This window comes from Polycladomyces abyssicola (assembly GCF_018326425.1).
Lineage (GTDB): Bacteria > Bacillota > Bacilli > Thermoactinomycetales > JIR-001 > Polycladomyces > Polycladomyces abyssicola.
In genome coordinates this window covers 57,672-115,342 of sequence record NZ_AP024601.1, presented here as the reverse complement: position 1 = coordinate 115,342, position 57,671 = coordinate 57,672, and the positions used below count along the sequence as shown (strand labels likewise).

Annotated in this window: 57 protein-coding genes and 2 tRNA genes (2 of these 59 cut by a window edge); 3 read left to right on the top strand and 56 right to left on the bottom strand. The window is 54.0% G+C overall.

Features of this window, described 5'->3' with window-relative positions; translation table 11 throughout:
• From KI215_RS00565 to ggt, 4 genes are all read right to left on the bottom strand, one after another.
• Positions 1–39, bottom strand: the start of a protein-coding gene (locus KI215_RS00565; protein WP_212773724.1) for an Hsp70 family protein. The gene continues 1,506 nt to the left of window position 1, outside the view; 39 of the gene's 1,545 nt are visible here — the first part of the coding sequence; it begins with the start codon at positions 37–39; the stop codon falls past the left edge of the window.
• Positions 40–77: 38 nt separating this feature from the next.
• Positions 78–686, bottom strand: coding sequence for a nucleotide exchange factor GrpE (locus tag KI215_RS00560; RefSeq protein ID WP_212773723.1), 609 nt, complete (start codon positions 684–686; stop codon positions 78–80).
• A gap of 18 nt (positions 687–704) precedes the next feature.
• Positions 705–1,148 (bottom strand): prepilin peptidase, encoded by a 444-nt coding sequence (locus tag KI215_RS00555; protein ID WP_212773722.1) that lies wholly within the window; start codon positions 1,146–1,148, stop codon positions 705–707.
• Positions 1,149–1,774: 626 nt separating this feature from the next.
• Positions 1,775–3,547 (bottom strand): gamma-glutamyltransferase, encoded by a 1,773-nt coding sequence (ggt, locus tag KI215_RS00550; protein WP_212773721.1) that lies wholly within the window; start codon positions 3,545–3,547, stop codon positions 1,775–1,777.
• Positions 3,548–3,775: 228 nt separating this feature from the next.
• Between ggt and KI215_RS00545 the strand changes: the two genes are divergently transcribed.
• The 3 genes from KI215_RS00545 (at position 3,776) to KI215_RS00535 (ending at position 5,512) form a co-directional block, all read left to right on the top strand.
• Entirely contained in the window at positions 3,776–4,687 is a 912-nt protein-coding gene (locus KI215_RS00545) for a glycerophosphodiester phosphodiesterase (RefSeq protein WP_212773720.1), read from the top strand.
• Between the two features lie 105 nt (positions 4,688–4,792).
• Positions 4,793–5,179, top strand: coding sequence for a hypothetical protein (locus KI215_RS00540; protein WP_212773719.1), 387 nt, complete (start codon positions 4,793–4,795; stop codon positions 5,177–5,179).
• A 105-nt stretch (positions 5,180–5,284) separates the two neighbouring features.
• Positions 5,285–5,512, top strand: coding sequence for a hypothetical protein (locus tag KI215_RS00535; RefSeq protein WP_212773718.1), 228 nt, complete (start codon positions 5,285–5,287; stop codon positions 5,510–5,512).
• 297 nt (positions 5,513–5,809) lie between these two features.
• On the opposite strand, the gene KI215_RS00530 is transcribed toward KI215_RS00535, so the two are convergent.
• From KI215_RS00530 to KI215_RS00275, 52 genes are all read right to left on the bottom strand, one after another.
• Positions 5,810–6,283: a DinB family protein gene (locus tag KI215_RS00530; RefSeq protein WP_212773717.1), complete on the bottom strand. Its 474-nt coding sequence runs from the start codon at positions 6,281–6,283 to the stop codon at positions 5,810–5,812.
• 291 nt (positions 6,284–6,574) lie between these two features.
• Positions 6,575–8,074, bottom strand: a complete 1,500-nt coding sequence (gene lysS, locus KI215_RS00525; RefSeq protein WP_212773716.1) for a lysine--tRNA ligase — start codon at positions 8,072–8,074, stop codon at positions 6,575–6,577.
• 178 nt (positions 8,075–8,252) lie between these two features.
• Positions 8,253–9,254 (bottom strand): tRNA dihydrouridine synthase DusB, encoded by a 1,002-nt coding sequence (gene dusB / locus KI215_RS00520; protein ID WP_212773715.1) that lies wholly within the window; start codon positions 9,252–9,254, stop codon positions 8,253–8,255.
• Between the two features lie 20 nt (positions 9,255–9,274).
• The gene (gene folK / locus KI215_RS00515) at positions 9,275–9,814 is read right to left on the bottom strand and encodes a 2-amino-4-hydroxy-6-hydroxymethyldihydropteridine diphosphokinase (RefSeq protein WP_212773714.1); all 540 of its coding nucleotides are present in this window, start codon (positions 9,812–9,814) and stop codon (positions 9,275–9,277) included.
• Positions 9,811–10,170: a dihydroneopterin aldolase gene (folB, locus tag KI215_RS00510; protein ID WP_212773713.1), complete on the bottom strand. Its 360-nt coding sequence runs from the start codon at positions 10,168–10,170 to the stop codon at positions 9,811–9,813. The genes folK and folB overlap by 4 nt, the downstream gene beginning before the upstream one ends.
• A gap of 4 nt (positions 10,171–10,174) precedes the next feature.
• A complete protein-coding gene (gene folP / locus KI215_RS00505) occupies positions 10,175–11,050 on the bottom strand; it encodes a dihydropteroate synthase (RefSeq protein WP_212774997.1) in 876 nt (291 codons plus the stop codon).
• Between the two features lie 38 nt (positions 11,051–11,088).
• A complete protein-coding gene (locus tag KI215_RS00500; RefSeq protein WP_212773712.1) occupies positions 11,089–11,982 on the bottom strand; it encodes an aminotransferase class IV in 894 nt (297 codons plus the stop codon).
• Positions 11,979–12,584, bottom strand: a complete 606-nt coding sequence (locus KI215_RS00495; RefSeq protein ID WP_212773711.1) for an anthranilate synthase component II — start codon at positions 12,582–12,584, stop codon at positions 11,979–11,981. Before KI215_RS00495 ends, KI215_RS00500 begins: the two co-directional genes overlap by 4 nt.
• A gap of 455 nt (positions 12,585–13,039) precedes the next feature.
• On the bottom strand, positions 13,040–13,966 hold the full coding sequence (gene cysK, locus KI215_RS00490) for a cysteine synthase A (RefSeq protein WP_205496745.1): 927 nt from the start codon (positions 13,964–13,966) through the stop codon (positions 13,040–13,042).
• Between the two features lie 139 nt (positions 13,967–14,105).
• Complete coding sequence (gene hslO / locus KI215_RS00485) at positions 14,106–14,981, bottom strand: Hsp33 family molecular chaperone HslO (RefSeq protein WP_212773710.1); 876 nt, start codon at positions 14,979–14,981, stop codon at positions 14,106–14,108.
• Positions 14,982–15,134: 153 nt separating this feature from the next.
• Positions 15,135–15,905 (bottom strand): type III pantothenate kinase, encoded by a 771-nt coding sequence (locus KI215_RS00480; protein ID WP_212773709.1) that lies wholly within the window; start codon positions 15,903–15,905, stop codon positions 15,135–15,137.
• Between the two features lie 235 nt (positions 15,906–16,140).
• Positions 16,141–18,120, bottom strand: a complete 1,980-nt coding sequence (ftsH, locus tag KI215_RS00475; RefSeq protein ID WP_212773708.1) for an ATP-dependent zinc metalloprotease FtsH — start codon at positions 18,118–18,120, stop codon at positions 16,141–16,143.
• A 62-nt stretch (positions 18,121–18,182) separates the two neighbouring features.
• Positions 18,183–18,725 (bottom strand): hypoxanthine phosphoribosyltransferase, encoded by a 543-nt coding sequence (hpt, locus tag KI215_RS00470; protein WP_212773707.1) that lies wholly within the window; start codon positions 18,723–18,725, stop codon positions 18,183–18,185.
• Between the two features lie 18 nt (positions 18,726–18,743).
• On the bottom strand, positions 18,744–20,177 hold the full coding sequence (gene tilS, locus KI215_RS00465; protein WP_212773706.1) for a tRNA lysidine(34) synthetase TilS: 1,434 nt from the start codon (positions 20,175–20,177) through the stop codon (positions 18,744–18,746).
• Positions 20,178–20,579: 402 nt separating this feature from the next.
• A complete protein-coding gene (gene spoIIE / locus KI215_RS00460; protein WP_212773705.1) occupies positions 20,580–23,048 on the bottom strand; it encodes a stage II sporulation protein E in 2,469 nt (822 codons plus the stop codon).
• A 323-nt stretch (positions 23,049–23,371) separates the two neighbouring features.
• Positions 23,372–23,845, bottom strand: a complete 474-nt coding sequence (locus tag KI215_RS00455; RefSeq protein WP_212773704.1) for a ribonuclease FAU-1 family protein — start codon at positions 23,843–23,845, stop codon at positions 23,372–23,374.
• A 147-nt stretch (positions 23,846–23,992) separates the two neighbouring features.
• Positions 23,993–24,069 (bottom strand) — tRNA-Met (locus KI215_RS00450).
• A 39-nt stretch (positions 24,070–24,108) separates the two neighbouring features.
• A tRNA-Met gene (locus KI215_RS00445) sits at positions 24,109–24,184 on the bottom strand.
• A gap of 73 nt (positions 24,185–24,257) precedes the next feature.
• Positions 24,258–25,550, bottom strand: a complete 1,293-nt coding sequence (locus KI215_RS00440; protein WP_212773703.1) for an exo-beta-N-acetylmuramidase NamZ family protein — start codon at positions 25,548–25,550, stop codon at positions 24,258–24,260.
• 340 nt (positions 25,551–25,890) lie between these two features.
• Positions 25,891–26,268: an FtsB family cell division protein gene (locus tag KI215_RS00435; RefSeq protein WP_212773702.1), complete on the bottom strand. Its 378-nt coding sequence runs from the start codon at positions 26,266–26,268 to the stop codon at positions 25,891–25,893.
• 11 nt (positions 26,269–26,279) lie between these two features.
• A complete protein-coding gene (yabQ, locus tag KI215_RS00430) occupies positions 26,280–26,858 on the bottom strand; it encodes a spore cortex biosynthesis protein YabQ (protein WP_212773701.1) in 579 nt (192 codons plus the stop codon).
• Positions 26,855–27,145: a sporulation protein YabP gene (gene yabP / locus KI215_RS00425; protein WP_212773700.1), complete on the bottom strand. Its 291-nt coding sequence runs from the start codon at positions 27,143–27,145 to the stop codon at positions 26,855–26,857. The genes yabQ and yabP overlap by 4 nt, the downstream gene beginning before the upstream one ends.
• Before the next feature lie 203 nt (positions 27,146–27,348).
• Positions 27,349–27,639 (bottom strand): RNA-binding S4 domain-containing protein, encoded by a 291-nt coding sequence (locus KI215_RS00420; RefSeq protein ID WP_212773699.1) that lies wholly within the window; start codon positions 27,637–27,639, stop codon positions 27,349–27,351.
• A 1-nt stretch (position 27,640) separates the two neighbouring features.
• On the bottom strand, positions 27,641–27,913 hold the full coding sequence (locus KI215_RS00415; protein WP_212773698.1) for an HU family DNA-binding protein: 273 nt from the start codon (positions 27,911–27,913) through the stop codon (positions 27,641–27,643).
• Between the two features lie 125 nt (positions 27,914–28,038).
• Positions 28,039–29,511 carry a bifunctional methyltransferase/pyrophosphohydrolase YabN gene (gene yabN, locus KI215_RS00410; protein WP_212773697.1) on the bottom strand — a complete coding sequence of 491 codons (1,473 nt, stop codon included), beginning with the start codon at positions 29,509–29,511 and terminating at the stop codon, positions 28,039–28,041.
• Positions 29,512–29,524: 13 nt separating this feature from the next.
• A complete protein-coding gene (locus tag KI215_RS00405; protein ID WP_246512150.1) occupies positions 29,525–31,240 on the bottom strand; it encodes a putative polysaccharide biosynthesis protein in 1,716 nt (571 codons plus the stop codon).
• 122 nt (positions 31,241–31,362) lie between these two features.
• Positions 31,363–31,905, bottom strand: coding sequence for a stage V sporulation protein T (gene spoVT / locus KI215_RS00400; RefSeq protein ID WP_212773696.1), 543 nt, complete (start codon positions 31,903–31,905; stop codon positions 31,363–31,365).
• A 362-nt stretch (positions 31,906–32,267) separates the two neighbouring features.
• A complete protein-coding gene (locus tag KI215_RS00395; protein ID WP_212773695.1) occupies positions 32,268–33,320 on the bottom strand; it encodes a peptidylprolyl isomerase in 1,053 nt (350 codons plus the stop codon).
• On the bottom strand, positions 33,304–36,849 hold the full coding sequence (gene mfd, locus KI215_RS00390) for a transcription-repair coupling factor (protein ID WP_212773694.1): 3,546 nt from the start codon (positions 36,847–36,849) through the stop codon (positions 33,304–33,306). Before mfd ends, KI215_RS00395 begins: the two co-directional genes overlap by 17 nt.
• A 177-nt stretch (positions 36,850–37,026) precedes the next feature.
• Entirely contained in the window at positions 37,027–37,257 is a 231-nt protein-coding gene (locus KI215_RS00385; protein WP_212773693.1) for an anti-sigma-F factor Fin, read from the bottom strand.
• 67 nt (positions 37,258–37,324) lie between these two features.
• Positions 37,325–37,891, bottom strand: a complete 567-nt coding sequence (gene pth, locus KI215_RS00380) for an aminoacyl-tRNA hydrolase (RefSeq protein WP_212773692.1) — start codon at positions 37,889–37,891, stop codon at positions 37,325–37,327.
• Between the two features lie 114 nt (positions 37,892–38,005).
• Positions 38,006–38,620 (bottom strand): 50S ribosomal protein L25/general stress protein Ctc, encoded by a 615-nt coding sequence (locus tag KI215_RS00375; protein ID WP_212773691.1) that lies wholly within the window; start codon positions 38,618–38,620, stop codon positions 38,006–38,008.
• Positions 38,621–38,785: 165 nt separating this feature from the next.
• A complete protein-coding gene (locus tag KI215_RS00370) occupies positions 38,786–39,736 on the bottom strand; it encodes a ribose-phosphate diphosphokinase (protein WP_212773690.1) in 951 nt (316 codons plus the stop codon).
• Between the two features lie 35 nt (positions 39,737–39,771).
• The gene (gene glmU, locus KI215_RS00365; RefSeq protein ID WP_212773689.1) at positions 39,772–41,148 is read right to left on the bottom strand and encodes a bifunctional UDP-N-acetylglucosamine diphosphorylase/glucosamine-1-phosphate N-acetyltransferase GlmU; all 1,377 of its coding nucleotides are present in this window, start codon (positions 41,146–41,148) and stop codon (positions 39,772–39,774) included.
• Between the two features lie 293 nt (positions 41,149–41,441).
• A complete protein-coding gene (gene spoVG, locus KI215_RS00360) occupies positions 41,442–41,735 on the bottom strand; it encodes a septation regulator SpoVG (protein ID WP_205496806.1) in 294 nt (97 codons plus the stop codon).
• Between the two features lie 104 nt (positions 41,736–41,839).
• A complete protein-coding gene (locus KI215_RS00355; RefSeq protein WP_212773688.1) occupies positions 41,840–42,214 on the bottom strand; it encodes a RidA family protein in 375 nt (124 codons plus the stop codon).
• Positions 42,211–43,044: a pur operon repressor gene (gene purR / locus KI215_RS00350; protein WP_212773687.1), complete on the bottom strand. Its 834-nt coding sequence runs from the start codon at positions 43,042–43,044 to the stop codon at positions 42,211–42,213. Before purR ends, KI215_RS00355 begins: the two co-directional genes overlap by 4 nt.
• A 43-nt stretch (positions 43,045–43,087) precedes the next feature.
• Positions 43,088–43,981, bottom strand: coding sequence for a 4-(cytidine 5'-diphospho)-2-C-methyl-D-erythritol kinase (ispE, locus tag KI215_RS00345; protein WP_212773686.1), 894 nt, complete (start codon positions 43,979–43,981; stop codon positions 43,088–43,090).
• A 182-nt stretch (positions 43,982–44,163) separates the two neighbouring features.
• Complete coding sequence (locus KI215_RS00340; protein WP_212773685.1) at positions 44,164–44,337, bottom strand: small, acid-soluble spore protein, alpha/beta type; 174 nt, start codon at positions 44,335–44,337, stop codon at positions 44,164–44,166.
• 105 nt (positions 44,338–44,442) lie between these two features.
• Complete coding sequence (gene veg / locus KI215_RS00335; protein ID WP_212773684.1) at positions 44,443–44,718, bottom strand: biofilm formation stimulator Veg; 276 nt, start codon at positions 44,716–44,718, stop codon at positions 44,443–44,445.
• 150 nt (positions 44,719–44,868) lie between these two features.
• On the bottom strand, positions 44,869–45,342 hold the full coding sequence (locus KI215_RS00330; protein ID WP_212773683.1) for a ribonuclease H-like YkuK family protein: 474 nt from the start codon (positions 45,340–45,342) through the stop codon (positions 44,869–44,871).
• Between the two features lie 84 nt (positions 45,343–45,426).
• Positions 45,427–46,323: a 16S rRNA (adenine(1518)-N(6)/adenine(1519)-N(6))-dimethyltransferase RsmA gene (gene rsmA, locus KI215_RS00325; RefSeq protein WP_212773682.1), complete on the bottom strand. Its 897-nt coding sequence runs from the start codon at positions 46,321–46,323 to the stop codon at positions 45,427–45,429.
• Entirely contained in the window at positions 46,289–46,882 is a 594-nt protein-coding gene (gene rnmV, locus KI215_RS00320; protein WP_212773681.1) for a ribonuclease M5, read from the bottom strand. The genes rsmA and rnmV overlap by 35 nt, the downstream gene beginning before the upstream one ends.
• Positions 46,883–47,019: 137 nt before the next feature.
• Entirely contained in the window at positions 47,020–47,793 is a 774-nt protein-coding gene (locus KI215_RS00315) for a TatD family hydrolase (RefSeq protein ID WP_212773680.1), read from the bottom strand.
• Positions 47,794–47,838: 45 nt separating this feature from the next.
• A complete protein-coding gene (gene lepB, locus KI215_RS00310) occupies positions 47,839–48,354 on the bottom strand; it encodes a signal peptidase I (RefSeq protein ID WP_212773679.1) in 516 nt (171 codons plus the stop codon).
• A gap of 600 nt (positions 48,355–48,954) precedes the next feature.
• Positions 48,955–50,934, bottom strand: coding sequence for a methionine--tRNA ligase (gene metG / locus KI215_RS00305; RefSeq protein ID WP_212773678.1), 1,980 nt, complete (start codon positions 50,932–50,934; stop codon positions 48,955–48,957).
• Between the two features lie 454 nt (positions 50,935–51,388).
• Positions 51,389–52,117: a glycosyltransferase family 2 protein gene (locus KI215_RS00300; protein ID WP_246512149.1), complete on the bottom strand. Its 729-nt coding sequence runs from the start codon at positions 52,115–52,117 to the stop codon at positions 51,389–51,391.
• A 103-nt stretch (positions 52,118–52,220) separates the two neighbouring features.
• Positions 52,221–53,693, bottom strand: a complete 1,473-nt coding sequence (locus tag KI215_RS00295; RefSeq protein WP_212773676.1) for an alkaline phosphatase family protein — start codon at positions 53,691–53,693, stop codon at positions 52,221–52,223.
• A complete protein-coding gene (locus KI215_RS00290) occupies positions 53,690–54,652 on the bottom strand; it encodes a GDP-mannose 4,6-dehydratase (protein WP_212773675.1) in 963 nt (320 codons plus the stop codon). Before KI215_RS00290 ends, KI215_RS00295 begins: the two co-directional genes overlap by 4 nt.
• 62 nt (positions 54,653–54,714) lie before the next feature.
• Positions 54,715–55,860 (bottom strand): hypothetical protein, encoded by a 1,146-nt coding sequence (locus tag KI215_RS00285; RefSeq protein WP_212773674.1) that lies wholly within the window; start codon positions 55,858–55,860, stop codon positions 54,715–54,717.
• Complete coding sequence (locus KI215_RS00280; RefSeq protein ID WP_212773673.1) at positions 55,857–57,407, bottom strand: glycosyltransferase family 39 protein; 1,551 nt, start codon at positions 57,405–57,407, stop codon at positions 55,857–55,859. The genes KI215_RS00285 and KI215_RS00280 overlap by 4 nt, the downstream gene beginning before the upstream one ends.
• Positions 57,404–57,671: the 3' end of a hypothetical protein gene (locus KI215_RS00275; protein WP_212773672.1), read on the bottom strand. It continues 509 nt past the right edge of the window; the window shows 268 of its 777 coding nt (coding positions 510–777); its start codon lies off the right edge, out of view — the gene reads right to left on this strand; its stop codon occupies positions 57,404–57,406. The genes KI215_RS00280 and KI215_RS00275 overlap by 4 nt, the downstream gene beginning before the upstream one ends.

Here is a 57,671-nt window from a genome sequence, read left to right as displayed (position 1 = left end):
CGTCCCCAGATCGATCCCGACAATCACTTCTTCACTCAAGATGGATACGCTCCTTTCCTAAATATCTTGAAAACTGTTCATCTCTCCACCAACGACGTGGACGACGCCGACCGATACCGCTTCACGATCACTTCCTCCGGTCGCAGCACCGTGTCCCGATACAGAAACCCGCGCCGGACCACCCTGGCCACCCGGTTGTTTTCCGCCGGATCATCGGTGGGCTCCACTCTGATCGCATGCTGTACGCGCGGGTCGAAGGTGTCGGAACCCGTACGCAACAGCTGAACCTCGCGGCGGTAGAGAATCTCCAGCACCTCGTCCCTGAGCGTGTCCAACAGACGGGCAAATGTGCGTCCGACCTCCGAGTTTGTATCGATCTCCCGACTCATGTTATCCACCCGGTCAAACAAGAGGATCAGGTCTATGTATAATGGCTTGTTTTGCCGAAACGCCGCATCCTGCTTCAATTCTTCCAGCTCGGCGTACAGGCGGTCGAACGCTTCTTCTTTGGTTTTGTCGTAGCGGATCCGTTTTTCGATGATATGATTGAGTGAGGAGAATTCCTTGTTCAAATGGGTCAGGGAAGCGAGGAGTTGTTGAAGCGTGTGTTGGTCGGATTCGGTCTTGCCCGCGGAACGGCTATCCTGCCAAAACCAATGTTTCCCGGTTCGTTGTTTGTCCTTCACGCGTGGCTTCCTCCCGGTTCAAAATAGATACAACCCGTATGTGACGAGCGTTCCAGTAAAAATAAAGGGCGCCATCGGCAGCGTCGATTTCCAGTCTGCCTTTTGGCTGAACAGTTTCATCGGGATCGCCACCAACGCCGCCAACACGTGGGAGATGAGGAATATGGCAAAAAATTTCTCCCAGCCGACACATAAACCAATCATTGCAAAGAGTTTGATATCTCCCCCGCCGATGGCGGTCGTCCCGGTCAACGCCCCGATCGTCGCCAGCACGAACAACACGCCGAAACCGGTGAGCAGGTAGTCCCACCACGGCTCCACCCGGTACCAGAGGCGAAACACGACAGCAAACGCCGCTCCGGCCAACACGACGCGGTCGTAGATGAGCCGCTCGCGCAGGTCGGTGACGCTCGCAATTCCGGTCAAGATCAACAGTACGATAAAGACAATATGTTCCCCCACGTTTTGGTTTCCACCCTTTTCTCCGAACAGTGACGTATCCAAAAAATCTCACGGATTGAGCCATGGTAAAATCTCAAATCACATTATACTCATAAACTTCTAAACCGGACAAGGAGAAAAATACGAATCTGGTAGACTTTCGTCCCTTTTTGACAGAATCGGATACACTGGAGTCACTCAGAAAGTGAGGCAGGTTGAGGGGGCGTTTCCACACGAGCGACCTCGTCCGGCCTCGGAATACGAAAATAGTATTATATATAATGGAAGAAACACTACGAAAAAGGATATAGACAAAAATCCCACATGACACAAAACCGCCTCTCCATTCCGTCGAGCGGTTTGGAGAGGCGGTGGTTGGCACCGTTTGAAACAGCAGAATCGTGTTGAGCCATGTTACCGGACAACTCCCAGGGGATGTCTGGTCATTTCCATGCGGTCTTTTCCCAGGTGAGCGACTGACCAAGCCCGACCGATGGAAGACCCGGAAAGCGCAGGAATGGAATCGCGGGCAATTTCCTATAAGCGAAGCCTACTTTGCCCCCGTCCTGCTCTCCGGGTCGGAGTTGTTCGCTCCTTGTAGAACGCTGGTGGAGCGTGACCGAAAAACGCAAGTTACCAGACACGCCCTAGTTCAAGCCAACCGCCCATCCCTCACGGGAGGAGTCAGTCGCACCGGTATAGGCACCCGTGACGGGGTCGATCACGATGCTCTGCACGTTGCCGATGCTTTGTGGACTGCTCTCAAACTGATGCCCCATCTGCGTCATTCGTTCACGGGCAGTATCGGGTACACCGTCCTCCCAAAGGATCTTGGGGTATTTGTTGCTGTAGATACGCGGCTCTTCGATCGCCGATTTGATGTCCAGTCCGTCCACCAGTGTGTACATCAACACTTGAAACACCGACGCGATGATCGTCGGACCACCCGGTGAACCGACGGTCATCACCGGCTTGCCGTCTTTGAACACAATCGTCGGGCTCATGCTGGACATCGGGCGTTTGTTGGGCTCCGCTTGGTTGGGCCCGCCCGGTACGGCGTCAAAATCGGTCATTTCGTTATTCAACATAAAGCCGTAGCCCGGCACCATGATCCCCGTACCGAACTCCTGCTCGATGGTAGTGGTGTAAGAGACGAGATTGCCCCAACGATCGGCCACGGTGAAATGCGTGGTCTGTCCGATGTGTTTGTTGTCCGGCTGTTTCACCGTCCGATTCGGGGTGCCCGATTGCTGGTATTTCCACGGATCACCGGGTTGGACGTCGGAATTGGCCTTGTTGAGATCGATCAACGCAGCACGTTCCTTGAAATAGCGCGGATCCAACATTCCTTGTACCGGTACATCCACGAATTCCGGATCACCGATGTACGCCCCGCGGTCAGCATAGGCGAGATGCATCGCCTCCGTCATCAGGTGATAACGTTCCGGCGAGCGGAGTGCGGTTTGCCAAGCGTTTTTCTCTTCCAGCAGTTTCAGGATGTACATGATGGTCACTCCGCCAGAGCTGGGCGGCGGCATCGTCACCACATGATAACCGTGGAAATCTGCTTCCAACGGCTTGTCCACCGTGATGTGGTAGCGCTTCAAATCGTTCATCGTCATATGTCCGCCGTACGCATTCACCGTTTGGACGAGAGCTTGACCGACTTTCCCTTGATAAAACACGTTGGGTCCGAAAGCTTGGATCAAGCGGAATGTCTTGGCCAGATCTTTTTGCACGAGGAGGTCGCCTTCTTTCAGCGGCTCGCCGTTCGGGAGGAACACGTCTTTGGCCGCCGATCGGGACAGCCTTTCCTTGCACGCCGCAATGTCTCTGGCCAGTACCCAGTTTACCTTCACCCCGCGTTCCGCCAGAAGAATCGCCGGCTGGATCAACTCGGCCATCGGTTTGGTGCCCCATTTGTCCAGAGCCGCCTGCAATCCTTTCAGCGTGCCGGGAACACCGACGGCGTAGCCTTGCGTGGAGCGTACCGGGAACGGGATCTCCTGACCATTTTCATCGAGGAACATGTCTGGCCGTGCCGATTGCGGTGCCCGTTCGCGACTGTCGATGATGGAGACTTTTTTCGTTTTGGCATCGTATACCATCATAAATCCGCCGCCGCCGATCCCGGACATCTGCGGCTCAACGACGTTCAAGACAAATTGAATGGCTACTGCCGCGTCCACCGCATTGCCTCCACGTTTGAGCACCTCGGCTCCCACCTTGGAAGCCAGGGGGTGCGCAGTCGCCACCATGCCGTATTTCCCATGGGCCACCTGTCCTTCATCCGTGGTCCAACCGTGATGAACTGCTTTTGGCACTCCGGCCGCCGCTTGCGCCCACACTCCAGCAGGCAGGATCAACATTAACACCAACAGCAAACTGAGGACTCCCCGCCACACTCGCCGCTTCCTCATCTCCTGATTTCCCTCCTTGTTTAGCCGCAATTGATTGAATTATATATACAATAAAGTTAGCACAATTGTACACAAGTTTAAAAAAATTTGGCAAGAGCGTTGACAGGGGTTTACGACAGATTTACATGGGGTTCACATCGTTTCGTTACGATATTCAGTGAGACGAAAATGACGCGATGCTCGTACCTATCATACATGAAAGTGTGCCCCATGAAGGAGTGAGACATAATGAAACATTGGATGCATCGACTGCTGGCCGTCATCGGTGTATGGACGATGGTGGCAGCATTGACGATTCCGACCGTATTGGCCGCCGATCTCCCGCAAGTGAAACAAACGGGGTTGCTCTCCCCCGACCGCATCCTGAATGTCGGTCACCGCGGTGCATCCGGCCATGCTCCGGAGCATACAATCCCGGCCTATGAACTGGCACAAAAAATGAAAGCCGATTACATCGAACTGGATTTGCAAATGACCAAAGACGGTCACTTGATCTGCATGCACGATGAAACGCTGGATCGGACCACGAACGGCACCGGATACGTCAAAAACCACACGCTGGCGGAGATCAAACGGCTGGATGCCGGTTCCTGGTTCAACGAAGCCTATCCGCAGTACGCCAAGCCGGAGTACAAAGGTTTGAAGGTGCCCACCCTGGAAGAAGTATTGGATCATTTCGGACACGGCGCCAACTATTATATCGAAACCAAATCGCCGGAAACCTATCCGGGTATGGAAGAGAAGCTGTTGGAAGCTCTGAAACGGCACCATCTGATCGGACCGAACGCCAAACCGGGACAAGTCATCATCCAATCCTTCAGCCCCGACAGCCTGAAAAAAGTACATCAAATGGACCCCAGCATCCCGCTGGTGCAACTGTTGTGGTACGAGCAACCGGTGCAGATCACCGAGCAGGAACTGAGGGAAATCCATACCTATGCGATCGGTGTGGGTCCCAACTTCAACAAAATCGACCGTGCATACGTACAAAAAGTACGTCAACACGGCCTGCTGATCCATCCGTACACGGTCAACGAGAAAGCGGATATGAAGCGCCTGATCGACTGGGGCGTAACGGGCATGTTCACCAACTTCCCGGACCGGTTGCACGGAGTGTTGAAGGAACGGAAAGGAAAATAATCGGTTCGCGAGCGATACCCGTTACTTATAAACGAGGCCAGTGTCCAAAAGGCACTGGCCTTTCACTATTTAACGGGCTTGAGAGGGAAGGCAGAAGGCATAGCATTGGGGGACAATGTCGAGTCAGAAAAAACAATCAATGGTGATACCCATGATGGTACACATGGTGATGATGAATATGATGATGAATATGATGATGAATATGATGATGGTATACATGATGGTGATATACATGGTAGTGGGGAACATGACGCGCAACGTGAAAGGGACCGTAATGGTTGTGATAGTAACGTCCACATCCCGTCAGTGCCAAAAAGGAACCGAGCAGGAGATACCATCTCCATGCTCTCCGTTTCATGGATTCCTCCCCCTTTTTCAGTGGCATTGGAACCAAGGACACCATATCGGTTGAGGATTAGAGAAAACTTAATGTCGAATTGGAATTTCCTTATAGGATTTCAACAAATTTATAACATCGGAACGTTGGTGTGAAGCAGAAACTGGAATGAAGAGAGCTTCATTTTGGGTTGGAAATCTCCCTTATCGATTGTTACTCTCTAAGTGTAGAGCCGAACTGAAAAAGAGGTGTTCACTTTGTTGATCGTTCATATCCTGTTGGGTATCCTCCTTGCTTTCGTTATATGGAAATTGTTGAAGATTACTTTGAAAACTGCTTTCTGGCTCTTTCTCATCGGCCTTGTGGTGGCCGTCGTATCCCCTGCCCACTTGCATGAGGTAAAAGGCGTGGGATTTCTCATCCTCTCCGTTTTGGGAGGATTGCTGTTGATGAGCATTGCCGGCTTTTTCTTCCTCGACGATCAATAATCAAAACAAACGATTGGAACGAAGCAAAAAATCCATAAAAGTGAAGACCCGTCCGATCACTTTGGCCGGTAGTCGGACGGGTCTTTACCCTGTTACGATATTGCCGCCGTACTGATTTGAAGGCGGTATCGGTTGAGTAGATACATCAGCCCCTGCGTTGCCGCGCGGGGGCCTTTTTCCTACGCATATCCAATATTCCGGGTATCATGCAATCCAGCACCCAAAAAACTCTTGGAGATCCACTTTCGGAAAATAGACCTGTATAGCGATGTTCTCCCCAAACAACAAATACCTCGCTCACATCTCATCCCTGGATGGACCGTACACACCGGGCAAGCGGAGTCCGGCCTGACGCATCAGAACGGTCATCTGACCGCGATGGTGAATCTCGTGCCGGATGAGGATGGACAATGTGAAGGCCTTGGTCCACTGCATGCCGTACATATCATTCGTCTCCTGCAACATCTCATCGGTCCATTGCTGTCGGATCGCCTCTACCATCGCTTCACTTGCTTGCCGATAACGTTCGGCGATGGTTTGGGCAGACGACGGCACGGGCTCGTCCACTTTCGGTGCATCAAACACCAGCCCGGTTCGGGACATCATTTCATGAAGGGTGGTCACGATGTGCCAAGCAATCTCGCCCAGTGTCCGGTCTTGCGGAGAGACGGCTTGTCCCAACGATTCGTCGGTCAATGCCTGCAACACCTTATACGTGGAATCGCTCTCCATTTTCCAATCGGTCAAGAACTCGTCAATCGTGCGGTACAATCTCATATCCCCCTTTTGGATCAACGAAATGCAAACATATGTTTGTTCACCTATATTCTATACCAACCCACCTGTTCCTGCATATGACAGAATTTTTTAAGGTCGGCTTTCATCGTTTCGGGGTACCTCGTTTGTTGAAGATCGCATCAGATTCCCCCCTGTTGTGGTTCGCACCGACACTCATTCCCGGACATTACGGGGTATACACGGTATTACAAACGAAAATCACCAGGTTTACAAAAATAAACAGGACGCCCCATCTATAAAAATGGGGAAACGTCCTGTTCGTCCTCAACGATCACGCATCAACGGGAACAACAGAACATCCCGGATCGAGGCGCTGTCCGTGAGCAGCATCACCAGCCGGTCGATGCCGATGCCGAGACCCCCGGTCGGCGGCATGCCGTACTCCAGCGCTTCGAGGAAATCTTCGTCCATCGGGTGGGCTTCGTCATTGCCCGCGGCCCGTTCGGCCAATTGCGCTTCAAAACGCTGACGCTGATCGATCGGGTCGTTCAGTTCGGAGAATGCGTTGGCGTGTTCGCGCCCGACGATGAATAACTCAAACCGATCGGTGAACCGCGGATCTTCCGCATTTTTCTTGGCCAAGGGCGAAATGGCCACCGGATGGCCGTAAACGAAGGTGGGCTGGATCAGCTTGTCCTCTACTTTTTGTTCGAAGAATTCGTTGACGATATGACCGAAGGTCATGTTGGGCTCGATTTCGACACCGTGTTCCTTGGCCAGGCGACGCGCTTCTTCGTCGCTCATCTCCTGTTTGAAGTCGATACCGACGTGTTCCTTGATCAACTCGACCATCGATTTACGGTCCCACGGCGGGGTCAGGTCGATCTCATGCCCTTGGTACGTGATTTTGGTTGTGCCCAGCACTTCCTGCGCCACATGGGCGATCAGGTTTTCCGTCAGGTCCATGATATCGTGGAAGTCGGCATATGCCTGGTACAGCTCCATCATGGTGAATTCCGGATTGTGCTTGGTGGAGATCCCTTCGTTCCGGTACACGCGGCCGATCTCATACACTTTTTCCAAACCGCCGACGATCAACCGTTTCAGGTGCAGTTCGATGGCGATCCGCATGTACAGATCCATATCCAATGCATTATGATGCGTGATGAACGGACGTGCTGCCGCACCGCCGGCGATGTTGTGCATGGTCGGCGTCTCCACTTCGAGGAATCCGCGTTCGTCCAAGTACCGGCGGATCGCCGCGATAATCCGGCTCCGCAGGATGAACGTCTCCTTCACTTCCGGATTCATGATGAGATCCAGATACCGTTTACGGTAACGCAATTCCACGTCTTTGAGACCATGGAATTTTTCCGGCAGGGGGCGCAGCGATTTGGTCAGGAACGTGACAGTATCTGCTTTGACACTGGTTTCGCCGCGATTGGTTTTGAACACAGTTCCCGAGACACCCAACCAGTCACCGATATCGGCCGTGCTGAAAATCTCGTACTGTTCCTCCCCTACCCGATCCAGCCGCACATAGATCTGAATCTGGCCTGTCACATCCTGCAAATGGGCGAACGACGCTTTTCCCTGTTTCCGCTTGGACATGAGGCGACCGGCGATGGTGACGGTGACCGCCTTCTCCTCCAGTTCCTCTTTGCTCAAATCACCATAGGTGTCCAGGATTTGCTTGGCGGTGTTCGTCCGTTCGAACTTGCCGCCGAACGGGTCCACCCCTTTTTCTCTGAGTGCTTCCATTTTGTCGCGGCGCACTTGTAACAGTTCGTTCCGCTCCAGTTCATTGCGTTCTTCTTCTGCCATGCCTTGTTTCACTCCTCCGGTACCCGGCCGCCTTCCGCCGCGGGACGGGCGGCTGCTCGGGTGTCAGTCTCCAACTCTTTCGTTCGGTTCGTCCAGAGGTGTCCGGCAATCGGTTTTCCTGCGGGTGAGGTCGCTCGATTCTGCGAATGACCGGACACATACTATGATTGACGTATCATCAAGCGGATTGTACCATTTGTTCAGCTTCCAGTTGCTCCACGAATTGAAGCAGGACACGTTCCATTCCTTCCCGTGTCTCCTGCTCGTTTATTTGATCTTTCACCTTGGCTGCACCGCGCATTCCTTTCAAGTACCAGGATGCGTGTTTGCGCATTTCGCGGACAGCCACTTTTTCACCCTTCAGCTTGATCAGCCGGTCCATGTGCAACAAAGCAATTTCTACCTTTTCACGCGGCGTCGGTTCGGGAAGCAGTTCTCCCGTGGTCAGGTAGTGCACCGTCCGGTAGAGCATCCACGGATTGCCCAATGCGGCGCGTCCGATCATGACGGCGTCGCAACCCGTTTCATCCAGCATGCGGCGAGCGTCTTGGGGCGTGAAGACGTCCCCGTTTCCGATAACGGGAATCTTGACGGCTTCCTTCACCTGCCGGATGTATTCCCAGCGTGCGCGTCCAGTGTACATCTGCGCCCGCGTCCGTCCGTGAACAGCCACTGCCTGCGCGCCGCCACGTTCCGCCGCCAGCGCGTTGTCCACGACGTAGATGTGATCTTCGTCCCAACCGATCCGCATTTTGACGGTGACCGGCTTTTTCACCGCCGCCACCACCGCGGACACCATTTCCTCGATTTTGTTGGGATCGAGCAACCATTTGGCCCCGGCGTCGCACTTGATGATTTTGGGAGCCGGGCATCCCATGTTGATGTCAATAATATCAGCGTTGGTGTATTGATCCACGTATTTGGCGGCTTCCACCAACGTTTCCTTGCTACCGCCGAAAATCTGCAGGCTGAGCGGTTTTTCCCGTTCATCCACGTACAACATCTGTTTCGTCCGCTCGTTTCCGTGCAGAATCGCCTTGTCGCTCACCATCTCCGCGCAGACCAACCCGGCACCGAACTCTTTGGCGATCAGGCGGAAAGCCGGGTTGCACACGCCAGCCATCGGAGCCAGTACGACTTGGTTTTTCAATTCCACCGGCCCAATCCGAAACTTCGTCATGATGCCATTCCTCCTTTCCTTCATACGGTATCTGGTTCTTTTTTCACTTCGGGAAGAGAAATCCGTCCTTCATACAGCCGAATGCCTTCCTCTGCCGGCAACCGTGCGATCCATTCGCCTACCGTCGCGTCGGTTCCGGGAATCCGGTGATTCCCAGCCAATTCCCCGAGCGGGACCAGCACAAAAGCGCGTTCCGTCATCCGAGGATGAGGAACGGTCAACGAAGGACGGTTGATCGTTTCTTCCCCGTACAGGAGCAAATCCAGGTCGATTGTACGCGGCCCCCACCGCACCAGGCGAACCCGGCGGAGCGACCGCTCCACCGAAAGAAGCACATCCAAGATCGCTTCCGCTGACAATGTGGTCCGCAGTTCGGCGACCAGATTGAGAAAATCCGGTTGTTCCGCAACCCCGACCGGCGCCGTCTCATAGACACGAGATACCCGTGTGACGCGAATCCCGGTCGTTTCGTGCAAACGGTCAACTGCCGACTGCAGGTAACCGAGCCGATCGCCCAGATTGGAGCCCATTCCGATGTATGCCGTAACTTCGTGTTTCATCGGCGTTTCCGGCGGATTTCCACACCCACCGCATCATAATGTCCCGGTATCGGGGGATCAGGCTTGGTGACACGCACCCATACCTCTTCGATCGGGAAGTTGGTGAGCAACGCTTGCGCGATCGATTCGGCCAACGCCTCCACCAATCGGTACGTGCGCCCCTCTACAAGCTCCCGGACCGTTTCGTACACTTTCGCATAATCCACCGTCCGTTTCAGATCATCCGTCTCCGCCGGTACGGACAAGTCCAGCATCAACTCCAGATCGACGTAAAAGCGTTGACCCAGTTTGTTTTCTTCGGAATACACGCCATGATAGCCATAAAATTGCATCCGGCGGAAAAAGATCTTGTCCACGCCATCACCCCCTCGGCGCTTCGGGACCGTACAACATCGCGTCCATCATCCGGGCGACGCGAACCATCGGTTGAACGTCGTGGACACGTATGATACTGCATCCTTTGGCGATGCCGAGCGCCACAGTCGCCGCTGTGCCTTCCACCCGCTCGTTCACCGGCAGATCCAGCGTTTTCCCGATCATCGATTTGCGCGACGTGCCGAGCAATACGGGGTAACCCAACGACGTGATCGTTTCCAGATGCCGCATGACCGTGAGGTTTTCCTCATAGGTTTTGGCAAATCCGATGCCGGGATCCAAAATGATTTGCTCCTCCTGCACTCCCTGAGCACGGCCAATCTGGATACTTTCCCGTAAATCGGCAACGATGTCGTCCAGAAGCGAATCGTACGTCGCCTGTTCGCGGTTATGCATGAGGATGACCGGCACACCGAATTCGGCCACCACCTTCGCCATATCGGGGTCCCGTTTGAATCCCCACACATCGTTGACGATGTGGGCGCCTGCTTTCAGTGCTTGCCGAGCTGTCTCCGCTTTATACGTGTCGATGGAAATCGGCACATTTACCTCCCGGGACACCCGCTCGATCACCGGGATCACGCGCTTCAGTTCTTCTTCAACAGGGACCGGTTTGTGACCGGGGCGCGTCGATTCTCCGCCGATGTCGATGATGTCCGCTCCTTCAGCCACCATTTGCCGCGCGTGTGCAACGGCGCGGTCCAGGTCGACGTATCGCCCACCGTCAGAAAACGAATCCGGCGTGACGTTGAGGATGCCCATCACTACTGTGCGCCGATGGACCGGGATTTCATGACCACCGACGATGATCGGGCGTTCCGGCCGTTTCAAAGCCACAACCGAAACCGGTGTCGCCGTCATCGATGACATGTCGCTTGCCTCCTCTATCGTGATCATCCTCACAAATACGGGTCTGATGCCACTTCCAACTCACGGACGCTCCACAACCGACCGGTCCATTGCCGGTAGGCATCCAACAATCCGGCGGCTACTGGTCCGGCACCTTTTTCGAACCAACCCGGTATCGCTCGGACCGGTACGATTTCCTGCATGGAGTTGGTGAGAAATATCTCATCTGCTTCTTTCAATACCGATAAGGGATACCGGCCTTCTTCCACCGATAAACCCGCCTGCCGGGCGAGTGCCAGTACGAATCGTCTTGTTACGCCGGGTAAAATCCCGAGATCCGTCGACGGAGTGAAAATCGTGCCATCCCGCACAAAAAACAGGTTGGTGACGATTCCCTCGGCAATCCAACCTTCGGGACTGAGTTGCAATCCCTCATGCGTGGGAAACCGCTCCCCCATCTCCAGGCGGGCCAACACGGAATTGAGGTAGTTATGCGATTTGAGTGATTCCGTCCCACCCGGCACTTGACGGGGGATGTCCAACACTTCCACCGTTTTGCCTTCCGTATACATCTGTTCCGGCCATTTCGGCAACGGACGGGCAAAGATCACCGTTGTCGGCTCATCGAATTGCCGGACGGACAGTCCCGGCCCGACCGCTCCTCCGGTGACGCTGATCCGAACATACGCGTCACGCAATCCGTTGGCATCCAACAGTTGTCGGATCGCCACCGCCCACTCATGCGAAGAAAGCGGCGGACGGATGCGCAACAATTGCAAACCTCGGGACAAACGATCCACATGATCCTTCAACAGAAACGGATGACCCGCATACACTCGAAGGGTTTCAAAGACGCCCACTCCGTATAAAAAGCCGTGATCCATCACAGAGACAACGGCTTTGTTTTCCGGCACCAGTTTCCCGTTCAACCAAACGTAGTTCATAGCCGTATCCCCCGTTTTTGCGGCGCCGGTCGCCGGAGATACGTATCCAGAAACTGCAACAGCAGGGATAAACCATGTTCGGTCAAGATTGATTCTGGATGAAACTGCACACCTTCGACAGGGTACTGCCGATGGCGGATGGCCATCACTTCCCCCTCCGCCGTCCACGCGCTGATCTCAAATTGCGGCGGCAAACTGTCCCGCTCCACCACCAGCGAATGATAGCGCATGGCTTGAAACGGCGAAGGCAACCCGCGAAACAGTGTTTGCCCGTCGTGGTAAACGGGTGATGTCTTGCCGTGCATCAACCGACGGGCATGTACCACTCGACCGCCAAAAGCTTGGGCGATGATCTGATGCCCCAGGCAAACGCCCAAAATCGGGATGCGCCCGGCAAACCGTCGGACCACATCCAGGCAGATACCCGCCGTATCGGGTGATCCCGGTCCCGGAGAGAGAATCAACGCGGACGGTTGCGCTGTTTCAATATCCGAAAGGGTAATCTCATCATTGCGATACACTTCCAGCGCTTCGCCCGATGAAAGCAGATATTGCACCAAATTATAGGTAAACGAGTCATAGTTGTCGATCAACCAAATCATGCCCGGGAACCCCTTGGATTTTCACCCATGATCTCTTCATCAGTTTACAACAAAACCCCGTCGGATAAAAGCGATGAAAAACAGGAAAAAAGCTACCTTGCCTTGGAACTGCCGCTACTACCAGGGTGTGTCTGATAAATCCGTGAAGGAGATAATGCTTTTCCGAGTGAGCGACTGACCAAGCCCGGCCGAGCGAAGACCTGGAAATCACAGGAAAGCAATCTCGGGCAACTACTTTTAAGCGAAGCGTACTTTGCCCGCGTCCTGCGCTCCGGGTGGAGCGTCCATGACCTGCTTCCTTGCAGGGGCAGGTGGAGCGAGTAGGGAAAGGAATTGGCAGTATTCACCAGACATACTTTACTAACTATAAGCGAATACGGCGGTCCATCCACAAACAAAGCCCGCCTCCCCACACACGGGAAGACGGACTTCGCTTTTGAAATCCATTTGGATCTTTACTCTTCAAATTGGAACAGCGGGGTGGTCAGATAACGTTCGCCGTTGCTCGGCACGACGGCCACCACTTTTTTGCCTTGACCCAAACGACGGGCCACTTTGATCGCTGCCGCAACGGCCGCACCGGAAGAGATTCCTCCCAGGATACCCTCTTCCCGTGCCATCCGACGAGCCCACTCGAATGCTTCTTCATTTTCTACGGTGATCACTTCATCATAAATCTCCGTATCCAGAATATCCGGAACGAAACCGGCACCGATTCCCTGAATTTTGTGCGGTCCCGGTTTACCACCGGAAAGCACCGGAGATGCCGCCGGTTCCACAGCAGCGATGTGAACACCGGGGATTTTCTCCTTGATCACCTTACCGACACCCGTGATCGTACCGCCCGTACCGATCCCGGCCACGAATGCATCGAAGTGGCCGTCCATTTGCTCCAACAACTCCTGTGCCGTCGTTTCCATGTGGATTTTGACGTTGGCCGGGTTTTTGAATTGTTGCGGAACAAAATATTCCGGATGTTCTTTTGCGATCTCTTCCGCTTTGGCGATCGCTCCTTTCATGCCTTGCGCACCCGGCGTGAGTACCAGTTCTGCACCAAACGCACGCAACAAGTTGCGCCGCTCCAAGCTCATCGTATCCGGCATGACCAACAGTGCTCGATATCCTTTGGCCGCTGCCACCATCGCCAGACCGATCCCGGTGTTGCCGCTGGTCGGCTCCAGAATCGTGTCACCAGGTTTCAAAATACCCCGCTTTTCCGCGTCTTCAATCATGGAAAGGGCGATCCGGTCTTTCACACTGCCGCCCGGGTTGAAGAATTCGAGCTTCAGATACACGTCCGCGTCCGTTTTCCCGACAATTCGATTCAATTTCACAACCGGAGTTTGACCGATGAGTTCCAAAATATTGTTGCCCACTCGCATTGATGTGAAGGCCTCCTAATCCCATTAATTTGGTCGGTTTTTCCGCTTTTATTTATCTTAACAATCGGACCAATCAGATGTCAATGTAAAATCAAACCTATGAAGAAAAACCCGGAGAACTGGTTCCCCGGGCCTTGACTCACAAACTTTGGATCATCGTGGTCAATTCATCACGATCAAACACGTACCGTTCATTGCAAAAATGACAGTGTACTTCCGCCTGCCCTTGTTCCTCCAATAATTTTTGCAGATCCTCCCTGCCCAAACTGCGCAGCACATTGGCAATCCGCTCACGGGAGCAACGGCAGGCAAACGAGAGCGGCTGACGTTGATGGACCTGCATATCAGTGTCACCCAGCACGGCTTGAAGCAAATCCTCGGGACTGGCTCCCTGCTGGATCAGGTCGGTGACCGATGTGACTTTGGACAGTTGTTGTTCAACAGCGGAGATAACCGCATCGTCGGCACCGGGCATGACTTGGACGATAAAACCACCGGAGGCGAGAATGGAAGCATCCCGGTCTACCAGCACGCCCACGCCGACCGCGGATGGGATCTGCTCCGAACTGGTGAAATAATAGGTGAAGTCGTCGCCCAGCTCACCGGAGACGATCGGAGATGCGCCCCGATACGGCTCCTTGAGCCCCAAATCCTTGATCACGTAAAGCATTCCTTTCCCAACTGCACCCGCCACATCCAGTTTCCCGGCGGCATTGGGCGGCAAATCAACGGCGGGATTGTCCACATACCCCCGGACATGTCCTTGAGCATCGGCATCCACGACGATCTGCCCCAACGGGCCATCCCCTTTGATCTGGATCGTCAACCGGTCCTGTTCGCTTTTCAGCATCAGTCCCATCATAGCCCCAACCGTGACCGTACGGCCCAAAGCGGCACTTGCCACCGGCCAGGTATGATGCCGTCTCTGCAATTCTCCCACCAATCCGGTGGTCAATACGGCAAATCCTCGCAATTGGCCATTGGCCGCTGTGACTCGAATGGCATAATCGCTCATGATGACCTCCCAGTTCCAACACGACAATATGAAAGACACACAATTTGTTTCGTTGCTCATAAACCTGGGGTGTATCCGGTCATTCCAAAAGGGTGATTGAAATGAACAGACACACCCCGCGGAGAAAGGCGACCTTTTCGGATTCCGATTCGGTCACCTGTTCCGGTTGCGTTCGTAGATCAACCGCAATCCTTCCAGAGTGAGGAACGGGTCGACCACATCAATCGTCTCCGCATCGCCGCAGATTAGTTCCGCCAAGCCTCCGGTGGCCACAACGGTGGGCTTCTTGTGGAGCAGTTGTTTCATACGGGTGACGATTCCATCCACCACACCGACATAACCATAAAAAATCCCCGACTGAATCGCCTGCACCGTATTGCGCCCCACCACGCTTTCCGGCTTGACGATTTCCACCCGTGTCAGTTTGGCCGTCCGTTGGTACAATGCCTCACTGGAAACCGTGACACCCGGTGTGATCGCCCCACCTACATAATGCCCTTGTTCGTTGACAAAGCAGAAGGTAGTTGCCGTGCCGAAATCGACGATAATCACGGGAGCACCGTATTGCTCGATGGCCGCTACCGCATTGGCGATTCGGTCGGCCCCAACTTCCCGCGGGTTTTCGTACAGGATGTTGAGTCCCGTTTTAACACCGGGACCAACGACCAGCGGGGTCAGTCCCAAATATTTTTTGACCAAATTGCGCAACACATGGGTGATCGGCGGGACGACAGAAGAGATGATCGCACCGTCCACTTGTTCAAAACGCAAACCGGCGTGCTCAAACAAATTTTTGAGGAGCATGCCGTATTCGTCTTCAGTGGAATTTCGATCCGTATGAATCCGCCAATGATGCACCAATTCCTTGCCCTGATACAGCCCGGCTACGATGTTGGTATTGCCGACGTCCATTACCATTAACATGCCCATCCACCTGCTTTTTCAAAAAAAGTTCACATTCATCATAGCAAGGCACCCTTGCAAATTCAACGGAAAAGACCTGCAACGCCCAAAACGGCCACTCTCTTGTAAAGAAGCGGGTCCAAATTTCCCGTCGATTAAAGCTTATGACGGAAAATCGGAACCCGCGTGACTTTGTCATCAAACTGAAAGAGGGGATGCCTGAGCAGCATCCCCGGAAAAGCTGCGTTTATCATGATTAATCTTCCGGATCCTTCGGGTTTTCGTCAGAAGGCGATTCCGATTCGGATCGGTCGTCGTTCGGTTCAGTCGGTTCCGCGGATTTCGGTTTTCCATCCGCTTGTACCTGATCTTTGCCCTGGATGTTGATCCGGATTTTCTCGTTCACTTCCGGATCATCCAGTTTGCCGGTTTCAAGCAACTGTTTGATCTCGTCGGCATCCAACGTCTCTTTGACCAGCAGGGTCTGTGCCACGAGCTCCAGCTCCTTGCGTTTTTCCAGCAACAGCTTTTTCGCCCGCTCGTAGCAACTGCGGATCATCTCCTGCATCTCCTGGTCGATTTCGTACGCGATCGCATCGGAGTAGTTTTGCTCATGACCCAGATCGCGTCCCAGGAAGACGTGTCCCTGCGGACGGCCAAATTGCATCGGCGCCAGTTTGTCGCTCATGCCGTACTCCGTAATCATCCGGCGTACGATGGAGGTGGCCTTCTCAAAGTCGTTATGCGCACCGGTGCTGATTTCACCGAACACGATCTCCTCAGCGACGCGTCCGGCCAGCAATCCGGTCACTTTATCCAGCAACTCGCTTTTGGTGAGCAGGAAACGATCTTCTTTGGGCAGCATGACGACATATCCGCCTGCTTGGCCGCGCGGAACGACTGTCACCTTGTGCACGGTATCGGCATGCTCCAGGTAGTACCCCACGATCGTGTGACCTGCTTCGTGATAGGCGATTGTCTTTTTCTCCTTTTCGCTGATGACGCGGCTTTTCTTTTGCGGTCCCGCGATCACGCGATCGATCGCCTCGTCGACCTCTTCCATGCTGATCGTTTTCTTGTTCCGCCGCGCCGCCAACAGCGCCGCCTCGTTCAACAGGTTTTCCAGATCAGCGCCCGTGAATCCGGTTGTTCGCTGCGCAATTACTTCCAAGTTGACATCATTGGCCAACGGTTTGTTACGGGCATGCACCTTCAGAATCTCTTCACGCCCTTTTACGTCGGGTCGGTTTACCGTGATCTGGCGGTCGAAACGACCCGGACGAAGCAACGCGGGGTCAAGGATGTCCGGACGGTTGGTCGCTGCCATGATGATAATGCCTTCGTTGGCACCGAAACCATCCATCTCCACGAGCAATTGGTTCAAGGTTTGCTCACGCTCGTCATGGCCGCCACCCAATCCGGCCCCCCGCTGACGACCGACAGCATCGATCTCGTCGATAAAGATGATACACGGATGGTTTTTCTTGGCCTGCTCAAACAAATCCCGGACACGGGAAGCCCCCACACCGACGAACATCTCCACAAAGTCAGAACCGCTGATACTGAAAAACGGCACGCCCGCTTCCCCTGCAACGGCACGAGCCAACAGCGTTTTCCCCGTTCCGGGCGGCCCTACGAGCAATACACCCTTGGGAATGCGTGCACCTACAGCCGCAAATTTGCGAGGGTCTTTGAGAAACTCGACGATTTCCACCAATTCCGCTTTTTCTTCGTCCGCGCCCGCTACATCGTTAAACGTGACTTTTTTCTTCTCTTCGTTATATAGCTTGGCGCGGCTTTTTCCGAAGTTCATCACGCGACTGCCGCCGCCCTGCGCTTGGTTCAACAAAAAGAAAAAGAGCAGCAGAATAATCACGAAAGGAATGATGGACGTAAAAAAGGTCAGCCAGACAGAGTCGCTTTTCGCCTTTTCATAGGAGTGCCGAACTTTGTACTTCACCAAATCTTGCACGACGGTGCTGCCGTTCAGCATCGGCGCCTCGACAACGAACGTTTTATCCGGCTTCCCTTTCAGCTTCCCTTCGATACGGTAGGTCGTATTTCCTTCCGGTTGAACGGTAACGTTCTCGATCTGGCCCGCCGCCAGTTTGGCTCGGTATTGATCGTACGTAAGCGTTACGGTGTCGGTTCCTTGGTTTGCGATAATGTTCACAATCCCGACGACGACAAGGATGAGAATAATATATAATCCGGGAATCCGGAAGACGTTTTTCATCCTTGACCTCCTCTCAATGCCACTTACATCATTTTACCACAGGGCAACGACCTGTCACAACCTTACTGTTGCTGATACACCCGTTCTTTCAGAATCCCGATGTACGGCAGATTCCGATATTTCTCCGCATAGTCCAGGCCGTATCCCACCACAAAGGCGTCGGGAATCGTGAACCCGCAATAATCGGGCTTTAAATCCACCGTTCTGCGCCCTGGTTTGTCGAGCAGGGTGACCACCTTGATCGAGGCGGCATTGCGATGACGCAACAAATCGATCAGGTGACTCAAGGTCAATCCGCTGTCGATAATGTCTTCCACAATGATGACGTGCCGTCCTTCCACAGAGGCGTCCAAATCCTTGATGATGCGAACCACGCCCGACGATTTCGTCGATGCGCCGTAGCTGGAGACCGCCATAAAGTCCATTTCCAGCGGAATGTCCATGCTGCGGACCAGATCGGTCATAAACGGGGCAGCACCTTTGAGCACACAGATACAAAGCGGATTCAGATCCTTGTAGTCCTCGGACAAGCGCCGTCCCAATTCTTTCACTTTTGTTTTGATCTCTTCTTCGGTATACAGGATTTCTTGAATATCCTCGTGCATAATAACCTCCCAATCATCCTATGTATGCTGCTGATGAGGCAACCGTTCGGGCATTCCGTCCGTCAACCATTCCAGATACAAAAAACGACGGGTGTTTGCTGTCACCGGTGCCCAATCCGATCGGCGAACGCCCGGAATCCAAACAATCGTCTCCCCATGAAGTACAATGGGCAGGCGGTCACGCTCCCTCCGCGGAATTTTGGCCGAAATCAATAAATCCTTCACTTTGGTTGTGCCATTCAATCCGAGCGGTCGGATGCGATCGCCAGGTCTGCGCGTGCGGACCCAAAGCGGTAATGTAAGCGCATCCGCATCAAATACTGCCCAAACTCCGCGTAAATATTCAGCATCAAGGCGTTTGTCCGTCACGCGGCTGACAAATCGCCCGCTCAAGCCGGGGATCATTGTTTCTCCCGGAACATGGAGTCGTACGGGTGCCAACGGTTCGACTGGTGCGTCATTCCCGACTGCAATCATGAGCAGGTCGTATTGACGCTCCGCCCGAAAATGGCTGGGCAAGTCAATCCGCGCCGATGGTTCGGGATGGGCTGCCAGATGACGAATCTGTTCCACCGTGTCCATCGTTGCCTCGTTTGCTTCTTCTTCCAGAAGACAATTTAATATTAGTTTAATCACCCTCCTTTGTAAAGCAACGTGAAGATCCAACAAACGGTTTCGATCCAAAACGATTTCATTTTTTCCTTTTTTCCTCACAACCCTCCTCCACGCCCGATCCACTTGCTCGCGCCACCAGTCTTCCTCCGCTCCAACCACACGGGATAATTGGAGCAGCGCTTCCTTTACGCGAGGGTTATACTGCTGGAGCTCGGGAATGAGTTTCAAACGGACGCGGTTTCGAGTGTAAACGCCGGAACGATTGCTTTCGTCCAAACGCGGAGACAAAGCGTGTTCCTCGCAATACGCCTCAATCTCTTTCCGATACACGTCAAGCAGTGGCCGGATCAGTCGTCTTCCTTCCCACGGGCGGATATACGGCATACCGGCCAATCCGCTGACACCGGTTCCCCTCAACAAACGCATCAAAATTGTCTCCACCTGGTCGTCAGCGTGATGTGCCAGAGCTAACGCATCTACATCCCACTGATCAGCCGCCTGCCGAAACGCCTGATATCGCAGTTTCCGCGCCACATCCTGTTTGTTGCCGCCATGACGCAAGTGTCGTGCCACATCCACCCGAATCACCCGGCAAGGAATTCCCCATTCTGCGCAGATTTGCTCAACAAATTCGGCATCCTCGGCACTGGCTTTTCCACGGAGCTGATGGTCCACATGTACGGCGAACACCTGCCATCCAAACTCCGGCACCAACCGATGGAGCGCGTGCAACAATGCAAGCGAATCCGGTCCGCCCGACACACCGACCAGCACACGATCCCCTTGGTGGAGTAGTTCGTGACTTCGGACCGTTGTTTTTAGCGTTTCCAACAACATCCTTCTTGCATCCCTTCCTGGGCTCGCTAATCAATCCGATTTCTCCGGTTTCACCTTTCTCCCGGTCGCTCCTGTTCCGCAATCGCAAAGGTCGCTCGCAGGTTCCGGGCTACCTGAACAGTTTACGCCAAGGCGTGTCTGGTGAATACTGTCCCATTAATTACCCGAAAGGAAGCCACTGCGATCTAAGCGCAGACCGCGGGCAAAGTCACTTTGCTTAGAAGAAATTGCCCGCGATTTCATTCCTGTACTTCCCGGGTCTTCAGCTCGGAATGACCAGACACGCCCTAGACAAAAACCCGGGGGCACTCCCCGGGCATCGCTTTTACTGTTGTCCGTTCCCTTTAATTGTACCCGCATCCCACAGCGGAATCAAACGGCCGTTCCCCCCAGTTCGGCCATTCAAAATGCCGCTACTTGTGGGCGTTCAACCCGAGACATCCCGGACAAGCGGATCGTCGCCCATTCTGGTGTGTAATGATCCACCTTGGACACCACCACCGTCATATCGTCGTCGATGCTCCCCCCATTCCCTCGTACGACTCGTTCCAACAGACAGTCCGCAAACGATTGCGGATCTTTGGTATCGATCTCGGCGATCAGCCGTTTGAGGTACAACTCCTTGTTGTGCGCTTGTCTCGGCGCATCCAATACACCGTCAGTCACCATGATCAACAGATCCCCCGGTTGGAGTCGCTTTTCCAACGGCTCCACATCGATATTGCGCAAAATCCCGATCGGCGGATTGCCGGCGGACAGGGTGATCACTTCTTTGCCCCGTTTGATGAAGCCGGGTGTGGAACCGATCTTCAAAAACCGGGTGTTCGCATCTTTCAAATCGATCATCGCCAGATCGATCGTGGCAAACATCTCGTCTGTGGATCGCAAGCCCAAGATGGCGTTGACCGTCTCCACCGCTTTTTTCTCATTCATCCCCGCCTGAAGCAGTCGTCGGAGCAATCCGAGGGCTGCATGGCTCTCTTCTTGGGCGCGTTGGCCGTTGCCCATGCCGTCGCTCAAGGCCACAGCATATTTTCCCGTCCCCAGATTCATGTAGCAATAGCTGTCGCCGGACAACCAGTGCCCCCCCTTGGCGGCGCCCGCCACACCGGTTTTGATCTCGTAGCGTTGAGCCGAACCCAACGTGACGACAGCTCCCGAAGTCTTGCCCTGGATGACCTTTCGGTGAACAGCGATGGGCTCACCGATGATCTCTGTCAATAACGGTGCGATCAGCTTCCGGCACTCATCCAATGCATCGCCGTGCGGCAGTGTGACCTCAACTTCCACCTTCCCCTCTTCCAGACTGATTACTTCCACCCGCTGGATGGACAGACCCAATTCTTCCAGAGCCAGCTGTATCTGCTCCTCTTGTGCGGCGAGCACTTGCGCTTCCCGCCGGATGTCTTCGGCCAAATCGCGCATCACACCGGCCACGCCCTCCAACTGTTCAGACACCAACCGGCGTGCTTCCCGAACCTGCTCCCGCCAATACAGATCGTACTCATACAAATCGTAACGCTCCTGGATCAACGACAACACCTTGTCCGCTTTGACGCAATGCTCGGACCATGACCGCGGTGTCCGCAGCGGGCGATCTTTAGGATGCATCTCCACCATCGCCATCAAATCGGTCATTCCCTGATACGTCTTCATCATGTCACGCTCCCAGCATTGCCGGTAACGATGACACGATTTGCACGTTTTTTCGGTCACATCCCCGAGAAAACGGCTGAAGTGGGCAGTCTCCTGTTGCCGCTGCAAACTGGGGTCCTCCTGGAAACTGTGGGCCAACTCCACGAAGAGTTCGGTAAACTGATCCACTTTGGCGGCTGTCACATCACGCAAACGGCGCACGTACTCCTGTTGTGAATGCTGATACTCGTCCGTTCCCGGTATATGACGGGAAATCACTTTGAAAAAGGCGGACGGTGTCAGCCACAACAATACGATCGCACTCGCAGACTCAGCCAGCGAAATCCAGGCATGCCACTTTCCACCCGCATACAGTGACAAAATGGCGGTACCCAGTATGAATCCCACCGTCACACCCCATCGCTTGCTTTCCCGGAAAAGTCCGGCCAACAATCCGGCGAATGCCAGCAAACTGATCTCTCCAAGCGAACGGGGATCGGACAAGCTGAGAATCATCCCGGTTACCACTCCGACAGCCGCACCCGTCATGCCGCCACCCACCAGCGCCAGCACGAGAATGACATACCGGGACAACACATGGACCGCTGACACGCCTGCTACCGCCCATCCCATCGCTCCTGTCATCACCGAGCCGATCAATATGACGAGACAGATCATCTCCTCTTGGCGAAGGGCCATCCTTTTTCGGCGCACGGTGAAGAAGGGCAGCGACTGGACGAAAATGAACGAGAGAATGAAGCTCAGCAATACGTCGGTTCCGGCCATCATCGCCTGGTATGGAGTCCATCCGCTCCACCAGAAGCGTATCAGGTGGACCCCTGCGCTCGTAGTCAGCACGACAAAAGGGACGTAATTGATCTGCCCTCTTTTCACCCAGGCAAAGATCTTTTGGATCACCAAAAACAGAATAAGTCCCGCGACTGTTTGTGCCGTGTGGATCGGTTCCTTGGTCGCCGCTCCCGCCAACAGCGCCACAGCCACGGCTGGCCACTGCTTGCGGGACAGTTGGTAGACCACAGCAAGATAGGCTACGGAAAACGGTGATACGGCGTCCAACATCACGGCCCGTCCGAACAGAAACCCCATCAGCATGAGCGGAAGGTTCCACACACGCGACCATCTTTGCAGCTTTCGCTTAGCATCAGGACTTAAGCGAAACGCTTTCCCGATCGGCCGCATCCAGGTCATCCCCACATCCATCCATCGCATCTGCATCCATCCCACACCTTTCTTGGCTCGTGTGCCACCCATTATAGCGGGGCAGGGATGGGAAAGTTTGTCACAATGCGAAGGTTGTCCAAAAAAATGTTCCGACAACATTTGGAAAAGGTGTGTTTCCCACAGCTTCGGTTGAAAATGCCGATCCTCTTTCCTTGTAAAAAAAACAATCCCCCGCCATTTGTCGGCGGAGGGCGGTATTTTTATGTATCACCTTGTCGATAACGAGGACGAATCTCGTGACTTTGACAAAACTTCTCATTTCATACCAATACCGAAGCGGCTGCGGGACCGGTATTGTCGAGCGGAAGCGATGAGGCTTATCCTTCCTCCAAGGGGAACATCTGGGCCTCAGCCAGATACGGTGGAATAAACTTCCGTTGGGTCTGCAGGCGGATCATCTTATCCAGAGTGCGCAATGCATGAACTTGCTGGCGTCGTTTGAGCTGTCCTTTTTCGATCGCCGTTGCAAATTCGTCAATGTCAATCACATGGTAGCGACCGTCAGGATAAACAATCATGTCCAGCAACAGGTCGACCATGACGTACCGCATGCGCCCAACCTGCCGCATATCCATCACGTCGCAGTAATAGTACATGAATTCTCCGTTACGGTGAAACACCTTGGAGATGGTATACCCCTTCCGGACGAAATAGTACGTCAAAAAAATCCGTTTGCCGTCAGGGTTGGGATATTGGGTCGCAAAACAGTGACGTCCCCGCCAGTCCCTTACCTTTTCCGTATAGGTTTTGTTGATTGTGGTGAATTTAATCTTCTTGATAGAGACATTCACAATACCACTCCCACCAGCCGCTGTTTGACGGCCCCGGATTCCCGGCGGACACGCTTCGGAACGGACCGGCTTTTTGGATAAATAAAAAAAGGCGAATGGCGCCCTTATCGATGAAGGGCCGTTCCCTCGCCTTCCCCTCTCCACATTTGGTAGCGGCGGAGGGCCTCGAACCCCCGACCTCACGGGTATGAACCGTACGCTCTAGCCAACTGAGCTACGCCGCCACATGATCAGTAAGAGGATCCCCCTTACCGGGATATGTTTGGTTGCGGGGGCAGGACTCGAACCTGCGACCTTCGGGTTATGAGCCCGACGAGCTACCAACTGCTCCACCCCGCGTCGGTTGCGAACAGCTTCTATTATATAAACCGTATGCAACCTTGTCAAGCATGAAATCCCGGTATTTCCTCAGTCAATTTTTGGGATCATGCGGCGGATACAATAAATACTTACTCCGCATATGCCGGAAGGATTCCAGTCCCTCTTTCCACTGGGCGGCGATTTCTTTGGCGGGAACGCCCGCGTCAATTTGCTTGCGGACCTGATCTGTCCCCGTCAGTTTGTCAATCCAGTACGGTTCCTCGGTTTCCCGCCAAGCGAACTGGTCGGGATACAGTTGCTTCACTGTTTGGATGATGGTCAATCCGGTCAACACCGGGTCAAACGTACGGCGATCCTCCACGTATATCTGCACGCCCCCGACCGTCTTCCCCGTATATTTGGAAAACGTGGGGGTGAAATACGCCTCCCTGAACGAGACCCCCGGCAACTTCGCCCGATTCAGTGCCTCCGCCAATTTCCATCCTTCGATATAAGGTGCGCCGATCAACTCGAACGGACGTGTGGTACCCCGTCCCTCCGACAGATTGGTTCCCTCGATCAATCCCATGCCCGGATACACCGTGGCCGTATCCAGTGTCGGTATGTTGGGTGACGGCGGAACCCAAGGCAGCCCCGTCTGATCGTACCATTGATTGCGCTTCCATCCGCTCATCCGGATCACTGTTAATCGTGCCCGTTTTCCTCCCGTTTCCTCAGGCAGGAACTCCCCGTTGAACAACTGGGCCAATTCCCCCACTGTCATCCCGTGGCGTAGCGGAATCGGAAACAACCCGACAAAGGAGCGGTACGCAGGGTCCAACACTGGCCCCTCCACCATTTCCCCGCCGATCGGATTGGGACGGTCCAGCACGATAAATGGGATGTCTGCCTTGGCCGCCGCCTCCATGGCGTAGGCCATCGTGTAAATATAGGTGTAAAAGCGTGTTCCTACGTCCTGGATATCAAACACCAGCACATCGACACCATCAAACAAAGACACCATCTCATCCGGCTTCTTACCATATAGATTGACAAACGGTAATCCAGTTCGCGGGTCAACATAGGACCCTGGTGTTTGACCTGCCTGCTCCGTCCCGCGGACGCCATGCTCCGGTCCATACACCTTCACAACATGAATCCCCTTGGCCAACATGGCATCCAATCCGTGTTGGTAATCTCTGGTCATGCCAGTCGGGTTGGTGATCAGCCCGACGCGCTTCCCGGCGAGGGATTCCGGGTGTTCCAACAATATTTCCAACCCCGTTTTCACATGACCGTGGTCATTACGGGTCAAGGTTTCTGCCCCGTCGGCCACTTCAGAGCCCATCATACCCAATGTAAGCAAACCGATCATGGCCATGCCCAACCAACGTTTGACGTACATCCCACGGCTCCCCCTTTCGACCCGGACAGTGGTTCGGTTTTAGCTTATTCCGCCCGGCGATTCCTCGAAACAGTTCTCCGTTATAACTGGGGAATCCTGCTGTACAGTCAAAGCCGAATCATGATCGGTACAAAACGGTCCTACTCTTTCGTCATTCTCCCCGATTTGCTCCATAAAAAAACCCGCCGCGGTTGGCGGCGGGTCGGATGATGAAACCTCTCGCATCCCCTTTTGAGGTTAATCCCAGCTCTTCCAAGCGTGTCTGGTGAAGACTGTCCAATTCATTCCCGGTTCGCTCCACCTGCACCCTCAAGCCGGATCTGACGGAACGAGATTGTCCTCACTCGTTCGATATGAGATAGAGTTCCTCTTGATCATCTTTGGTATAGCCCAATTTTCTGGCCATCTCTTCCATGTACGTATCCGTCTGCATCCGCTGGATTTGCTCCCGCAGTTGTTTCTGGCGCGCTTGTAGTGCGGAGATTTGTGCACGTTTCTCTGCCAATGCGGCTTCGGCTTCCGAAATTCTCCCCGTCTGAATGATCAGTTCAACAAGAAACCAGACGAGAAAAGTGCACATGATGGCCAGCCACACCAATCGACGCCGTCGCGCTTTCGGGGAAATCGACCGGTGGTCGAGGCGACCGGCCGATGAAGCTTGTGCCGTTCGCTGCGGTCGAAATGTCACAACATTGTTCGCGGCAGGTTTTCGGATCATGGGCATCATCCTCATTTCTCTCTGTTTCTGGAAAACAGGCAAGTTATCCGCTGCCATAACGAACGGACCCAACTCAGACAGGGAATGATCCGGGGCCGGACATACCGGATCCAGGGACGGATCAGCCAGACATCGGCGATTGTGATCCGCCGGATGACCCGAAGCAGTACGAGAAGCAAACGTATCGTTCCAGCCCCTATGAAGCCCAAGGCTGTCCATGCGTATGTGAGCGGAACCCAAAAGGTGACATACAACGTACGGAACACAATCCGGATCATCCACTCCACCAAGCGGATCGTCCAAGAGATCAACCGGATCATCGTCCGGCTCATCCAGAAATAGTAGAGCGCAATACCGAGCACGACAGCGAGGAAGACATAAAAGCGGAGCACACCCCAATTGCTCCACATCAGCAAGCCGAACACCAAACCTGCGGCCACTGTCCAATATAACAGGTCGATGAGCGAGACGACCCATCCCCTGAACCGGAACCGGCCTTTCATCACCCGATAAATGTCCAGCAACACGCCGAGGATGATACCGGAGGCGGTCATCCAGCCCATCGTCAGCCATTGCGCTTCAAGACTCACCGGAACAACCTGCCCAACAATCCTTTCGTTCTTTCCATGCGGGAAGTGCCGTCATCCAAGTAGCTCATTTCGTAAAAGCTGCCTTCAATTGATACTTTGCCTTGTTCCAAATCCAAACTTTTGATGTGCAGGTTCTGTCCGCGGATGCCCAAGTAGCCGCACTCGGTATTTAACAGGAATTCCTCGCTGTCAAAACTCTCCACGCTGACCACGCCCGACACGTCCAAAGCGTTTCTCCCGCTCAGCACCACCTCGTGACGGGCGGCTGTATACAATTCGTCGACCATGGCATGTACCCCCTCTCGGTACATGATATGGACGACGTCAAGACGTTAGAACCAGAGCGATTCTTCCTCTTGATTCGAGGACGCCGCGGGCAAATTACGCTTCGCTCAGAAGATATTGTCCGCGATGAGGTTCCTGCGCTTTCCCAATCGATGCTTGGCCGAACTTAACTCTTGTCGCCCGCCTGGGAAATCATGACTCCCCGTTAGGACACCTCTTCTGTCTCGTCCGAAGACGATTCCGACAATGTTTCCTCTGACACAATCGTGTACATCTGGCTTGCTTCCGCTTTCCTGGAGGTTTCCGCAATGGAGTCAACGCGAACCGTGAGCAGTTTTTTGCCGAATCGAATGGTGAGTTGGTCGCCGACGGAGACATTGGTGCCCGCTTTGGCGGGGCGGCCGTTGACCTGCACGCGACCTTGGTCGCATACTTCTTTGGCCAACGTCCGCCGCTTCACCAAACGGGACACCTTGAGGAACTTGTCCAGCCGCATCTTACTTCACGGCTTCTTTCAGCCGGCTGCCTGCACGGAAGGCAGGCACTTGGGATTCCGGAATTTCAATCGTCGCCCCCGTCTGCGGATTCCGTCCGACTCGGCCGGAACGTTTGCGCGTTTCAAATGTCCCAAAGCCGATCAGTTGGACCTTCTCACCTTCGCTGAGCGCTTGCGTAATTTCATTTAAAAAGTGGTTGATGACCGCTTCGACGTCTTTTTTGGTCATCCCGCTGTTTTGAGAGATGCGGGTGATCAAATCCTGCTTGTTCACTCCACGCTACCTCCTTTTGTCGGTACTCACTGGTTTACCTTCTGTGTGAAGAAACGAAATCCTTCCCCAGAAATGGAAAAACCCATCTATTTTACCGACGGTTCGCGTAAAGGTACTCCGGCGGATCATGATTCATCAGGCATGTTTTCCTTGGCTTCCTCCCACCAAGCATCCAGCTCTGCCATCGGAATCTCGGACAGCGGTCGGCCGTCCTCTCTTGCCCGTTTTTCTACCCACTGAAAACGTTTGGTAAACTTGCGGCAAGCCCCGAGCAACGCCTGTTCGGGGTCCACATCGAAAAAGCGCGCCAGTGCTGAGACGACAAACAGCAGATCACCCAGTTCTTCTTCCCGGTGAGTGGGATCTTCAGCCCGGAACAGTTCGTCCAGCTCTTCCATCACCTTGTCGCGAACGTCTTCGGATTTTTCCCAATCAAAGCCCACTTTGGCCGCCCGCTTTTGCAATTCCATCGAACGAAGAAGCGCGGGGAATTGTGAAGAAACACCGTCCAGCAAAGAGCGGGACTCGGGTTGATCCGCACGCTCCAGCTGCTTGATTTCGTCCCATTTCTGCTTGACGTCTTCAGCCGTTTCAGCCGATTCGTCGCCAAATACGTGCGGATGGCGACGAATCAGTTTCTCTGAGAGATTCCCTATCACGTCCCGGATATCGAATGTGCCTTCCTCCCGGGCAATCTGAGCGTGAAGGACGACCTGCAACAGTACGTCTCCCAGTTCGTCCGCCATCGCATCAGGGTCCTCTTCAGCCAACGCATCCAAAAACTCATACGCTTCTTCCAGTAGATATTTGCGCAGACTCTGATGCGTCTGTTTACGATCCCACGGACATCCCCCCGGTCCGCGCAATCGGGCGATGATGCCGGTCAAGGTATCGAAACGACGGTTGAGCACCGCTGCCTTGTCCGTAGGCGGAATATACAACAGGGTAAGGTTGTCAAATCGCTCCTCGCGGTCCAGTTGATATAGCGGAACTGTTTCGATCCGTTCCCTTTCCTCTACTCCCAGCGCGTTCGCCACCGTAACCGGAAAGTCGTCCGGGTAGACTTCCATCAACGTCAGCTTGATGTCGGAAGCGACCATCCGATCGTACACCTGCGCGATCAGCTGGTGCACCCGCGGATCGAGGCGATCGGCAGACAGATCGGTCCCGTCCAGGAGAAGGAACCCGTCAATCGGATCAATGCCTAGCCGTGCGAACGCCGCGTCGAGAAAACTACCACCCCCACGTACATCGACCCGGATACCGTGTCGGGGGCCTTCCTCCCGTAACAGACGAACCGTCCGCTCCGCCACCATTGGGTGTCCGGGCACCGCATACACAACTGGACGGCCCGCCTTGGCCTCGGCCAGCAACCGATCGACGATTTCCCGATAGACGGATTCAAAATCGGCGTGTGCTTCATATACGGAATCGAAAGTAGCGAAACCAAGGCCACGTTCTCTCAACCAATCAACTACCGGATGGTCTTCTGTTCGGAGCCACAAAGCATCCGCACGCTCCAACGTCTCCAACGTTCCCATCGGCAACGCGGATACATCACCGAAACCCAAACCGACGATTGTGATGGTTCCTTGCAATGGAACTCCCCCTTTACCCGTCAGATCGGCGCAACCGCTCCACTAGCGGAATCAGTTTGGGACCGATCTTCGGCATTTTTTCGAGATCCGCCCTGCTCACCACACCGAAGCGGATCAAGGCAAATCCGTACACGGCCACACCAACTGACACCGAAATCAGCGCAACGATCGTCATCATCAAACGTTCCGGCAACCAACCCGTCAACAACCACTCCAATCCCCACATCGCAAACCAGACCGCCAGGCTCATCACGGCCGTCGGTCCAGTGAGGGGAAGCAATGCATCCCGCCATCTCCATCCAATCCCCATCTGTCTCAACGTTCGCAAGTTTAACTGGGCCGCCACACCGTAACCCAACACCGTGGCCAAAGCAGCACCCCGAATATCCCAGACGGGAATCAGCAGCAAATTGGCCACCACTTTCACCGCTACACCGATCAACAAATTGCGTGCGGGTACATATACGTTGCCCAATCCCTGCAACACGCCGGCCGCCGTCATTTTTACCATGGAAAACAAAGCGGCAAAAGCCAGAATGGACAGCGCGGCCGTTCCCGCCGCATCTTCGTACAGCATCACGTTGGTCGGTCTGGCAACGATCGCCAACCCCACAGAGGCAGGCAAGCCCAACACCACCGTCAGCCGCAAAGCCGTATGGGAAAGCCGGAGTACTTCTTTCTCATCCCGGTGAGCACGTGCGGAGGCGATCGCCGGCACCAGTGACAAGGACAATGATCCGGCAAAAAAGGATGCAAACTGGATCAACGGTTGTCCACGATCAAAAATGCCTTTGGCCGCAACAGCTTCTGTCGGTTGCCACCCCTGTTGCAACAAAATGTTGGTGACAGTAAAGGAATCCGTCAGAGACAACAACGGCATTACCAGGGACCCCAAGCAGATCGGCAGTGACAACACCAACAGTTGACGTGCAATTTGCCATTCATTTTCTCGTTGACCGGGAGCGGTTCCTCGGCGTACAGGTTGGCCTCGAAAATGTCGGTTCCATGTGAACAGCAGAAACACCAATGCAGCCGTCGCACCGGTAAATGCCCCAAACATCGCCCCGGCACCCGCCATCACGACACCTGCACCGGTGGTCATAAACCACCAAGCGGCAATCAGAATGGTGGCGACGCGAACCAACTGCTCCATCACTTGGGATACAGCCGTAGGCATCATGTCCTGATGTCCTTGAAAATAGCCACGGATGACAGATACGACCGGTACGACCAGCAATGCAAACGACACGGTCCGGATCGGGAGCGTGAGCAGTTGTTGACTTCCCATCCACGTGGCGATTGTTTCTGCTCCGACAAACAACAAGACAAACAAACACAATCCGGTTATGCTTAGGATGACCGTTGCCACACGGAAAATCCGTCCGGCCGCATCACGATCCCCTTCAGCCAGACGTTCTGATACCATCTTGGATATCGCCGTGGGGAATCCGGCGGTGGCAAGCAACAACAAAGTACTGTACAACGGATATACCTGCTGGTAGACGAACAGGCCCTCATTACCTGTGATGTTTTGGTAGGGCACTTTGTACAATGCCCCCAGCAGTTTGGACACAAATGCGGCGGCACCCAAAATGGCCGCCCCTCGGACGAAGGAATACCTCCGTGACATGATGATCTCCTTTCCCGTCCGCCTCCAGACATCCAACAAAACGAAACTGCCGACAACGGGATTGTCAGCAGTCCGATCGGATCTTTGATATTGTAGCATGAAACCAACCACCTGACCACCGAACGGAGTACCCGAATCAGCTTCCTTTTATGTTTGCAAGCAAAGAAAAAAGCAGGCTGTAGCCCGCTTAGATTGTTCCACCGCATCACCGTATCCCTGAGTCATTGCTCCATCTGTTTACCCAAAAATCCGGCGGCTGTCCCTGCAATCTTCACTTCCAGGTCCCCCATGCGTACGCCTTCTTTTTTGGTCAGAAGGATTACGGCGCCGATCGGGTCCCCACCCGCAATGATCGGTGCCACCACGAACGATTGATATTGTTCTGGCATGTCACGGATCAGCTCTGCCCGACTGGGATTGGCTTCCAAAATGGTGCGTCGCTGATCCATACAGGATTCCACCAGGCTGCCCACCGGTTTTTCCAGATACTCTTTTTTGGGTCCGCCGGCGACGGCGATCACACTGTCCCGATCACAGATCAACACGATATGTTGAAGATTTTCAAACAAGGATTCCGCATACTCTTGAGCAAAATCCCCCAACTCACCGATGGGAGAATATTTTTTCAAGATCACTTCTCCGTCACGATCCACAAAGATTTCCAACGGATCCCCTTCCCGAATACGAAGCGTCCGGCGAATTTCCTTCGGAATGACCACACGTCCCAAATCGTCGATGCGCCGGACGATGCCGGTAGCTTTCATATGTTGTGATGCCTCACTTTCGTCGATGATTTTTCCGGATCAGGCCTTGGTGTTGTCTGATGCGTCCTATCCGCCCATAGTATTCATCTGCTTCCAATTAATTATGCGGATAGGCCCCTTCGAAACAAAACAGGGGGTATTTTCCAATTACATCAAGAATCATTTGACTTTTCAAACCACAAGAGAAAGTCCGCGGTATCCTGCGTATTCATTTATTGCAGGGAAAACGGCTCACCTGAATCACGAGTGGTTCAAAGCAACAACAAAAAAGCCCGCAGGTTGACTATAAAGTCCTGCGGGCTCCTTTAAGAGCATGTCTACTCGTTAGATTTTCCTGTAATCCGGGCGACAACCCGCGGTCATCATTGGCTGGGAGCAGCGGGTTGTCCCTGTCCGCCGGTTGTTCCCGAACCCGGTAGGGTCGGTTGCGGTTCTTTCGGCAGGTTCCACTTGGACACCTTTACGTTTTTGGCCAAGTACTCCTTATACATCTTTTCGAGCAGCATTTGTTTCACTTCGTCTTTGACCTGGTCAAACGGTTGTTTTTTCCGCTCGGTCACCTTGATGATATGATAACCGTACATCGTTTTGACCGGGTCGCTGATTTTGTTCAACGCCAGGGTTTTCACCGCATTGGCAAATTCCGGTGCAAAATCCCCCGGCTTGCCTTCGATAAGGCCCCCCGTATTTTTGGAACCAGGATCATCCGAGTACTGCTTTGCCAACTGGGCAAAGTCCCCGCCCTTCTCCAATTTCTGCTTCACTTCCAGCGCACGCTTCTTGGCATCGGCATCGGAACGCTTGCCGTCCTGAACGGAGATCAATATGTGATTTGCCTTGACGGTGTAAAACTGATCCGATTTGTCGTATTCGGCTTTCAACTGATCGGGTTTGATTTGCTTCTCAAAGTAAGAGGAGACCTTTTCCCCTCGAATGAGGAACGCCTTCAGCTGGGGTTTGGTAAATCCCGCTTTCTTCAGAATCTGATCGAAGGATTCCTTCGAATTGCCCAGCGATTGTTTGACCTGTTCCTCCATCTTTTTCAGTGATTCATCCGCTTGTTTCTGGAACTCCGCACTGTCCCCCACTTGACGGGCGACCATCATTTCCCCGATGTATTGTTTGGCGATTTCCTGCTTCATGCCGGGCATTTGAATCATCATGGAGACTTGCGGCTGGAAAAAGCCGAGAATGTTCAGATACAGGTTGAACTCGCCCTCGGTCACTTTTCCGCCGTTGTATTCCGCGATCACCTTTTTGCTGTCCGTCTTCAGCGGGAAAGCGGCTTGTCCTGCCGGATTTTGTTTTTGTCCAGAGGTCGGTTTGTCTTTATCAGCTCCACATGCCGTGGCAAAGATCGACACCATCAGTAAAAGCGCCAACAAGGCCGCGAGGCCTTTATTCATTCGCCGCATTTTGAATTGCTCCTTTCGTTTTGGGAACCGTTTCATATTTTATCAGAAAACGCTCCACCATTTCCAGCGCGTCGGCCGGAGACAGGCCCGCGGTCTTGAAGATGATGCCGATTCGCTGCCCAGACGACAGGCGGATGCGTCCCGGAAACTCCTGTGCCAGTCGGAACAGGCGTTGTCCATCCACCACCTGGTTTTGATCCGGATGCAGGCGGATGGTGATTTCCTGTCCCTTCTGCTGAATCTCCTCAATCCCGTATTTCAAGGCGTAAGCCCGAATCCGGGCGATGCGCAACAGGGTTTGCACCGGTTGAGGCAAATCCCCGAATCGGTCTTCGATCTCTTCTTCGAGATCACGCGCTTCTTCCAATGTTTGTATGGCTCGGATCTTTTTGTACAGCTCGATCTTTTGTTTCTCGTCCGGAATGTAATCCGAAGGCAGATAGGCGTCGGCATTCAGTTCGATCTGCGGCTCCAGCGGCTGTTCCTGCTCTTCCGTGCCTTTCAATTCGGCGATCGCTTCTTTGAGCATCTGAGAGTACAATTCAAATCCGACACTGGCGATATGCCCATGCTGTTCAGCCCCCAGAAGATTCCCCGCACCGCGAATCGCCAAATCCCGCATGGCGATTTTGAAACCAGAACCCAGTTCGGTAAACTCCTTGATCGCTTGCAATCGCTTTTCCGCCGTCTCGGTCAGCACCTTGTCCCGCTGATAAGTGAAATAGGCGTAGGCGATCCGATTGGAACGACCGACACGACCGCGCAGCTGGTAAAGCTGCGACAAGCCCATCTTGTCCGCATCGTAGATGATCAGCGTGTTGACGTTGGGGATGTCCACTCCTGTCTCGATGATTGTGGTGCTGACGAGCACGTCGTATTCCCCGTCCAAGAAATCCAGCATAACGCGCTCCAGTTCCGTTTCGGGCATTTGCCCGTGTGCGACGGCCACGCGCGCTTCCGGCACCAACGCCCGGATTTGTTCCGCCATTTGCTCGATTCCCTGCACCTGGTTGTAGAGGAAGTATACCTGCCCGTCACGCGCAAGCTCCCGTTCGATCGCTTCCCGCACTAATGCGGCGGAATACTCGAGAACATACGTCTGCACGGGGAAACGGTTTTCCGGCGGCGTTTCAATGACGGACAAATCGCGTACTCCCATCATCGCCATGTGCAAGGTGCGCGGAATCGGGGTGGCCGTCAGCGTGAGCACGTCGATGTTGTGCTTCATCTGTTTGATCCGCTCTTTGTGTTTGACGCCGAACCGCTGTTCTTCGTCGATGATCAAAAGACCCAGATCCTTGAACTGCACGTCCTTGGACAACAGCCGGTGTGTACCGATCACGATGTCGACCGTACCGTTTTTGACACCTTCGATCGTCTCTTTTTGCTCCTTGCGCGTGCGGAACCTGCTCAGAACGCGGATTTCCACCGGAAAACCGGCAAACCGCTCCTTGAACGTCTCATAGTGCTGTTGCGCCAAAATGGTGGTGGGTACCAGCACCGCCACCTGTTTACCGTCCATCGTCGCTTTAAATGCGGCGCGGATGGCCACTTCCGTCTTCCCGTAACCCACATCACCGCACAACAGTCGATCCATCGGCTGGGGCTTCTCCATATCCGCCTTGATCTCGCGGATCGACCGTTCCTGATCAGGTGTCTCCTCATACGGGAACATCGCGTCGAATTCCCGTTGATAGGGGGTGTCCGGGGAGAAAGCAAAGCCCTTGGCCGCCTGCCGTTTGGCGTACAGTTTGATCAGATCTTGGGCGATGTCTTGCACAGACGAGCGTACTTTGTTTTTGACCTTGCTCCACTCGCTGCCACCCAAACTGTACACTTTGGGCGTTTTTTCCTCTGCGCCGACATATTTCTGCACCTGGTCGATCTGATCGATCGGAACGTACAGCTTGTCGTTGCCGGCGTATTGGATCAAGAGATAATCCTTGTGCATCCCGCCCACGTTGAGCGTCTCGATCCCCGCATACCGACCGATGCCGTGGTTGACGTGAACCACATAATCACCGGGTTGGAGCTCTTGGTAATCCTTGATCTTTTCGGCGTGGCTCATTTTGGAGGGGCGACGCATCCGGCGCTGTTTCTGGGTAAATACCTCGCCTTCGGTCACCACAGCCAGCTTGATCGCACTCAGTTCAAATCCGTTTTGCAAAGAGGTGATACGCACAACGGGTCGACCGGCGAACGGAGGGGCATCCACGCTGTCATGCTCCAGCTCCATCCCGTAATCGGCCAGCACCCGCTTCAACCGTTCGGCCCGCTCCTCGCTGCTCGCCGTGAAAATGACGCGATACTTGGCCTTTTGCCACCGCTCCCACTCTGTTTTGAGCACATGCATTTGTCCGTGGAACTGTTGCATGCTCCGACAGATGAACTGCACGACGTTTTGCGGTTGGAATCCCTGCACCTGCCGCATAAACAACGACAGCGCGATCCGCGGATGTTTCACGCGAAACAGGCATTCCTCGTAAGAGTGGGAAATTTTTAGCTGAGGCAGAAACTCTCCCTGCTGCAACAGAGCAGTCTGCCATTCCCCTTCTTCCCGCTCCATCTGACGGGCAGTCTCCGTGATCCGGGCCGGTTCGTCCAACACCAGCACGGTGTCTTTGGGCATATAATCCAGTAAACTCTGACAATCCGGATAGATGAGGGTGATATATTTATAGATGCCGGTAAACCATTGTCCCGATTTCAGCTGTTCGATTTCCCAGCCGATTCCTTCAGCGAGTTTCTTTTTGAGCGAGGGGTCCTTGACAGCCGAAAGACGCTCCTCCAGTAACCCCGCCGCTTTTTCACCCGCCTGATACAGTCTTTCGGCATCGGCGAACAATTCACGGGCAGGCGGGATCAACACCTCTTCCCATTTGTCGTAGGAGCGTTGATCCGTTGCGGAAAACGGCCGGATCGAATCCAGTTCGTCTCCAAACCACTCCATGCGGACCGGGTCCTGGAATGTAACCGGATACACGTCCAAAATGCCGCCACGAACGCTGAATTCACCAGGCTTCTCCACCATCTCCACCCGTTCGTAACCGATCTTCACCAGTCGGTCCACCAACGGGTCCATCGGCCGTTCCTCTCCCACTTTCAATCGGACGTGACTGGCCTTTACCGTGGCCTGAGGCGGAAACAGCTTGCGCAATCCGGCAAACGGCACGACAAAAACGCCGGTAAATCCGCGCGAGAGACGGGACAACACATCTACCCGTTCTCCGAGCGTCTCGTGTCCGGCGAGTGCAATTTCCGTCGTGACCAATTCATTGGCTGGATACAACATCACTTCTTCTTTCGGCAACAACTCATATAAATCTTCCGCCGCTTTTTGCGCTTGGTTCAAGTTGTGCGTGACCAGCATCACTGGCTGTCCGATCTCACGATACAGGGAAGCCACATATAACATCCGCGCGGTCCCCGTCAGTCCCGCGACCATCTGCTCGGACAACCCCATTCTCAGTCCTTCCACTGTGGACTGAAAATCCTTGTCCTCCCGAAAAAGGTGTATCAAGGGCTTCACGTCGTTTCGGCCTCCTTTCTGCGACCGCCTTTTTTACGCCAATACAAAAGAAGCCTTAGCTGGGGCAGCCAAGGCCGTTCGTTCCTTTCTATCCGGCTGATTTGGCACCGTTCTCCCCCGCGCCAAAACCATCATTTTCCAGCTGTGCTGACATTCCAAGCCGACAGATGAAACTTCTCATTGCAATGGCCGGGGCAATAGAGACAGTTCCGGTGAACGGTTCAGCATCTCCTGGCATGTTTCGCAAACTACCTTCACCAGGGTGCCGCCATCCATATCATCAGATATTATATCCTTCCGTTCCTCGGGGGTCAACCAATGAAACCCTAATTGCCATTCTGTAATATTTTCTGCTGATAGTTGACCGATCGTCTGATCGCAAATTCTGCAAACATATCTGATTCCCATCATATTCCTCCCGATCCGAAGATATTCTGCTATAGTATCACCGGATCGAGAGGAATTCATAAGCGGATCAGTTCTGATTGAATTCGTTCATCGCGATCAGGAAGGAATCCGTCTCCAACCAGCGGTTCACGGCGTCCGCCGCACGGCGTACGGCCGATACGATGGCGTCCTGTTCATCGGGGGCAAACGGAGACAACACGTAGTCGGGAATCGGTTGCGGCGTCTGCGGGCGGCCAATTCCGATCTTGATCCGCTTGATCGATTGCGTTCCCAAGTGCTGAACGACGGATTTCACTCCGTTGTGCCCCCCGGAACTGCCCTTGAGACGGAGGCGCAAATGACCGAGCGGCAAATCCAAATCATCGTATATGATCAGTACGTCATCCACGGTGCATTTCAGCCAATCCATCGCCGGGCGCACCGATTCCCCGGACAGGTTCATGAATGTCATCGGCTTGAGCAATGTGACGGTTTCCGTCCCCACCCGTCCTGTCCCGCTCAACCCTTTCCATTTCTCTTTGTTGACCGGAATCCCCCATTGCTCACTCAGCCGGTCAATCACCCAAAATCCGACGTTGTGCCGCGTATTTTCGTAACGGGGGCCAGGATTCCCCAAACCGACAATCAACTTCACAAACCATCCCTGCCTTTTCGTCAGATCCTCCATCAATGAGACAGGCGCAACCCTCAGGCTGCGCCTGTCTTTTCCATTGGGCACATGCGAGTGGTGCAGTACACACCCATTTTATTAACTGTTGACTGTTTCTGTTTCCGCAGTCGTCTCCGCTTCGCTTTCTCCATCGTCCGTACCCGCCACTTGCGGTCGGGTTACGGCAGCCACGACTTCATCCGGGTCGGACAGCAGTTTCACACCTTCCGGCAACTTGACGGCTTGCAGGGTGACGGTGTCACCGATCTCCAATCCGCTGACATCCAAGGTCAAGACTTCAGGGATCCGATCAGGCAAGGCGCGGATTTCCACCTCATGCAACTGATGTTGCAACACCCCGCCTTCCTTCACTCCTTTCGGTTCCCCTTTGAGCACCAGAGGCACTTCCGTGTCGATCGGCTCGTCCATTTCCACGGCATAGAAGTCCACGTGCAACAATTTATCTTTCAACTCATCCCGTTGCCATTCGCGTATGATGACCGGGTATGTTTGATCATCCAGTTGAAGTTGAATCACAGAGGTCGCGGCACCTTGTTGCAAGCAGCGCGCCAATTGCAATTCGTCCACATGCAGCAGTTGAGGGTCTTTTCCTTTTCCGTAGAATACCCCCGGTACGCGACCTTGCTTACGCAATTTCGTTTTCAGCGCTTTCGGACGTGCTTCTCGGCGTTGTGCTTGAATCGTCAGTGCCATTTGCATCCCTCCGTCGAAAAAAATCTTACATAATTATCATTTAACCGGATAACGGGGGATTTAAACATGCAACTGACAGCAGCACACCGAAAACCCGTTCCAAGCGTCCCGGAATCGGTCTTTCCGTCTGAGGCCCACAGCAGGATTGGTGAATCATGGGGCTCGTCAGTCAAACAATTTGCTGACGGACAACTCCTCGTGCACACGGATAATCGCTTCCCCGATCAGGGATGCCACAGACAACACCTTGATTTTGTCCAGCTGTTTTTCCTCCGGCAAGGGAATGGTGTTGGTGACGACCATTTCCTTAATGTTGGCCTGCTGGATCCGCTCAATCGCCGGACCGGAAAAGACCGGGTGAGTGCAGCAGGCGTAGACTTCTTTGGCTCCCTGCTCCAGCAAAGCATTGGCAGCCAGCGTGATCGTCCCGGCAGTGTCGATGATATCATCAATGATGATTGCTTTTTTGCCTCTTACATCCCCGACGATGTTCATCACTTCGGCGACATTGGGTTCCGGCCGCCGTTTGTCGATAATGGCGATTGGCGCTTCCAAACGCTCGGCCAGTTTCCGCGCCCGGATCACACCACCATGATCGGGGGAGACGACCACAACGTCATCCAGTTGCTTTTTGATGAAGTAGTCGGCCAAAATGGGCACACCCAACAAATGGTCCACCGGAATGTCAAAGAAGCCCTGGATCTGGTTGGCATGCAGATCCATGGTGATCACCCGGTCCGCGCCCGCTGTCTCGATCAGGTTGGCCACCAGCTTGGCCGTAATCGGATCACGAGCCCGCGTTTTCCGATCCTGACGCGCATACCCATAGTATGGGATCACAACATTGATGGTACGGGCGGATGCCCGTTTGAGCGCATCCACCATCACCAGCAGTTCCATCAAATGCTGGTTGACCGGATGACAGGTGGATTGGATGACATAGACATCCGACCCACGAACGCTCTCGTCCAATTTGACGTGAATCTCTCCATCGCTGAATTTGCCCACTTCGGCGTCCCCCAGCGGAACACCGATGTGATCAGCGATTTCCCGGGCCAAACCGGGATTGGAATTACAGGTGAACAACTGCAGACGTGTTTGACGAAGTTGAGACATGGGTGAACGATCCTCCACTTTTGATGGTAGGCTGGTTACTTGCTTTTGGCTTTTAGTTTTTTCGCATATTCCGGCTTATTGGTCTGCCGTTCGCGTGCAATGGCCAAGGCATCACCCGGCACGTCGTTCGTGATGGTTGAACCGGCAGCCACATATGCCCCTTTACCAACGGTCACCGGAGCGACCAAGTTGACATTACATCCGATGAATGCACCATTCTCGATGACGGTTTTGTGTTTGTTCACACCGTCGTAGTTGACGGTCACCGCACCGCAGCCGATGTTGACGCCTTCACCCACATCGGCGTCACCGACATAGCCCAGGTGTGATACCTTCGATCCCTTCCCGAGACGAGCGTTCTTGATGTCAACGAAACACCCGACTTTCGTGAATGATTCGAGATGGGAACCAGGTCGTACATAGGCGAACGGACCGACGGTCGCTCCGTCGTCTACCCGGGCGTCTTTCAGCACCGAATATTGAATGTGCGCACCGTCCCCGATGACGACGTTGGTCAGATCAGCCTGCGGGCCGATGACGCATCCTTCCCCGATCACCGTGCCGGCTCGCAGATGGGAACCGGGATGAATCACGGTGTCGGCCCCGATTTGCACATCTGCTTCAATGTAAGTGTTGGCTGGATCAATGACAGTGACGCCATTCATCATGTGCGCTTTCAACAGCCGGCGTCGCATGATCGCTTCCGCTTCCGCCAACTGTACCCGGTTGTTCACCCCATGGGCTTCGTCCGGGTCGTCGATGGTTTCCGCCCCGATATGCTTCCCTTTCTTCTGTAAAATGGTGATCACATCGGGCAGATAGTATTCACCTTGCTGGTTGTCGTTGTTCACTTCCTTTAGCGACTCAAACAGCAGGCGATTGTCGAAGCAGAACGTGCCGGTGTTAACCTCACGAATCCGCCGTTCTTCCTCAGTGGCATCCTTGTGCTCCACGATCCGCACCACGCGGCCGTCTTCACCACGAACCACACGTCCGTATCCCGTCGGATCGGCCAGTTCAGCTGTCAACACGGTCGCAGCCGATTGCCGTTCCCGATGACTGTGGACCAGTCGCTCCAGCGTGTCCGCCGTGAAGAGCGGGTGATCGCCGTTGAGTACGAGCGTCGTGCCTTCCTTGTCCGCCAAAATCCCTTCCGCCTGACGGACTGCATGCGCCGTCCCCAATTGCTCTTCCTGCAATACGAAGGTGGCGCGATCACCGACATGGGCTTGCACTGATTCGGCGTGATGCCCGACCACCACGATGGTTTGAGATGTTCCCAGACGCTCCAGTTGGTCCAAAATATGATCAATAATCGCTTTGCCGCATACCGGGTGTAATACCTTGTGCTTGCGCGACTTCATCCGCGTTCCCTGTCCAGCGGCCAGTACGATGGCAAAAAGATCACTCATGTGGGTCGCACCCCCGTTTTTCCTACAAAACTCCATTCTGACTATATCCCAAAGCAAACGGGAATGCAACAAGGCTGCAGGGTGAAGAGTTTGCCAATCCGACGATGACGATAAAAAAAGTATCCCGCATGGTGCGGGATCGAATTTGTTCGGCCAGGGTTAATTTCGTCAGCAAGAAACCGTTTCCACTTCATGTCTGCCTGCGATACCTCTATCAAAGGCTGCCACTGCCTCATCCGACAATGACACGGACGGGCATCTTCCAATATATAACGATGACCGCAGACTTTGATTCAAGCGTCCAAAGGATAAACGTCCGCTTTCATTTCCAACTCGCCGGCGCGTTCATATTCCGCGAGTACGGCGGCTTCGATTTTTTCCCGTGTCGAAGGTGAAATGGGGTGGGCAATGTCGCGGAACTCGCCGTCCGGCGTACGCTTGCTGGGCATCGCCACAAACATGCCGTTGTTTCCGTCAATAACGCGGATGTCATGGACGACAAATTCACCGTCAATCGTAATGGAAGCGATCGCGCGCATGCGTCCTTCACGGTTGACACGGCGCAGACGAACGTTTGTAATTTCCAATCTGATTCACCACCCATTTCCATATAGATGTCCACTCACCTATTCTTCATGGGTGATGAAAATCCTTCAATTTCACACCAAGAAAATGGATTTTTTTGTTGAATTCAATCGACAATTGCTACGGCTTCAATTTCCACTCGTACATCTTTGGGAAGACGCGCTGCTTGTACGCATGAACGGGCCGGGTGTGGCTCCTTGAAATACTGCGCATAGACTTCATTCACTTGTTGAAAATCTTCCATATCAGCCAAAAAGATCGTCGTCTTTACCACTTTGTTCAGATCGGTTCCGGCGGCTTGCAGTACGGCCTGCAAGTTCTTCATCACCTGATGCGTTTGCTCAACAATGCCACCTTCGACCAGTTTTCCTTCCGGTGTCAGCGGAATCTGACCCGACGTGTACACCATGTTCCCAGCTTGAATCGCTTGCGAATACGGCCCAATCGCTTGCGGAGCCGCAGAAGTTTGGATTCGCTTCATCCGACCTCCCATCCTTTCTCAAACAGGTTGCCCAACTGGACATCCACCGTCCGTTGTTTTTCGTCAATCGACTTGATTTTGGCCAGCGACACCACATTCTCCACCAGACGTTCTTGGGCAGCCGATTCCACCAGTACACCGGCACCGACCACTTCCGCCTGAAACTCGGAAAGCAAATCGATCATTCCGCGAATGGTGCCACCCGCTTTCATGAAATCATCGATGATCAACACGCGTGATCCTTCCTTCAACGAGCGGCGCGACAAAGAAAGAGTACGAATTCGCCTGCTGGAGCCGGACACCGTATTGACAGTTACCACCGAGCCTTCCGTCACCCGGTTGCCCTGACGCACGATCGCCACCGGTACACCCAGATGCGCGGCGGCCGCCAACGCCAGGGGAATCCCCTTCGTTTCCACCGTGACAACGGCATTCACCTGTTCCTTGGCAAACACGGATGCCCAAATCTGACCGATTTCGCGCAGTAGTGCCGGTTGTCCCAACAGATCGGACATGTACAAAAAGCCACCGGGTAAGATGCGGTCAGGATTGGACAACTCGCGGCAGAGTGACCGCATCACTTCCTCTGCTGTTTTCCTGTCCATACCCGGGATATAACGGACACCGCCGGCCGCACCGGCCAATGTCTCCAAACCGCCTTGACCTGTGGTGCTCATCACCTCATGGATGATGGTCAGATCCTCGCTGATGGACGATTTCGCTGTATCGTACCGCTCAGCAAACGTACTGAGCGGGATGAGACGATGCGGATGCTGGATGAGCTGACGCGTCATGTCGACGATGCGTGCGCTCCGCTTCCATTTGTTCATTCCCTAACCCCCATGAAAACCGAATGTATCCTTATGGAATATATCATATTGTTCGGCTTTTATCAAGTAATAGAGGTTGGTTTGATCCCAACATACGGACAGCATATACTTGACGGCAAAATCCCCGCAAACCGTTGACAATGCGACGCGCCCGTGATTCGCGGTCAACCAGTCCGAACACGGTGGGACCGCTTCCCGACATCAACACACCGTCGGCACCGAATTGCTGCATCTTCTCTTTGAGTCGCTTTACTTCAGGATACATCTGCATCGTCACTTCTTCCAACACATTGCCCAAATGCCGGCAGATGCCGCGATAATCTCCCTGCTCCAGTGCCTGAATCATCGCCTCTGTATTCGGCCTACGCTCAATTCGATCCACACGCAGAGCTTGAAACACTTCGGCCGTAGAAACGCCATGCTGGGGCTTGGCCAACACGACCCAGCAAGGTGGCGGCGGTGCCACAGGCGTCAGGATTTCCCCCCGGCCTTTGGCCAACGCCGTTCCGGACCAAACACAAAACGGGACATCCGATCCGATCTCCGCTCCCAGCTCGGCCAGTTCCTCCAGCGATAATCCCAACTGCCACAACCGGTTGAGACCGCGTAATGTGGCGGCCGCATCGCTACTGCCGCCTGCTAGTCCTGCGGCTACAGGAATCCGTTTGTGAATCGTGATTTTGACGCCGCGGGTGATGCCCATTCGTTGACGGAGCAAATCGGCCGCCCGATAAGCCAAATTGCGTTCGTCCTGCGGAATGAGGCCGGAGGTATTCTCCAGCACGATGTCATCACCATCGATGTCCGCCAACTCAATCCGATCGGACAGATCGATCGTGGTCATGACCATTTCCAATTCATGATATCCATCTTCACGCTTATGTAAGGCGTCCAAAGTCAAATTGATTTTCGCCGGTGCCTTTTCCGACACTTCCATCTACCCTGCCTCCCCTCTTGCCGCCACTTTGGATCCGCCGTCCCGATAGTGTCACTCGCTCACGCCCGCATTCTCCGCAAGTGTTCTTATTGTATCACGTTTCGAGAAAATGTAGGTACCAGTGCGGGAAAATCCCATATGAGATGAAAAAGGTTGGGGGGATACCCCAACCCGATCCGCGGCTATTTTTTGGTCAAGCTCGCTTCCGCGATCTCAATCGCCCGTTTCACCATGTTACCTGCGTCACGAGCTTTGATCCCGCCCCAACCTTCCTTCTGGACCACGTCATAAAAGCCCAGTTCCTTCGCGATTTCGACCTTCAAGGCCTCCGACATGACGTTACCTCTGCGTGCCATGCAGATACCCCCTTTGATCATTGGCCGCGGACTTCGCTTAGTATCTGCATTTGGTCTTGATTTTTTGCGAGGAAAAAATAAAATAGAACACGTCACCGTGTTCTATTAGTTTTTAACGTATTTGACACGTACTTGCTGATCGTCTTCATAGACGGTCAGCTCCACCGACTCTGTCAAGATGTCCGCGTAACTGTACGAAACGCGTTTGAAAGCGTGTTGGTCTTCGTCCAACTTCACAATAAAAACGGAGGGATACGTTTCCTCCAACACGCCGGTACGCTCGATGGTTTTGCGGCGGCCACTGTTCGCTTTGAGGCGAATCCGGTGTCCGATGTAACCATCCAGCGTTTGTTTGATTTCAGTCAGCGCGTTTTTGCCCACGAGACGACCACCTCACTTGACTTTATTATAGCAAGTGAGGCCTCATTTGTCAAACGAACACACGATTATAGCAGTGGGACAAAGATTTTGTCAACGCCTTTTGCGAAACTTTTTTTCAAAACTGGAAAAAAACCATTTATACCCAATGGATTATTTGGTAAATCGGTCCGCCACCGCACTGGCCGCAAACGCATCCGGTTTGATCTTCGCTGTGTAACCGACGGACGTCACCCAGCCCACGACCTCCTGAATCAGCGTCCGCGTCTCCCCATGTTTCCCCACATCCAAGTGGATCTCCACCGGGATGTCAGTCGACACTTCCAACAAACCGTGTTGTTTCAGCTGCTCCATGCAGTCCAAACTGTACTCCGTCTCCTTGTAGATCCGATACCGCAAATCAAATATCGGGTGGGAGCGCTTGCGTGCATAGTAAAACAAGGCTCCCTTGCCGACACGTTGGACGATGATGGCCGTGACAAACAAGGTTTCCTGTTGGTTGGTCTGTGAATCGGTTCCGATGACAACTTTGTATCGGGCAGAGCGATCCGCTTCCATGTATTGGCGCATATCGGCAATAACTTCTTCGATGGTAAACCGCCCTTTTCGAGGATGGTAGAAATTCAATGGCCTTTCCTCCATGTACTGCCGAGCTTGCGCCCGGGTCAATGAAACTGCTGACAAAGTACGCGAAAGCCTTCACGATATTTGTCAACAACCTGATCCATTCGGCTTGGTTCCCAAATGATCAGCCAGACCATCCGCCAAACGAGCGAATTCCTCCAAACTCAAGGTTTCCCCCCTGCGACGCGGGTCAATCCCCACTTCCTCCAACCATCGATTGAGTGTTTCCTTGTTTTTCCCATTCAACAACAACGTCGAAAGGGCATTGGACAGTGTCTTTCTCCGTTGATTGAACGCCGCCCGTACCACACGGAAAAACAGCCTTTCGTCACGTACGTGCACGGCGGGTTTCGGTCGAACGGAAAGACGAACAACGGCGGAATCGACATTGGGACGCGGCACAAACACATGCCTCGGCACGGTTGCCACCCAGGAGACTTCCGCGAAGTATTGAACCGCGACCGTCAGAGAACCGTAATCCTTGGTTCCCGGTTTGGCACGTAACCGCTCGGCCACTTCTTTCTGGATCATGACCACAATGTGGGTGAGCGGCAAACGCTCTTCCAATAAACGCATCAGAATCGGGGATGTAATATAATATGGCAAATTGGCCACCACGGCGTATTTGGTTAACCCGTTTAAATGCTCCCCGATTAACCGGCGAAAATCCACCTTCATGGCGTCACCGTGAATGATGGACACCCGGCTTTGCCCTTGAAATTGTTCACGAAGAATCGGTACCAATCGGTCATCCAGTTCCACAGCCACCACTCCGCCGGCGTATTCGGCCAGCTGCTCGGTCAACGCACCGATCCCCGGCCCGATTTCGATGACGCCGGTTTCTCTGTCCAGTTCCGCCGAACGAATGATTTTCCCAATAACATGGGCATCTGTTAAAAAGTTTTGCCCCAAGCTCTTTTTTAATGCGATTTGATGCCGTGACAATAATTTACGGGTTTGGGTGGTGATGGGTTGTCGTTCCACCTTGTTCCTCCTTCTCCGCTTGGATCAACGCTTCCCGAAACTCCGATCGGGTGATGCGAAACATTTGGATGCGGCGGAAAAATTGCCGGGCATTGGCATAGCCAATCCCCAAATGTCGACCCATCGATTCCCTGAGGCGACGCGCGCGGACCCCTCCTGCCAATCCCGCGTCCAGGTATTCTCCCCACGTCACCTCATCGTTACCTTCAGATTCCGTTCCGCTTCGAACCTCGGACAGTGCTCGCCGGATCGCTTCCGGGGAGGCGTGCTCCACTCCGATGCCGTCTTTGCCGGTGGCTTCCTCCCGTGTCAGGAATGCGTGCTTGCAACCCTCCACCCTTTGCGAGATGATTCGGCGGATGCGTTCGCCCGCACCATCCGGGTCGGTCATGATGATCACACCGCGCCTTGCTTGGGCCTGTTTAATCGCCGCCAACACTGTTTCATCCACTGCATCGCCGCCCGTTTCCAGCGTGTCCGCCGAAACGGCGCGTCGCACGGCCGCGGTGTCGTTTTTGCCTTCCACTACGATGATCTCTTTCAACTTGCCTGTAAACACCCAACGTAACCTTCTTTCCTATAACAGCCTGATGGTCCGCGGGATACTGGGGCGTGTCTGGCGAATACTGTCCAGACACATCATAGCATCAGAGACCCCTTTGTGGTTTTCTTAGTGTGGACCGTCCGACTTATCTCTTATGCTTCAATACCGAACAACCGGCATGCATTGGCAGTCGTTTGTTCCGCCAATGCCTCCAGCGTCATGCCCCTCAGCTCCGCGATGGTCTGCGCCACCAACCGCACATAGCCCGTTTCGTTCCGTTTTCCCCTATGGGGATGGGGAGCCAAATACGGGCAGTCCGTTTCGATCAACAAACGGTCGATGGGCACTTTTTGGGCTATTTCCTTGGGCAGCTTGGCATTCTTAAACGTGACCGGTCCGCCCAGACCGATGTAAAAATTCAGGTCCAGACAGTGCTGCGCAAATGCCCAATCACCACTGAAACAATGCATGACGCCGCCGACTTCCTCCGCTTTTTCTTCGCGCAAAATATGAAGGACGTCTTCATGAGCATCCCGATCATGAATAATGATCGGCAATCCAACCTTCCGCGCCAGCCGGATTTGTCGGCGAAATACCTCCTGCTGAATATCGCGGGGCGAATTATCCCAGTAATAGTCCAAGCCCATCTCGCCGAGCGCCACCACTTTGGGATGCTCTGTCAGTGATTCGATCCAGGTCAGATCGTCGTCGGTCATCTCCTTTGCATCATGGGGGTGCCATCCGATGGCGGCATAGATGAAATCATACCGCTCGGCCAACGCCAACGCGGTGCGAATCGTCTCACGGTTGTAGCCGATATTCACCACGCGGGAGACACCGTATTCTTCCCGTGCGCGACGAATCACTTCTTCCCTGTCATTATCAAATTGAGCGTCATTCAAGTGGGCATGGCTGTCAAACAACATGATAATATGCCTCCTGATCCGATCCTTGGCTGTTTTTTCGGGGTTTCAATGAACGGACAGCAAAGCGAAGCGTCGGAAGGGAAAGACAATGACCTCCGCACGACCAACGACGTCATTCATGTCGATCGCTCCGAGCTCCCGGCTGTCCTTGCTTTGATTGCGGTTGTCCCCCATTACAAAGAGGTGACCGGGGGGCACAGTCGTCGGCTCCAGATCCGAATCGGTCGGTTCGACGATATAGGGTTCCTTGAGTTGTCGTCCATTCCGGTATACATGTCCGTTGCGGATCGCGATGACGTCTCCCGGCAAGCCGATGACTCGTTTGATGAAATCCCTTTTTTCTTCTGTATGAAAAATCACGATATCTCCGTATGACGGCTTGGTGATACTGTAAATCCACTTGTTGACGATCAACAGTTCCCGGCCATGAAATGTGGGATACATGGACATTCCTTGTACCTCGTAAGGCTGAAAGAAAAACAACCGGATCACGATCGCCAGCAACAAAGCAGTCACGGCGGCCTTCCACCAGTCACCGGCGTTGCGCGCTTCTCTACTCATCTTGAACCCTTATCCCCCTCTCTGTAATTACAATACTGGATGTCCTTCCAATTTTCCACCCATATTTACAGTAAATGACGTCTAAAAGCCCACGGCGCCCATCGGGAGGGCCCGTGGGTATTTCCATCGTAGGTTGAAAGGGGGACATTACGCGACAGGTTATACAATCGGATGAATGAGTGGTGCTCATCCCACTAGAGCGTATCTGACCAAATTCGTCCGCATCGCTTTCCCGGAGCTTATTTCACTTTCTTCCCGTAAGGAAGCAACCGGAAGCACACGATGCAGAAAAGTACGCTCCGCTTAGAGGAAAGTGCCAGCCAATGGACCCTTTTTGCGAAACACGATCAAATGACCAGACACGACTGCGTAGTGGGTTTGCTACATCATGGTATATGGTTCAAGTGGCGAACCAATCTCTCCCACTGAACCGATCGCCACCCGGTCTCGGCTCTTCATATACTCTCAGAGTCCACCGGTAACCGATTCGCTTCCGGGTGACTGCTTTTTCCTCACTCGCTCCCGTTCACGTCCCAACAGTCGCTTAACCGGGAAACAGGTCACCCGAAAAAGTCCAGGGCCAATCACCCCATCCTGAAGTTACTTCACCCGTGTACCGTTGGGGATGTCACCCGATACCGTGGACAGAACCAACCGGTCCCCGTCCTTGGCAGCGAGTACCATGCCTTCGGAGAGGACACCCCGCAATTTGGCCGGTTTCAGGTTGGCTACCATGATTACTTTTTGCCCGGTGAGTTCCTCCGGCTGATAGTATTGTGCGATCCCGGCGACCACCTGACGTTGTTCATTTCCCAAATCCAACCGCAATTTCAGCAGGCGGTCCGCTCCTTCAATCCGCTCGGCTGCCACGATTTCCGCCACACGCAGATCCACTTTGGCGAAATCGTCGATACTGATGAGATTGTTCTCTTTAACCGACGCTTCGTCTTTCTCTTTTTTCTTGGTTTCGGCTTCGCCGCTCATTTTTGTACCCCCGATCATCGCATTGATTGCCTCCACTTCCTGTTTCACATCCAAGCGCGGGAACAACGGCTTTCCTTTTTTCACCCTGAGGCCTTGCGGCAGGGTTCCGAACCGGTGGGCGCTTTCCCACTCCGTCTGATCCCCCGCGGAAATGCCCAAGTGCTCCCACATTTTTCGCGGAACTTGCGTCATGAACGGTTGCACCAGTACGCTGACAATGCGTAATACCTCCAGCAGATGATACAGCACCGAGCCCAACGTGTCCTTTTTGGCAGGATCTTTGGCCAATTCCCAGGGTTGAGTGTTCTCGATGTACTTGTTGCCCGCGCGCACCAGATCCCAAATGGCCGTCAGTGCGATGGAAAACTGCATGCTTTCCATCGCCTTCTCCACTCGGTTGACGGTTTCTTCGGCCAACCGAACCAGAGCCGCGTCATGTTCGGTGGCATTTTCCACATATACTGGTACGATACCGTCAAAGTATTTCTCTACCATGGTCAGCGTCCGGTGGAGCAAGTTGCCCAGATCGTTGGCCAAATCAGCGTTGATCCGCTCCACGAACCCTTCCGGCGTAAACACGCCATCCGACCCGAATGGGACCTCACGCAACAGGTAATAGCGGAGCGCATCCAGACTGTACCGTTCGATCAGCGGAATCGGGTCCACCACATTGCCCTTGGATTTGGACATTTTCTCGTTTTTGACGGTGAAGAAACCGTGGGCGACCACCTTTTTGGGCAACGGGAGATCGAGCGCCATCAGAATGATCGGCCAATAAATCGTGTGGAAACGGACGATGTCCTTGCCCACAATGTGTACGTCGGCGGGCCAATGCTTTTCAAACTGCTTTTGTTTCTCCGGATCGTCGGACAGATACCCGATGGCTGTGATATAGTTGGTCAGCGCGTCCAGCCAAACGTACATGACGTGCTTCGGATCACCCGGTACCGGAATCCCCCAATCAAATGTCGTCCGGGAGACGCACAGATCTTCCAGTCCCGGTTTGATGAAGTTCTGGATCATCTCATTCTTGCGGGATTCCGGCTGGATAAACTCCGGATTTTCCTCGTAGTATTGAAGCAGACGGTCCACATATTTGCTCATCCGGAAGAAGTAGCTTTTCTCCCGCACCTTGTCTACCGGTCGACCACAGTCCGGACATTTGCCGTCTTTGAGCTGGCGCTCGGTCCAGAACGATTCACAAGGGGTGCAGTACCAACCCTCGTACTCACCCAGGTAAATGTCCCCTTGATCCAGCAGACGCTGGAAGATCTTCTGCACGACCTTCTTGTGGCGTTCCTGCGTGGTCCGGATAAAATCATCATAAGAGATGTCCAGTTTCTCCCACAGCTCCTTGATCCCGGCCACGATCTCATCGACGAATTCCTGCGGCGATTTCCCGGCTTCCTTGGCACGGCGCTGGATTTTCTGACCATGCTCGTCCGTTCCGGTCAGGTACATGACATCATAGCCGCGAAGCCGCTTGTAACGGGCCATCGCGTCCCCCGCCACAGTGGTGTACGCATGCCCGATGTGCAGCTTGTCGTTGGGATAATAAATCGGTGTCGTAATGTAGAAGGAACGCTTCTCGCTCATGGTGATTCTCTCTCCTTTCACCCTCGGGCGTGTCTGGCAAATCGGACATACCCTGGTTGTTCTCAAAAAAGCAAAACCCCTCACCCTTCAGCATGGGGCGAGAGGTTGTTCTCACGCGGTACCACCCATTTTCAGCACGCCCTCGCGGCACGTGCCCTCGATCAGTGTTACACTGCGCCGTTAACGCCGGCCACGGCCGCCCCTACTCACCCAGAAGGGTTTCGTTGCGGCTTCTCCGGGGACATGTTCACCTCAGCGCCTATGCCGGCTTTCACCCATCCCGGCTCTCTGGTGATAGACGACAGTCGGTTACTCCTCCCCATCATGGAAGTTGGGGGTGTTCATCTGTTGCAAAAACCATGTCATTTTCTATTATATCAACCGCCCATCGGTGATTCAATGTATGGGAGGGCTTATCCGCATTGTTGACGAAACGGAGGGTATACAAACTCCGTCACACCCGATCCCGTCCCAGTTCCCCTTCTTTCCTTTGCTTGACGGGGCGGCGCATCTCCCGCCAAATCGCCGGAATCACCCGTCTCAGATATGTCCAACCCTTGATGAAGGATTCCCCCGTTTCCCGTACCTTGTAAGTGATCGGAACTTCCATCATCCGGTAACCTTGCCGCACAATGTTAAGGGTCATCACTTGAGCATAGTTGTAGTCATGGATGATCTCCATATCTCTCAACACATCCCGGCTGAACGCCCGGAACCCGGACTGTCCGTCGTAAATCCATCGACCAAGCAACAGCGACTGCAACAGGGTAAATACATAATTCCCCAAGCGCCGGTGCATACGCATCCCGCGGATCGTTCCCTTGAACCGTGAACCCATCACATAATCGGCATCCCCGTTCAGAATCGGTGCCACCACTTGCGGGATCTCGTCGGCGGGATATTCGTCGTCGGCGTCGATCATTACCGCCACGTCGGCACCCCGACGCCACGCTTCCTTCAATCCTTCGCGGACAGCAGCACCCAATCCCCGATTTTGCGGAAACGAGAGAACTTCGTCCGCTCCCGCTCCCTTGGCAGCTTCCACCGTTCCGTCCGTCGAACCGTCGTCAACAAGCAGCACCTTTACCTCCACATCCGGGCGAAAATGGCGGGGTACTTTCCGTATCACGGTTCCCACTGATTCTTCCTCATTCCACGCCGGGATCACTACATACAAGAGCACCGTCATATCCCTCCTTTCGTCCTGTTTCATTTATGATGCCATCGGGTGTGACTGATCCATACTTCCTACGTTATGACCAGACAAACCTTAGAACCGATCTGGTTCAAGAACCATCGCCCGTTGCCGATGCGGACACACATGCTTCCGGTTTCCACGCTTCCATCAAAACGGGCCCACGCGACCGGTCAGGATAGGGAGCCCCCAACGCATAGCAGATGGTCGGCGTGACCGAAGTCAGGTTGCGGAGTGCATCAACACGGTGTCCTTCACGAACCATCGGTCCGTGCAGGATGAACGGCACAAAACGTTCCCCCTCATCCAGATGGGCATGACCGCCGATTCCGTCGGATTGTCCGTGATCAGCGCACACGATAAACAGGGCGTCTTCCAGATAGCCTTTCTCTTTCAACCACTGGTAAAACGACTGAATATGCCGGTCGGCTTCTTCAATTTTTTCCCGGTACTCCTCATACAGCGGACCACGGCTGTGCCCCGTCTGGTCAGTGGCGATCAGCTGTACGGCCAAAAGATCGGGCTGTTTTTCCTCCATGATCTGACGAGCTCTGGCCATGATGTGCGCGTCAGCTTCATCGTTCTTCATCACCGCGGTTACCGTATCCACATCATCACCGAAAGCGTCCACCAGATGAGCGATCCCCAACAAGCGTCCCGTTTTTCCCGCTTCCCGCAGTTTGTCAAAAACACTCTCGCATCGGACGCCCAATTTCCACACCATGTTGCTCGTGATGCCGTGATCACGCGGATACGCCCCGGTAAACATCGTGGAAAAACAGACTACCGTCCGTGCGGGATAAATGGTCTCCATGCGCGTGTACTCCGTACCCGTCCGCTTCAGCCAGTCCAAAAACGGCGTATCCGCCTCTTCCAACCGGTCCTTGCGGCAACCGTCAATCACCACGAGAATGACGCGGCGAGCCGGCGGATGCTTCGGAAGCGGGGTAGATGTGAATTGCTCCGGTTCTTCGGGACGCCAGTCGAAAAATGCACGATGCACCCCGTATGCGTAAAGCGCAAACCCAGCGGTGAATCCCAACGGTCCAAACGCAGCCTGCCAATCCCCGGGTACCGATTGCGCAGCGGAGTGCAGGTACGCCAACAGCAACACGATTTTCGGGATTTGCTCCTGTGCGTTTCCGCTGGTGGAATCGCTGTTTTTCAACACCAGACGCCAGAACCGCTTGTAATTGTCCAGCGGGATTCCGATACGCAGATGATAGTAAATGGTTCCCCAAAAGATCACGGTAAAGAAAAAGTACCAACCCATTGCCCACAACTGCAATTCAAGGGAAAATCCGCCCAGCCAGCCGATATACATAACGGCCGGAGGCCAAAGATACCAGCGCAGATGAAGGGGGAAATCGTACCGGTATATCACAGCGAACAACGGCACCGCCAACAAGAGCGCCCATCCGATCGCCCCTGCGTCGAAAGTCCCCCACAGCGCTTGATACAATACAAATACCCCGACGACAAACACGGGGGTGAACGGCTTCCCCTCATTTAACACATTCCAGCAGCGGGCCGCGATCTTTTCGATGCGGGATGCTTTTTTCACACGCGTTCCTCCTTTCGGAACCAGTCGACGAAACGGCGGATTCCCTCCTCAAACGAAACGGACGGCTCATACCCCAACTCCCGTTTTGCCCGGGAAATATCCGCCCATGTATGGGAGACGTCCCCGGTCTGCGCGCCCAACATGCGAATTTTTGGCACTACGCCCATCGTACGTCCCAGCGTTTCCACCATCTCCATCAACCGGATCGGGCGGCCCGAGCCGATATTGTACACCCGGTATGTTTCCTCTGACGGGGATGTAAGCGACCGGATCACCCCGTCCACCACATCGTCGATGTACGTGTAATCCCGGCACGAGTCCGGCTGATACACCGGCAAGGGTTCTCCCGCAGCCAGCAATGTGGCAAATCGGTGAATCGCCATGTCGGGCCGTTGGGACGGACCGTAGACGGTAAAAAAGCGGAGCGAGGTCACGGCCATCCCGTACAGCCGCTGAAAGGTGCGGGCAAACGCTTCGCCGGCCCATTTGGCAGCTGCATAAGGGGATTCGGGTGTTTCGCGTATGTCTTCTTCTTTCAAAGGACGAAACGGTTGCTCTCCGTACACGGAAGAAGAGGAGGCAAAAACAAACCGTCGAACGTTGACTCGAGCCGCCTCCTGCAGAACGGTGACCGTCCCCGTCACGTCCACATCGGCATAAAGGGCCGGGTTCTCCAATGACGGGCGGACACCGGGGATCGCCGCCAAATGAACGACAGCATCCCATGCCTGACGTTTCATGACGTCCTGCATCGCTTCCCGATCCCGAATGTCGGCGCGTACCCAGGAAAAACGCGGATCAGTCATCAGTCCCTCCAACCGTTTGCGTTTGATGGCCGGATCGTAGTACGCGTCCAGATTGTCCACCGCGCAAATCGCTTCCGTTTCATCTTGGGATAACAGCCGGGCACATAACGCGGCACCGATAAAACCGGCACCGCCCGTCACCAATACCTTCATTTTTGACACCCCGATCCATCAAAAAGGGCGGAAGCCGCTTCGCCTCCGCTCCGTTTCGTTTCTCATCCATGATAGGTTTCTGCTTTTTTCAATGCTGCACGGATCAGACCGGCTTGCCGTTCCGCCTGGGCCTTGTCTCCGGACTTCGCAGCGGCAAAAAATTGGGTTGCGGCCTGCATCACTTTCTCTTTTTCCGCTTGGCCGAGCGCTTTTTCCAGATCCAGCTCGATCGCTTTTATGAACAGGTTTCCTTCAAACGCATCCTCTGCCGCCTCATGGCGATCATTCCAGCTTTCACCCAACACTTTGTCCATATAGCCTTGTGCTTTGGCCGAGAATGCTTTTACAAACGCCTGACGGATCGCTTGGGGGTCTACTTTTTTCGGATCGGCATTGGGTGCCAATTGTGCTTCGATCTGTTTCACCTGTTCCGGGGCCTTTTCAGACAAGGATTTTTTGATCGCTTGGAAAAAGGCAAACCCCTCCAATTGTTCCGCCTTTACTTCCTCCGGTTCTTCCTTGATCGCTGTGACGACTTCTTCCGCATCGTGCAGCGTGGACAGATAGAACACACGGATCAAGGTCTTATCGATCGCCTGCTTTTGCAAAGCATAGCCCAGCTTGTCACCGGCATGCAACGCTTTTTTCGCTTCCGCGAACGCCGTATCGATCTCGCTCGCGGTGATGGTACCCATGTTGCCATCCCGCTTTTCCGCTGTCTCCTTGAGCACTCCCTCATACAGGGCTTTCGCTTGTTCCAGCAGTTGGGTGGCCTGATCGTGATGTGCCATCTGCGCAGGGATTTTTTCTTTCAAAATCGTTTTGATGCCTTCATAGGCACTGCGTTGTAGGGTTTTAAGGACGACTTCCTCCACTTCCTTGACTTTAGCCTGCCCCGATTGACCCGCGTTCAGATACGCGTCGATCAGCTGATCCGCTTCAGGAGAGCGGCCCTGGACGATCGAACGCAGCTTCCCTTCGTACACTTGGCGCACTTGAGGCCATTGGGGCTGTTCTTTTTCCAGCAGCTCCTCGATTTCATGATAGGCATTCACTTCTTTAGCCGCATCGATCTCTTTGTAAGCAGGGGATTCCGTTTTCGTTCCCGGATGCTGCTTGTCCGGTTGATTTTTCGCTTGATCCTGGTTCATTTGACAAGCGGTCAGCAACAACGCCGCCACCGTCACCAGCGCTATTTTTTTGATCATGATGCTCTTCCTCCTTGCACCCCGTCAACCGTTTCCTTGAAAAATCTTTTCACGTCAATTTCATACAGTCGAATGGTATGATAAACCGGATCGATCAGCGGGTGACTCTCAAAACGGGCCACTTCCCGCAGGTATGGGCGAAGCAACTCTTTGCGGGGACCAAATCCGTCCACGACCGCTCCGGTGATCAGCACGTGTTTTTCCCCGTGACGATAAGGTGTCAATGCCCCCGTAAAGACCGGCCAACTGTGCAAAAGGATTGTCTCATACCGCGAATCGCGTGCATACAACACCCGTTCCTCTTCCCACGTGATCAATACCACACGATCCGGATCATAATGGTTTTTGACGTAATCAGCCATCTCTACTACCGCCGGCTTGTCCTCGTGATGAATACGGACAAGAGATGCACCTTGGACTGTGTGCAAGGTGAGTATCAACGCCAGCAATCCGTATGCGGCCAATCTCCTGCGCTCGGCCAGCCGGCGGATTCCCCACATCGCCGCCAGAATCATGGCCGGGATCAGGGGCAGTATATGACGCCATTTCTCCACATTTTGCCCGAAAAACAACCACAATCCATAAGGGAACATCCACAAGGCTACCAACCGGACGCGATGATCACCCCATCGCCGCTCGAAGGTTACGGCAGCCAACAGTGCCGTCGCCACGGCCAGCCCGGTTACCCATTGCCAGGTGGGCGCCGTCGGATACCAGCCGCCCATGGCTGCGACCCAAATTTGCCTTCGGAAAAACTCAACCATCCGATCAGCCCATGACGGCGCCCCGGTGAAAGCGGTATCTCCCCATTGCGTGAAATGACCTTCGGTAAAGGCGGCACCCAGCCGAAAAAACCGCATCACGCTTCCTTCACTGTTGCTGACTGCCAGTATCCAGGCACCGGTCAAGCCAATCCCCAAACCAGCGGCCAAAATGAGGTAACGCACCCGTTCGGCGCTAAGCTGCCACTTACCCTTGACAACAAGCAAACGGATTGCCGGGTAAAGTAATACGGCAGCAAGGGGCCAATAGGAAAGTCGAACCCCCAACAGCACCGCCACCACAACTGCCCCGGAAACCAACACCCATCCATGCCGTTGGTCTCCGTCCGGCCAACGCAAGCTGAAACTGACCGTCCACCAGAGCAATAAAGCCGTCGCCAATCCCATCGCGTCCGACATCGGCTGTTCCGATGCCAGCCACGTCATCGGGTGAACAGCCAGCCAAACGCCCCCCCAAAACGCCCACTTCTCCGGTAAAAAACGGCGTGCCACCCCGTAGAAAAGACCGACACCGATCCCGCCTGAAACGGCACTGACCCAAGATAAGGAAAGATATTCATTCTCAATGAGGGGCAGAAAAAAATGCCCCGCCAAGATAAAAAACGGGTATCCCGGAAAATGGGGCTGCATCGCAAAGAGATCATAACGCCGCAGAGCCAGTGCAAAATCAACGGCATCCCAGCTTTCCGGCCATGCGGTTGTCCAAGACAGACGTACCAGCATGGCGGCCAACACCAGCCCCGCAGCCTTTATCCACGACCTCATGAATGCCGTTTCCGGCGTCCCAACCATGTAAACAGTGCAACAGCCCCCACGACCACGATGACGATTGCCGTTAACGGCCCCCATTTTTCAAGCGGAGATTCTTCCCCATCCTCCAGCGTTTCCTCAGAGGGACCTTTTCCGATATGCCCCTTTCCGCCGCTGGCCACTTTTTCACCGGTGGGGATATACTGCTTTTCCAATTCAGAGAGAATGATTTTTTTGGACGCCTCAAATTGTTTCCGATCGGCCGGCTTTTTGCCCACG

Excerpts from the sequence above, each read along its gene's own strand:
- spoVT (WP_212773696.1), bottom strand. The coding sequence starts at position 31,905 with ATGAAAGCTACCGGCATCGTCCGGCGCATCGACGATTTGGGACGTGTG.
- spoIIE (WP_212773705.1), bottom strand. The coding sequence starts at position 23,048 with ATGCAGATGCGATGGATGGATGTGGGGATGACCTGGATGCGGCCGATC.
- KI215_RS00500 (WP_212773712.1), bottom strand. The coding sequence starts at position 11,982 with ATGAACTACGTTTGGTTGAACGGGAAACTGGTGCCGGAAAACAAAGCC.
- hslO (WP_212773710.1), bottom strand. The coding sequence starts at position 14,981 with ATGAGCGATTATGCCATTCGAGTCACAGCGGCCAATGGCCAATTGCGA.
- ggt (WP_212773721.1), bottom strand. The coding sequence starts at position 3,547 with ATGAGGAAGCGGCGAGTGTGGCGGGGAGTCCTCAGTTTGCTGTTGGTG.
- KI215_RS00340 (WP_212773685.1), bottom strand. The coding sequence starts at position 44,337 with ATGGCACGCAGAGGTAACGTCATGTCGGAGGCCTTGAAGGTCGAAATC.
- KI215_RS00385 (WP_212773693.1), bottom strand. The coding sequence starts at position 37,257 with ATGGGAATCAGATATGTTTGCAGAATTTGCGATCAGACGATCGGTCAA.
- folP (WP_212774997.1), bottom strand. The coding sequence starts at position 11,050 with ATGACGGCGACACCGGTTTCGGTTGTGGCTTTGAAACGGCCGGAACGC.
- metG (WP_212773678.1), bottom strand. The coding sequence starts at position 50,934 with ATGAGCGAGAAGCGTTCCTTCTACATTACGACACCGATTTATTATCCC.
- folK (WP_212773714.1), bottom strand. The coding sequence starts at position 9,814 with ATGAAACACGAAGTTACGGCATACATCGGAATGGGCTCCAATCTGGGC.
- tilS (WP_212773706.1), bottom strand. The coding sequence starts at position 20,177 with ATGTTGTTGGAAACGCTAAAAACAACGGTCCGAAGTCACGAACTACTC.
- KI215_RS00480 (WP_212773709.1), bottom strand. The coding sequence starts at position 15,905 with ATGTTAATGGTAATGGACGTCGGCAATACCAACATCGTAGCCGGGCTG.
- KI215_RS00435 (WP_212773702.1), bottom strand. The coding sequence starts at position 26,268 with ATGATCCGAAAACCTGCCGCGAACAATGTTGTGACATTTCGACCGCAG.
- yabP (WP_212773700.1), bottom strand. The coding sequence starts at position 27,145 with ATGGTCGACGAATTGTATACAGCCGCCCGTCACGAGGTGGTGCTGAGC.
- KI215_RS00285 (WP_212773674.1), bottom strand. The coding sequence starts at position 55,860 with ATGATCAAAAAAATAGCGCTGGTGACGGTGGCGGCGTTGTTGCTGACC.
- ftsH (WP_212773708.1), bottom strand. The coding sequence starts at position 18,120 with ATGAAAAACGTCTTCCGGATTCCCGGATTATATATTATTCTCATCCTT.
- dusB (WP_212773715.1), bottom strand. The coding sequence starts at position 9,254 with ATGACGAAGTTTCGGATTGGGCCGGTGGAATTGAAAAACCAAGTCGTA.
- KI215_RS00370 (WP_212773690.1), bottom strand. The coding sequence starts at position 39,736 with ATGTCTCAACTTCGTCAAACACGTCTGCAGTTGTTCACCTGTAATTCC.
- KI215_RS00355 (WP_212773688.1), bottom strand. The coding sequence starts at position 42,214 with ATGAAGCGAATCCAAACTTCTGCGGCTCCGCAAGCGATTGGGCCGTAT.
- ispE (WP_212773686.1), bottom strand. The coding sequence starts at position 43,981 with ATGGAAGTGTCGGAAAAGGCACCGGCGAAAATCAATTTGACTTTGGAC.
- KI215_RS00440 (WP_212773703.1), bottom strand. The coding sequence starts at position 25,550 with ATGTACGTCAAACGTTGGTTGGGCATGGCCATGATCGGTTTGCTTACA.
- KI215_RS00405 (WP_246512150.1), bottom strand. The coding sequence starts at position 31,240 with ATGCTACAATATCAAAGATCCGATCGGACTGCTGACAATCCCGTTGTC.
- purR (WP_212773687.1), bottom strand. The coding sequence starts at position 43,044 with ATGAACAAATGGAAGCGGAGCGCACGCATCGTCGACATGACGCGTCAG.
- hpt (WP_212773707.1), bottom strand. The coding sequence starts at position 18,725 with ATGCACGAGGATATTCAAGAAATCCTGTATACCGAAGAAGAGATCAAA.
- KI215_RS00395 (WP_212773695.1), bottom strand. The coding sequence starts at position 33,320 with ATGCGGCGAATGAATAAAGGCCTCGCGGCCTTGTTGGCGCTTTTACTG.
- KI215_RS00315 (WP_212773680.1), bottom strand. The coding sequence starts at position 47,793 with ATGTTGTTTGACAGCCATGCCCACTTGAATGACGCTCAATTTGATAAT.
- lepB (WP_212773679.1), bottom strand. The coding sequence starts at position 48,354 with ATGAGTAGAGAAGCGCGCAACGCCGGTGACTGGTGGAAGGCCGCCGTG.
- cysK (WP_205496745.1), bottom strand. The coding sequence starts at position 13,966 with ATGCGAGTGGGCAACAATATTTTGGAACTCATCGGTCAAACTCCGGTT.
- KI215_RS00280 (WP_212773673.1), bottom strand. The coding sequence starts at position 57,407 with ATGAGGTCGTGGATAAAGGCTGCGGGGCTGGTGTTGGCCGCCATGCTG.
- KI215_RS00495 (WP_212773711.1), bottom strand. The coding sequence starts at position 12,584 with ATGATTTGGTTGATCGACAACTATGACTCGTTTACCTATAATTTGGTG.
- lysS (WP_212773716.1), bottom strand. The coding sequence starts at position 8,074 with ATGGCAGAAGAAGAACGCAATGAACTGGAGCGGAACGAACTGTTACAA.
- glmU (WP_212773689.1), bottom strand. The coding sequence starts at position 41,148 with ATGAGTGATCTTTTTGCCATCGTACTGGCCGCTGGACAGGGAACGCGG.
- KI215_RS00545 (WP_212773720.1), top strand. The coding sequence starts at position 3,776 with ATGAAACATTGGATGCATCGACTGCTGGCCGTCATCGGTGTATGGACG.
- KI215_RS00290 (WP_212773675.1), bottom strand. The coding sequence starts at position 54,652 with ATGAAGGTATTGGTGACGGGCGGTGCCGGTTTTATCGGTGCCGCGTTA.
- KI215_RS00375 (WP_212773691.1), bottom strand. The coding sequence starts at position 38,620 with ATGGCACTGACGATTCAAGCACAACGCCGAGAAGCACGTCCGAAAGCG.
- KI215_RS00420 (WP_212773699.1), bottom strand. The coding sequence starts at position 27,639 with ATGCGGCTGGACAAGTTCCTCAAGGTGTCCCGTTTGGTGAAGCGGCGG.